At 73.0% G+C, this 55,152-nt stretch carries 55 protein-coding genes (2 of these 55 only partly in view); 29 read left to right on the top strand and 26 right to left on the bottom strand.

The features are described from left to right. Positions 1 to 582, bottom strand: the 5' portion of a protein-coding gene (locus tag IE239_RS20845) for a cystathionine gamma-synthase (RefSeq protein ID WP_190150858.1). It extends 573 nt beyond the left edge of the window; the window shows 582 of its 1,155 coding nt (coding positions 1-582); it begins with the start codon at positions 580 to 582; its stop codon lies beyond the left edge, outside the window. Positions 583 to 723: 141 nt separating this feature from the next. Here IE239_RS20845 and IE239_RS20840 point away from each other — a divergent pair, with 141 nt between their 5' ends. After that, on the top strand, positions 724 to 1,842 hold the full coding sequence (locus tag IE239_RS20840; protein WP_190150857.1) for a hypothetical protein: 1,119 nt from the start codon (positions 724 to 726) through the stop codon (positions 1,840 to 1,842). A gap of 25 nt (positions 1,843 to 1,867) precedes the next feature. Here IE239_RS20840 and IE239_RS20835 read toward each other — a convergent pair whose 3' ends face one another. Then, entirely contained in the window at positions 1,868 to 2,326 is a 459-nt protein-coding gene (locus tag IE239_RS20835; RefSeq protein WP_190150856.1) for a DUF5707 domain-containing protein, read from the bottom strand. A gap of 335 nt (positions 2,327 to 2,661) precedes the next feature. Here IE239_RS20835 and IE239_RS20830 point away from each other — a divergent pair, with 335 nt between their 5' ends. Together IE239_RS20830 and IE239_RS20825 are read left to right on the top strand one after the other, a co-directional pair. Beyond that, positions 2,662 to 3,876, top strand: coding sequence for a serine hydrolase domain-containing protein (locus IE239_RS20830; RefSeq protein ID WP_190150855.1), 1,215 nt, complete (start codon positions 2,662 to 2,664; stop codon positions 3,874 to 3,876). Continuing rightward, a complete protein-coding gene (locus tag IE239_RS20825; RefSeq protein ID WP_229878214.1) occupies positions 3,873 to 4,655 on the top strand; it encodes a Type 1 glutamine amidotransferase-like domain-containing protein in 783 nt (260 codons plus the stop codon). Before IE239_RS20830 ends, IE239_RS20825 begins: the two co-directional genes overlap by 4 nt. A 287-nt stretch (positions 4,656 to 4,942) precedes the next feature. Here the strand turns inward: IE239_RS20825 and IE239_RS20820 are convergent, their stop codons facing one another. Next, positions 4,943 to 5,986 (bottom strand): NAD(P)-dependent alcohol dehydrogenase, encoded by a 1,044-nt coding sequence (locus IE239_RS20820; protein WP_190150854.1) that lies wholly within the window; start codon positions 5,984 to 5,986, stop codon positions 4,943 to 4,945. Positions 5,987 to 6,162: 176 nt separating this feature from the next. Here IE239_RS20820 and IE239_RS20815 point away from each other — a divergent pair, with 176 nt between their 5' ends. Beyond that, a complete protein-coding gene (locus tag IE239_RS20815; protein WP_190150853.1) occupies positions 6,163 to 7,062 on the top strand; it encodes a helix-turn-helix domain-containing protein in 900 nt (299 codons plus the stop codon). Between the two features lie 309 nt (positions 7,063 to 7,371). On the opposite strand, the gene IE239_RS20810 is transcribed toward IE239_RS20815, so the two are convergent. The 4 genes from IE239_RS20810 to IE239_RS20795 form a co-directional block, all read right to left on the bottom strand. Next, complete coding sequence (locus tag IE239_RS20810; RefSeq protein WP_190150852.1) at positions 7,372 to 8,058, bottom strand: ABC transporter ATP-binding protein; 687 nt, start codon at positions 8,056 to 8,058, stop codon at positions 7,372 to 7,374. Positions 8,059 to 8,171: 113 nt separating this feature from the next. After that, a complete protein-coding gene (locus IE239_RS20805; RefSeq protein WP_190150851.1) occupies positions 8,172 to 9,620 on the bottom strand; it encodes an ABC transporter permease in 1,449 nt (482 codons plus the stop codon). Between the two features lie 143 nt (positions 9,621 to 9,763). After that, entirely contained in the window at positions 9,764 to 11,014 is a 1,251-nt protein-coding gene (locus IE239_RS20800; protein ID WP_229878213.1) for a L,D-transpeptidase, read from the bottom strand. 216 nt (positions 11,015 to 11,230) lie between these two features. Further along, positions 11,231 to 11,599 carry a hypothetical protein gene (locus IE239_RS20795; RefSeq protein WP_229878212.1) on the bottom strand — a complete coding sequence of 123 codons (369 nt, stop codon included), beginning with the start codon at positions 11,597 to 11,599 and terminating at the stop codon, positions 11,231 to 11,233. Positions 11,600 to 11,708: 109 nt separating this feature from the next. On the opposite strand from IE239_RS20795, the gene IE239_RS20790 reads away from it, so the two are divergent. Both IE239_RS20790 and IE239_RS20785 read left to right on the top strand, forming a co-directional pair. Further along, complete coding sequence (locus IE239_RS20790; protein ID WP_229878211.1) at positions 11,709 to 12,146, top strand: LPXTG cell wall anchor domain-containing protein; 438 nt, start codon at positions 11,709 to 11,711, stop codon at positions 12,144 to 12,146. Positions 12,147 to 12,188: 42 nt separating this feature from the next. After that, entirely contained in the window at positions 12,189 to 12,980 is a 792-nt protein-coding gene (locus IE239_RS20785; protein ID WP_190150847.1) for a hypothetical protein, read from the top strand. 72 nt (positions 12,981 to 13,052) lie between these two features. On the opposite strand, the gene hutH is transcribed toward IE239_RS20785, so the two are convergent. The 3 genes from hutH to IE239_RS20770 form a co-directional block, all read right to left on the bottom strand. Next, on the bottom strand, positions 13,053 to 14,591 hold the full coding sequence (hutH, locus tag IE239_RS20780) for a histidine ammonia-lyase (protein ID WP_190150939.1): 1,539 nt from the start codon (positions 14,589 to 14,591) through the stop codon (positions 13,053 to 13,055). Between the two features lie 84 nt (positions 14,592 to 14,675). After that, on the bottom strand, positions 14,676 to 15,824 hold the full coding sequence (locus IE239_RS20775; RefSeq protein ID WP_190150846.1) for a GGDEF domain-containing protein: 1,149 nt from the start codon (positions 15,822 to 15,824) through the stop codon (positions 14,676 to 14,678). 103 nt (positions 15,825 to 15,927) lie between these two features. After that, a complete protein-coding gene (locus IE239_RS20770) occupies positions 15,928 to 16,752 on the bottom strand; it encodes an enoyl-CoA hydratase/isomerase family protein (RefSeq protein ID WP_229878210.1) in 825 nt (274 codons plus the stop codon). Between the two features lie 211 nt (positions 16,753 to 16,963). Between IE239_RS20770 and IE239_RS20765 the strand changes: the two genes are divergently transcribed. Further along, positions 16,964 to 17,653 carry a hypothetical protein gene (locus tag IE239_RS20765; RefSeq protein WP_229878209.1) on the top strand — a complete coding sequence of 230 codons (690 nt, stop codon included), beginning with the start codon at positions 16,964 to 16,966 and terminating at the stop codon, positions 17,651 to 17,653. A 53-nt stretch (positions 17,654 to 17,706) separates the two neighbouring features. Here IE239_RS20765 and IE239_RS20760 read toward each other — a convergent pair whose 3' ends face one another. Together IE239_RS20760 and IE239_RS20755 are read right to left on the bottom strand one after the other, a co-directional pair. Beyond that, the gene (locus tag IE239_RS20760; protein WP_190150845.1) at positions 17,707 to 18,858 is read right to left on the bottom strand and encodes an adenylate/guanylate cyclase domain-containing protein; all 1,152 of its coding nucleotides are present in this window, start codon (positions 18,856 to 18,858) and stop codon (positions 17,707 to 17,709) included. Positions 18,859 to 19,007: 149 nt separating this feature from the next. Beyond that, on the bottom strand, positions 19,008 to 19,874 hold the full coding sequence (locus IE239_RS20755) for a biotin--[acetyl-CoA-carboxylase] ligase (RefSeq protein WP_190150844.1): 867 nt from the start codon (positions 19,872 to 19,874) through the stop codon (positions 19,008 to 19,010). Positions 19,875 to 19,985: 111 nt separating this feature from the next. On the opposite strand from IE239_RS20755, the gene IE239_RS20750 reads away from it, so the two are divergent. The 4 genes from IE239_RS20750 (at position 19,986) to IE239_RS20740 (ending at position 22,714) form a co-directional block, all read left to right on the top strand. Further along, entirely contained in the window at positions 19,986 to 21,608 is a 1,623-nt protein-coding gene (locus IE239_RS20750; RefSeq protein ID WP_190150843.1) for an acyl-CoA carboxylase subunit beta, read from the top strand. A gap of 9 nt (positions 21,609 to 21,617) precedes the next feature. Continuing rightward, positions 21,618 to 21,827, top strand: coding sequence for an acyl-CoA carboxylase epsilon subunit (locus tag IE239_RS20745; RefSeq protein ID WP_190150842.1), 210 nt, complete (start codon positions 21,618 to 21,620; stop codon positions 21,825 to 21,827). Positions 21,828 to 21,952: 125 nt separating this feature from the next. Continuing rightward, positions 21,953 to 22,081 carry a morphogenic membrane protein MmpB gene (mmpB, locus tag IE239_RS42990; RefSeq protein WP_268254522.1) on the top strand — a complete coding sequence of 43 codons (129 nt, stop codon included), beginning with the start codon at positions 21,953 to 21,955 and terminating at the stop codon, positions 22,079 to 22,081. Positions 22,082 to 22,108: 27 nt separating this feature from the next. Then, the gene (locus IE239_RS20740; protein WP_190150841.1) at positions 22,109 to 22,714 is read left to right on the top strand and encodes a Maf family protein; all 606 of its coding nucleotides are present in this window, start codon (positions 22,109 to 22,111) and stop codon (positions 22,712 to 22,714) included. Here IE239_RS20740 and IE239_RS20735 read toward each other — a convergent pair. Next, positions 22,683 to 23,192, bottom strand: a complete 510-nt coding sequence (locus tag IE239_RS20735; RefSeq protein ID WP_190150840.1) for a hypothetical protein — start codon at positions 23,190 to 23,192, stop codon at positions 22,683 to 22,685. The genes IE239_RS20740 and IE239_RS20735 overlap by 32 nt on opposite strands. Before the next feature lie 384 nt (positions 23,193 to 23,576). Between IE239_RS20735 and IE239_RS20730 the strand changes: the two genes are divergently transcribed. Then, positions 23,577 to 25,349, top strand: a complete 1,773-nt coding sequence (locus IE239_RS20730; protein WP_190150839.1) for an acetyl/propionyl/methylcrotonyl-CoA carboxylase subunit alpha — start codon at positions 23,577 to 23,579, stop codon at positions 25,347 to 25,349. A 265-nt stretch (positions 25,350 to 25,614) separates the two neighbouring features. Here the strand turns inward: IE239_RS20730 and IE239_RS20725 are convergent, their stop codons facing one another. Together IE239_RS20725 and IE239_RS20720 are read right to left on the bottom strand one after the other, a co-directional pair. Next, positions 25,615 to 26,580 carry a DeoR/GlpR family DNA-binding transcription regulator gene (locus IE239_RS20725; RefSeq protein ID WP_190150838.1) on the bottom strand — a complete coding sequence of 322 codons (966 nt, stop codon included), beginning with the start codon at positions 26,578 to 26,580 and terminating at the stop codon, positions 25,615 to 25,617. A 201-nt stretch (positions 26,581 to 26,781) separates the two neighbouring features. Further along, positions 26,782 to 28,230, bottom strand: a complete 1,449-nt coding sequence (locus tag IE239_RS20720; RefSeq protein WP_190150837.1) for an NAD(P)H-quinone dehydrogenase — start codon at positions 28,228 to 28,230, stop codon at positions 26,782 to 26,784. Positions 28,231 to 28,327: 97 nt separating this feature from the next. On the opposite strand from IE239_RS20720, the gene IE239_RS20715 reads away from it, so the two are divergent. From IE239_RS20715 to IE239_RS20695, 5 genes are all read left to right on the top strand, one after another. Next, positions 28,328 to 28,765, top strand: a complete 438-nt coding sequence (locus IE239_RS20715; RefSeq protein WP_190150836.1) for a gamma-glutamylcyclotransferase family protein — start codon at positions 28,328 to 28,330, stop codon at positions 28,763 to 28,765. Positions 28,766 to 28,814: 49 nt separating this feature from the next. Continuing rightward, positions 28,815 to 29,093, top strand: coding sequence for a hypothetical protein (locus tag IE239_RS20710; protein ID WP_190150835.1), 279 nt, complete (start codon positions 28,815 to 28,817; stop codon positions 29,091 to 29,093). 106 nt (positions 29,094 to 29,199) lie between these two features. Continuing rightward, a complete protein-coding gene (locus IE239_RS20705; protein WP_190150834.1) occupies positions 29,200 to 30,024 on the top strand; it encodes a purine-nucleoside phosphorylase in 825 nt (274 codons plus the stop codon). A 389-nt stretch (positions 30,025 to 30,413) separates the two neighbouring features. Then, complete coding sequence (locus IE239_RS20700) at positions 30,414 to 32,045, top strand: phospho-sugar mutase (RefSeq protein ID WP_190150833.1); 1,632 nt, start codon at positions 30,414 to 30,416, stop codon at positions 32,043 to 32,045. Between the two features lie 195 nt (positions 32,046 to 32,240). Beyond that, on the top strand, positions 32,241 to 33,110 hold the full coding sequence (locus tag IE239_RS20695) for a DUF899 domain-containing protein (protein WP_190150832.1): 870 nt from the start codon (positions 32,241 to 32,243) through the stop codon (positions 33,108 to 33,110). A 352-nt stretch (positions 33,111 to 33,462) separates the two neighbouring features. Here IE239_RS20695 and IE239_RS20690 read toward each other — a convergent pair whose 3' ends face one another. Then, the gene (locus IE239_RS20690; protein ID WP_190150831.1) at positions 33,463 to 34,170 is read right to left on the bottom strand and encodes a PH domain-containing protein; all 708 of its coding nucleotides are present in this window, start codon (positions 34,168 to 34,170) and stop codon (positions 33,463 to 33,465) included. Between the two features lie 123 nt (positions 34,171 to 34,293). Here IE239_RS20690 and deoC point away from each other — a divergent pair, with 123 nt between their 5' ends. From deoC to IE239_RS20675, 3 genes are read left to right on the top strand one after another with little or no spacing between them, the layout of a single operon-like run. Next, positions 34,294 to 35,253 (top strand): deoxyribose-phosphate aldolase, encoded by a 960-nt coding sequence (gene deoC / locus IE239_RS20685; protein ID WP_190150936.1) that lies wholly within the window; start codon positions 34,294 to 34,296, stop codon positions 35,251 to 35,253. Positions 35,254 to 35,265: 12 nt separating this feature from the next. After that, positions 35,266 to 36,723: an aldehyde dehydrogenase family protein gene (locus IE239_RS20680; RefSeq protein WP_190150830.1), complete on the top strand. Its 1,458-nt coding sequence runs from the start codon at positions 35,266 to 35,268 to the stop codon at positions 36,721 to 36,723. Then, the gene (locus IE239_RS20675) at positions 36,716 to 37,603 is read left to right on the top strand and encodes an aldehyde dehydrogenase family protein (protein ID WP_190150829.1); all 888 of its coding nucleotides are present in this window, start codon (positions 36,716 to 36,718) and stop codon (positions 37,601 to 37,603) included. The genes IE239_RS20680 and IE239_RS20675 overlap by 8 nt, the downstream gene beginning before the upstream one ends. 274 nt (positions 37,604 to 37,877) lie before the next feature. Here IE239_RS20675 and IE239_RS20670 read toward each other — a convergent pair whose 3' ends face one another. Continuing rightward, positions 37,878 to 38,282 carry a hypothetical protein gene (locus IE239_RS20670; protein WP_190150828.1) on the bottom strand — a complete coding sequence of 135 codons (405 nt, stop codon included), beginning with the start codon at positions 38,280 to 38,282 and terminating at the stop codon, positions 37,878 to 37,880. Positions 38,283 to 38,342: 60 nt separating this feature from the next. Here IE239_RS20670 and IE239_RS20665 point away from each other — a divergent pair, with 60 nt between their 5' ends. Next, positions 38,343 to 39,053, top strand: a complete 711-nt coding sequence (locus IE239_RS20665; RefSeq protein WP_190150827.1) for a uridine kinase — start codon at positions 38,343 to 38,345, stop codon at positions 39,051 to 39,053. A gap of 270 nt (positions 39,054 to 39,323) precedes the next feature. Here IE239_RS20665 and IE239_RS20660 read toward each other — a convergent pair whose 3' ends face one another. Beyond that, positions 39,324 to 40,067: a SigE family RNA polymerase sigma factor gene (locus tag IE239_RS20660; protein WP_190150826.1), complete on the bottom strand. Its 744-nt coding sequence runs from the start codon at positions 40,065 to 40,067 to the stop codon at positions 39,324 to 39,326. A gap of 621 nt (positions 40,068 to 40,688) precedes the next feature. On the opposite strand from IE239_RS20660, the gene afsQ1 reads away from it, so the two are divergent. The 5 genes from afsQ1 to IE239_RS20635 all read left to right on the top strand — a co-directional run bounded on the left by afsQ1 (position 40,689) and on the right by IE239_RS20635 (position 44,661). Beyond that, on the top strand, positions 40,689 to 41,366 hold the full coding sequence (gene afsQ1, locus IE239_RS20655) for a two-component system response regulator AfsQ1 (protein ID WP_173985586.1): 678 nt from the start codon (positions 40,689 to 40,691) through the stop codon (positions 41,364 to 41,366). Beyond that, a complete protein-coding gene (locus IE239_RS20650) occupies positions 41,363 to 42,967 on the top strand; it encodes a sensor histidine kinase (protein WP_190150825.1) in 1,605 nt (534 codons plus the stop codon). Before afsQ1 ends, IE239_RS20650 begins: the two co-directional genes overlap by 4 nt. Further along, the gene (locus IE239_RS20645) at positions 42,964 to 43,599 is read left to right on the top strand and encodes a hypothetical protein (protein WP_373308124.1); all 636 of its coding nucleotides are present in this window, start codon (positions 42,964 to 42,966) and stop codon (positions 43,597 to 43,599) included. Before IE239_RS20650 ends, IE239_RS20645 begins: the two co-directional genes overlap by 4 nt. A 177-nt stretch (positions 43,600 to 43,776) precedes the next feature. Beyond that, positions 43,777 to 44,328, top strand: a complete 552-nt coding sequence (locus tag IE239_RS20640; protein WP_190150824.1) for a VanZ family protein — start codon at positions 43,777 to 43,779, stop codon at positions 44,326 to 44,328. A gap of 129 nt (positions 44,329 to 44,457) precedes the next feature. Further along, on the top strand, positions 44,458 to 44,661 hold the full coding sequence (locus tag IE239_RS20635) for a PspC domain-containing protein (RefSeq protein ID WP_190150823.1): 204 nt from the start codon (positions 44,458 to 44,460) through the stop codon (positions 44,659 to 44,661). Positions 44,662 to 44,745: 84 nt separating this feature from the next. Here IE239_RS20635 and IE239_RS20630 read toward each other — a convergent pair whose 3' ends face one another. Next, complete coding sequence (locus tag IE239_RS20630; protein WP_190150822.1) at positions 44,746 to 45,099, bottom strand: ATP-binding protein; 354 nt, start codon at positions 45,097 to 45,099, stop codon at positions 44,746 to 44,748. A 139-nt stretch (positions 45,100 to 45,238) separates the two neighbouring features. After that, a complete protein-coding gene (locus IE239_RS20625; protein WP_190150821.1) occupies positions 45,239 to 46,402 on the bottom strand; it encodes an adenosine deaminase in 1,164 nt (387 codons plus the stop codon). Between the two features lie 112 nt (positions 46,403 to 46,514). Here IE239_RS20625 and IE239_RS20620 point away from each other — a divergent pair, with 112 nt between their 5' ends. Then, positions 46,515 to 47,276 (top strand): alpha/beta hydrolase, encoded by a 762-nt coding sequence (locus IE239_RS20620; protein ID WP_190150820.1) that lies wholly within the window; start codon positions 46,515 to 46,517, stop codon positions 47,274 to 47,276. Positions 47,277 to 47,403: 127 nt separating this feature from the next. On the opposite strand, the gene IE239_RS20615 is transcribed toward IE239_RS20620, so the two are convergent. Beyond that, positions 47,404 to 48,366: a LysR family transcriptional regulator gene (locus IE239_RS20615; protein WP_190150819.1), complete on the bottom strand. Its 963-nt coding sequence runs from the start codon at positions 48,364 to 48,366 to the stop codon at positions 47,404 to 47,406. 63 nt (positions 48,367 to 48,429) lie between these two features. Here IE239_RS20615 and IE239_RS20610 point away from each other — a divergent pair, with 63 nt between their 5' ends. Continuing rightward, positions 48,430 to 49,764: an MFS transporter gene (locus IE239_RS20610; protein WP_190150818.1), complete on the top strand. Its 1,335-nt coding sequence runs from the start codon at positions 48,430 to 48,432 to the stop codon at positions 49,762 to 49,764. A gap of 361 nt (positions 49,765 to 50,125) precedes the next feature. After that, on the top strand, positions 50,126 to 51,142 hold the full coding sequence (locus IE239_RS20605) for a sigma-70 family RNA polymerase sigma factor (RefSeq protein WP_190150817.1): 1,017 nt from the start codon (positions 50,126 to 50,128) through the stop codon (positions 51,140 to 51,142). On the opposite strand, the gene IE239_RS20600 is transcribed toward IE239_RS20605, so the two are convergent. The 5 genes from IE239_RS20600 to IE239_RS20580 all read right to left on the bottom strand — a co-directional run. Next, entirely contained in the window at positions 51,026 to 51,358 is a 333-nt protein-coding gene (locus tag IE239_RS20600) for an STAS domain-containing protein (RefSeq protein WP_229878207.1), read from the bottom strand. The genes IE239_RS20605 and IE239_RS20600 overlap by 117 nt on opposite strands. Before the next feature lie 63 nt (positions 51,359 to 51,421). Then, positions 51,422 to 52,015 (bottom strand): Uma2 family endonuclease, encoded by a 594-nt coding sequence (locus IE239_RS20595; RefSeq protein WP_190150815.1) that lies wholly within the window; start codon positions 52,013 to 52,015, stop codon positions 51,422 to 51,424. A gap of 121 nt (positions 52,016 to 52,136) precedes the next feature. Beyond that, complete coding sequence (locus IE239_RS20590; protein ID WP_190150814.1) at positions 52,137 to 53,420, bottom strand: thymidine phosphorylase; 1,284 nt, start codon at positions 53,418 to 53,420, stop codon at positions 52,137 to 52,139. An 86-nt stretch (positions 53,421 to 53,506) separates the two neighbouring features. Beyond that, complete coding sequence (locus tag IE239_RS20585; protein WP_190150813.1) at positions 53,507 to 53,908, bottom strand: cytidine deaminase; 402 nt, start codon at positions 53,906 to 53,908, stop codon at positions 53,507 to 53,509. Further along, a protein-coding gene (locus IE239_RS20580; protein ID WP_190150812.1) for an ABC transporter permease crosses the window boundary here: on the bottom strand, positions 53,905 to 55,152 show its 3' portion. It continues 39 nt past the right edge of the window; the window shows 1,248 of its 1,287 coding nt (coding positions 40-1,287); the start codon falls outside the window, past its right edge — the gene reads right to left on this strand; its stop codon occupies positions 53,905 to 53,907. The genes IE239_RS20585 and IE239_RS20580 overlap by 4 nt, the downstream gene beginning before the upstream one ends.

The following is a 55,152-nucleotide window of genomic DNA, read 5'->3' as shown; positions in this document are numbered from 1 at the left end:
GCCGAGCGACAGCGGCTGCTGCAGGTACGGCGTGGCGAAGGTGTTGTCGACGACGAGCTTCGCGCCCGCGTCCCGGGCGACCTGGGCCACGGCGGCGATGTCGGTGATGCCGAGGAGCGGGTTGGAGGGGGTCTCCACCCACACGACCTTGGTCTTGGGAGTGATCGCGGCGCGCACGGCGGCCGGGTCGGCGGTGTCGGCGACCGACCAGGCCACGCCCCACCGGGCGACGACCTTCGCAAAGAGGCGGAACGTGCCGCCGTAGGCGTCGTTGGGGATGACCACGTGGTCGCCGGGGCTGAGCAGCGTACGCAACAGGCAGTCCTCGGCCGCCAGTCCGGAAGCGAACGCGAGACCCCGGCAGCCGCCCTCCAGGGCCGCGAGGTTCTCCTCCAGGGCGGTCCTGGTCGGGTTGGCGCTGCGGCTGTACTCGTAGCCGCCGCGCAGGCCGCCGACGCCGTCCTGCTTGTAGGTCGAGACCTGGTAGATCGGCGGGACCACCGCGCCCGTGAGGGGATCTGCGGTGTTGCCGGCGTGGATCGCGAGGGTCTCGAAATGCTGACTGATGTGCCTGTCGCTCATGGGCACCGAGGGTAGTCCGCCCGCGGCGCCGGCGCGGGCCGGCCGCCCGGCGGACCGCGCACGCCCCGGCCGCGACGGAGGTTTTCCACAGGGACGGGGGCGGGTTGGCCAATTGTCGGCGCGGTCTGGTTCGCTTGTGGCATGGAGATTCTGTGGGGCCTGGTGGCGCTGGTCTTGATCGGCTACGTGATGCTGTCGCTCGTCCGGCGCCGGCGCGGTGTCGTCGGGCTGGTGCCGGCGGACCATCCGGACGCGGCCGACCCGGCGGCGTACGGTTTCGTGCGCACCGAGGAGCTGGACATCCGCATGCCCGGCCCCGACCAGGATCTGCTCGACGTCCTGGACGTGGTGCAGCACACGCAGGCCTACCGTGCCGCGCAACAGCTGCTGGCCGGCACCGGGACGAAGGGCGAGCTGCGCTGGCAGCGCGTGCAGGCCTTCGCCGGCGCGGCGGCCCTGGAGCTGCAGCAGCGGCCGGGCGGCGTCGGCGAGATCCCGGGCGGGCAGTGGCTGCGGGTGTGGCGCACCGAGGCGCCCAAGGACGCGGGCGGTGCGGCGGTGCAGGCCGAGTTCCTGGTGCAGCAGGCCTGGCGGACGTCGACGCCGGGCACGGACGACTTCCGGATCATCATGGAGGAGGCGAGGGACGCCTGTGGCCAGGCCGCCCTGCTGTCCCCGGAAGACCCGGTCCCGTACATCGTCGAGCTGTCGGTGGCTCGTGGTCTGCGGTACTCGCAGACGGAGTTCGAGCAGCTCTGGCTGAACATCCTGGACCGCGACCCGGCGCACATGGGGGCGCATCTGGCGGCCCTGCCCTACTGGTGCGAGAAGTGGCACGGCTCGCGCGAGCTGGCGTACGGCTTCGCCGAAGCCGCGGCGGCGCGGGCCCCGCGGGGCTCCCTCCTCGCGGCGATGCCCCTCTTCGCGGTCTTCGAGCACCTCCCCGAGGTGAACCTGGTCCGCAGCTTCTACCAGAGCGAGGTCGTGACCAAGGCGGTGCACGGCGCGCTGTTCGCGGTGCAGGCGGCCCGGCACGACGACCCGATGCTGGCGCACGTCCGCCACCTGCTCGTGTTCTTCCTGGTGCGCTCCGAACGCTGGTCGGAGGCGATGAGCCAGATCGTCCACGTGGACGGCCACGTCGGCGCCCTGCCCTGGTCCCTCTCCCCCGACCCGGCCGGCGAGTTCGCGGTCTACCGCGCGATGGCGGTCGCGGGCTACGAGGCGAACGGCGGCAGCCCGGCGACGATGCCCCACTGACTCCGCGGCGGCGGGCGGCTCGGGGTCATCCGACGGTGAAGCCGGCCGCCTCGGGGTCCAGCGTGGTGGTGCCGTCCTTGGCGGTGGCCAGGACGGAGACGTGCCAGCCGCCGCGCGGTGACGACTGGGCGTCGGCACGGGTGACCGGGACGGTGTACGTGCACCGCACGGTGTGCGTGCCGGCGGGCGCGGGCTTGCAGACGGCCTGCTCCACGTCGGCCATGTCCTTGGCGGTGGGCCCCTTCTCGGCGAAGGACGACTTCTCCGGCCATGCGAGGACCTTGACGCTCTTGACGCCGGAAGACGCCGTCACGTCGGTCACGAACGTCAGCGAGCCGGCGCGGTCGCCGTCGGGAGCGTTGTAGCGGGCGGTGCTGTGCGCCAGCACCGGTGACTGCCCGTCGGCGTGGGCGAGGGCGAAGGCGCCTGCGCCGCCGAGCACGACGACACCGGCGGCCACGGAAAGAGCGATACGTCGGGACATGGGATTCTCCGTAACTGTCTGAACAACCGTCTGAACAACCGTCTGATCTGAACGGCTGTCCGAGCTGAACCGGACCGGCGCTCCTCGCGCCGCTCCGCCCATACTCGCCGCGCGAGCCTCCGCCGGGCATGAGCGCACGTACCCAGGCACATACTCAACTCAACCTGGGAAAGGGCCTCTTGGCCGCGCCTCGGGCAGCCGGGCGACATTCGCCCGCTCGCGGTGGAGACGACCGCGGCGCCGCTCGCCGGGGGCCGGCCCCCGGCGCCGAGGGGTGCGTCCACTCGCCGGGAATTCGGTTGCCGGGGGCGGGGTCGCGGGGGCTAGATGGCGTCATGGCTGACATTCAGGGGTCGTACGACGATCTGTTCGCCGCGGTGCCCGCCGCGCTGGCCGTGTCGCTGGACGAGGGGGACGTCGGCGGGTCGGTGGCCGTGTTCGTGGACGGTGAGCCGGTGGTCGACGTCTGGGGCGGGTTCGCCGACGCCGGGCGCACGGTTCCCTGGCAGCGGGACACGCTCGTCAACGTCTGGTCCGTCACGAAGACGATGACGGCGCTGTGCGCGCTGGTGCTGGCGGACCGGGGCGAGCTCGACATGGACGCGCCGGTGGCCCGGTACTGGCCCGAGTTCGCCGCGGTGGGCAAGGAGCGGGTACTGGTCCGGCACGTGCTCTCGCACACCGCGGGGCTGCCCGACTGGGTCTGGCCGGTGGCGGAGCTCTACGACTGGACGGCCGCCACGACGCGCCTGGCCGCGCAGGCGCCGCTGTGGGAGCCGGGCAGCGCGGCCGGGTACCACTCGCTCACCCAGGGGTTCCTCGTCGGCGAGGTCGTCCGCCGGATCACCGGCCGGACGCCGGGCGCGTTCTTCGCCGACGAGATCGCGGGTCCGCTGGGCGCGGACTTCCACATCGGGCTGTCGGCCGAGCACGACCACCGGGTGGCCCCGGCGGTCCCGCCGCCCTCCCTGGGCGAGGACTACACCGCGGGCGCGGCCGCGAGCGACGCGGGCTCCGACCCGTCGACGGCCCCGGCCTCCCCCGGCTCCCCGGACACCTCCGGCGCCCCGGACTCGCGGGATTCCCGGAACACCGTGGACCGGTCGACCGTCCCGGACGAGACGCCCGCCCCGACCGCGCTGCGGGTGCGGGACGGCAACAGCGCGGCCTGGCGCCGGGCTCAGATCCCCGCCGCGAGCGGCTTCGGCAACGCCCGCTCGGTCGCCCTCGTCCAGTCGGTTCCGGCCTGCGGCGGTGCGGTGGGCGGGGTGCGGCTGCTGTCGCGGGCGGGATGCGAGCGCGCCTGGCAGGAGCAGTTCAGCGGCCAGGACCGGCGCCTGGGCATGCCGGTCAGCTGGGGCCTGGGCTACGGCCGCTTCGGCGGCACCTACGGGTGGGGCGGCTGGGGCGGTTCGACGGTCATGATCGAGCCCGAGTCGCGTATGACGGTGGCGTACGTGACGAACCAGATGCGCGAACCCGCGGCCGACACCCGGGGCATGGAGATGATGATGGCCGCCCACGACGGACTGCGGGGGCTGCGGGCGTGAGCGGGGAAGCGACGGACGGGGGCCGGGCGGCGGTGTTCCTGGTCGGCGGCGGCTGGGACGAGTCCGTGGCCGGCGTCGTCCACGGGCCGTTCCTGCGGGCCGCGGCGGCGCGTTCTGCCGGCGGTGCGGGGGCCGTTCCGCGGATCCTGTGCGTGCTCGTCGACGAGGGCGACGGGACCGGCCAGTTCGACCGGTACGACGTCGCACTGCGCCGGGCGGGAGCGTGCACGCCCGTGCCGCTGCTGCTGCCGGTCGGAAAGCGGTTCGACGGCGGGGCCTTGGCGGAGGACCTCGCGGACGTGGACGGGGTGATCGTCTGCGGCGGTCTGACCCCCGCCTATCAGGAGGCGTTCGCCGCCGGGGCGGGCGAGGCGCTCGCCGCGCGGGGCCTCCCGTACGCCGGGTTCTCCGCCGGGGCCGTGGTCGCGGCGCAGGACGCGGTGGTCGGGGGGTGGCTGGTGGACGGGGTCCCGGTGTGTCCGCCGGACGCGGCCGAGGATCTGGAGGAGGTCGAGGTACGGCCCGGGCTGGGGCTCGTGCCGTTCGGGGTGGACGTGCACGCCGCGCAGTGGGGCACGTCGGGCCGGCTGGCCGCCGTCGTGGCCGGCGGGCGGCTCGCGCACGGGGTGGCCGTCGACGAGAACACCCTGGTCGAGGTCGCGGACGGGCGCGCGCGGGTGGCGGGGCTCGGTCGGGCCCACTCCCTGCGCCCGGCTCCGGGCGGCGGTGTCGTCGTACGGTCCTACGGCCACGAGGAGTCGTTCGCCGTCACCCTCTGATCCGGCAGCCGCGCGGCGACGCCGTCCTGCCGCCCCTCGCCGGACGCCATCGGACGTCAGCACGTCGGCAGACGTCGGAGCGCCGGCGGCGGAGGCCCGTCAGGGTCGTCTCGCCGAACCGCACCGCACCGCCGCGCCGCACCGGGCCGCACCGGGCCGCCGGCCAGAACACCGGCACAGGCACGGCCCCGGAGGCCGCAGGGCCCCGGAGGCGTGCTCCGGGGCCCTGCCCGCCCCGCCGCGCACCCGTCATCTGCCAGGGACGGGCACGGGGACTCGGGGGACCGTCAGATCGTCGAGGCGTCGATGACGAACCGGTAGCGGACGTCGCTGGCGAGCACCCGCTCGTAGGCGTCGTTGATCTCCTCGGCGGCGATCAGCTCGATCTCGGCGCCCAGGCCGTGCGCGGCGCAGAAGTCCAGCATCTCCTGGGTCTCCGCGATGCCGCCGATCGCGGAGCCGGCGAGGGTCTTGCCGCCGCCGATCACCGAGAAGAGGTTGAGGGAGATCGGCTCCTCGGGGGCGCCCACGTTCACCAGCGCGCCCTCCGCCTTCAGCAGCGACAGGTAGGCGTTGAAGTCCAGGGGGGCCGAGACCGTCGAGAGGATGAGGTCGAAGGAGCCGCGCAGTTCCTGGAACGTCTTCTCGTCGGCGGTGGCGTAGTAATGGTCGGCGCCCAGCCTCAGGCCGTCGTCCTTCTTGCGCAGCGACTGGGACAGCACGGTCACCTCGGCGCCGAGCGCGTGGGCGATCTTGACCGCCATGTGGCCGAGGCCGCCCATGCCGAGGACGGCGACCTTCTTGCCGGGACCGGCGTTCCAGCGCTTCAGCGGGGAGTACGTGGTGATGCCGGCGCACAGCAGCGGCGCGGCGACGTCCAGGGCGAGGCCGTCGGGGATGCGGACGACGAAGTTCTCGTCGACCACGATCTTCCGCGCGTAGCCGCCGTAGGTGGGCTCGCCGTCCTTGCCGACGGCGTTGTACGTGCCGACGCTGCCGCCGGTGCAGTACTGCTCGTGGCCGGCCTTGCAGTTGTCGCACTCGCGGCAGGAGTCGACGAGGCAGCCGACGCCCACCCGGTCGCCGACCGCGAACCTGGTCACGCCGGGGCCGACCTCGGAGACGACGCCCGCTATCTCGTGGCCGGGCACCATCGGGAAGATCGCCTCGCCCCAGCCCTCCCTGGCCTGGTGGATGTCGGAGTGGCAGATCCCGGAGAACTCGATGTCGATCAGGACGTCGTTCTCACGGACAGCACGGCGTTCGATGGTCGTGCGCTCCAGCGGAGCCTTGGCGGCGGGGGCGGCGTACGCGGCAACGGTGGTGGTCATGCCGGGGTTCTCCTAGCGGGGGGTTGCGTCATGCCGGGCCTGCCTTCCGGCCGGGCATGACGTCCAGCCTGCCCCGCCGCGCGGGTTTCACCCAGGTCACGCCTTTGCGTACGTCTGCTGTGCCTATCACTGGCGGGGTCAGGATGCTGGACGTACGACCGTGAATACTGGACGACATGGACGAACGCCCCGAACCCGCCGGCGCCTCGCTGGACCGGCGAGCCGAGCTCAGCGAGTTCCTGCGCACCCGGCGGGCCCGGCTGAAGCCGCAGGACGTGGGGCTGCCCGACTTCGGCCGGCACCGCAGGGTGCCGGGGCTGCGGCGCGAGGAGCTGGCGCAGCTGGCCGGCGTGTCGGTGGCGTACTACACGCGCCTGGAGCAGGGCAACGGGCGCAACGTGTCGGCGGAGGTGCTGGACGCCATCGCCCGCGCCCTGCGGCTGACGGACGCCGAGCACGCCCACCTCACCCACCTCGCCAAGCCGAAGCACAAGAAGAAGCAGACGGCGCGGTCCCCGCAGGCGCGGCCGGCGCTGCGGCAGCTGCTGGACGCGATGGACGCGGTGCCGGCGTACCTCATCGGGCGGCGCTCGGAGATCCTCGCGTGGAACCGGCTGGCGGCGGCGCTCTTCGGCGACTGGGGTGAGCTGCCGGCGGCGGAGCGCAACTGGGCCCGGCTGACGTTTCTGCGCCCCGACTACCGCGACCTCTTCGTGGACTGGGAGCAGAAGGCGATCGACATCGTCTGCGTCCTGCGCATGGAGGCGGGCTGCTATCCGGACGACCCGCGGCTCTCCGCGCTGGTGGGCGAGCTGTCGGTGAAGAGCGAGGATTTCCGGCGGCTGTGGGCGACGCACGACGTCAAGGAGAAGAACCACGGCGTGAAGCACATGCGGCACCCGCTGGTGGGCGAACTCTCCCTGCACTTCGAGGGGTTCAGGCTGTCGGACGGCAGTGACCAGACGCTGGTGACGTACCACGCGGAGCCGGGGTCGGCGTCGGCGGAGGCGCTGCGGCTGCTGGCCAGTTGGGGCGTGGACGCCACCCGTGCGGGGTCGCAGACTCCTTCCGTCTGAGAGCACTCCCGCGGGCGGCGGCGCCGGGGCCGCCGCGCGCGGACCCGACCGCACCGCCGGCGGTCGACGCCGTCGCCGCCGGGCCGCCCCGCCGCCGGCCGCCCGGCGGGCGGTTCGGCGTCCGGGTCCCGGAGGTGTGCGGCGCGCCGGGTGCCCCGCTCGGCGCAGGCGGGGAACGGCGGGTTCCGGCGGGCGTTCTCTCGACGCTCAGCGAACCGCGGGCCCGGCCGGACGCCCGGCCCGGCCTCCGGCACGGCTGCCGGGGACCGCTGTCGCGAGTGCGGTCCCCGGGCGCCCTCGCGGACCGGCTCACCGCGACGCCGCGTTCTCCTTCACCGTGATCCTCCCCTTGCGGATGGTCGCCACCCGCGGGGCCTTCCGCGCGATCGCGGAGTCGTGGGTGACCATGACGAAGGTGAGCCCGTGCTCCTCCCACATGCTGTGCAGGACGTCCATGATCTCGTCGCGCATGCTCTCGTCGAGGTTGCCCGTGGGCTCGTCGGCGAGCAGCACCTTGGGCTGTTTGACCAGCGCGCGGGCGATCGCGACGCGCTGCTGCTGGCCGCCGGACAGCTCGGACGGCAGGTGGCCGAGGCGCTCGCCGAGGCCCACGGACCTCAGCGCCTCGGCGGCCCGCTCGCGCCGCTCCCCGGCCTTCACCCCGAGCGGGACGAGCGCCGTCTCGACGTTCTCCCGGGCGGTGAGCGTCGGGATGAGGTTGAAGGACTGGAAGACGAAGCCGATGTTCTCGCTGCGCACCTTCGTCAGCCTGGTCTCGGAGAGCTTGGCCAGGTCGACGCCGTCGAGGACGATCTCGCCCTCGGTGGGCCGGTCGAGCGCGCCGATCATCTGCAGCAGCGTGGACTTGCCGCCGCCGGTGGGGCCCTGGATGACGAGCCGGTCGCCGTCCGGGACGGTCAGGTCGACCCCGTCGAGGGCGTGGACGGTGTCCTTGCCGCGGGTGTAGCGCTTGGTGACGCCTCTGAGTTCGTACATGGGACTGCAACTCCTCGGGTTCGGTGGGTGGGTCGGCCACGCGGCACAGCGCCGGGCCGGGCCGGGCACGCGACGCCGGGCCGGGCACACGACGCCGCGCGGCGCCGGGTCGGCTACTCGACGCGGCGCAGCGCGTCCGCCGGGCGCAGCCTCGACGCGCGCCAGCCGCCGAAGGCCCCCGCGATCAGGCCACCGGCCACGGCGAGGCCCACCGCGACGGCCACCGTCGTGACGCTCACGGGCGCCGTCAGCGCCACGTCGAGGGTCCTGGCCGCCTGGCGACCGCCACCGCCGAAGCCGCCGGGACCGCCCTGACCTCCGCCGCCACCGCCGCCGCCCAACTGGGCCTGCAACGTGGGGCTGATCGCGGTCACGGCGTACGCGCCCGCCAGACCGAGCGCGATTCCCAGGGCCCCGCCCAGCAGGCCGTTGACCATGGCCTCGCCGGCCACCTGCCGGGTGACCCGGCCCGACCTCCAGCCGAGCGCCTTCAGCGTGCCGAACTCGCGCACGCGCCGGGAGACAGCCGAGGAGGTGAGCAGGCCGGCGACCAGGAAGGCGGCGATCAGCACGGCGACGGACAGCCACTTGCCGACGTCGGCGGCGAGGGAGGAGGCCGTGGAGAGGGAGCCGGAGACGGTGTCGGCGAGGTCGGCGGAGGTGGTGACCGTCGTCCCCGAGACGTTCTTCTGGATTTCGGACTTGACGCTGTCGATCTTCTTGGAGTCGGTCGCCTTGACGTAGATCGTGGTGACCTTGTTCTTCGAGTCGCTGAGGGTCTGGGCCCGGGTCAGCGGGATGTAGACGTCGGCGGCGGCGTCGCCGCTGTCGGCCGTGGCGACGCCGATCACCGAGAACTTGACGCCGCTGACGGTGAGCGTGGAGCCGACCTTGAGCGACTTCTCCCTGGCGTACGCCGAGTCGACGACGGCGACCTTGCCGTCGGTCTCGGAGGACGTGAAGGTGCGGCCGCCGGTGATCGTGGAGGAGGTCAGCGGGCCGAGTTCGGGCTCGGTGACGTCGGTGCCGTAGACGGAGTAGTTCTCGACGCCGAAGTCCGCACCGCCGCCCTGCACTTCGCCCTGCTGCTCGCCGCTCCCCCGGCCGCCCCCGGGGGCGCCCCGGCCGCCGCCGTTCTGCTGGACCTGGCCGCGGGTGAACTGGCCGTCGATCTTGATGACGCGCAGGCTCAGTCCGCCGACCGCGTCGGCGACCCCGCTCTGCTTCCCGACCTGGGCGACGGTCGTCGTCGGCAGGGTCTGGAAGCCCTGCACCATGACGCGGTCGGTGCTCTGCTGCGCGCCGGAGTCGTCGTCCTGCGCGTCGAACCGGAAGCGCGGCCGGTCGGAGGCGTTCGCGGTGGGCGAGGCGGCCTTGGTGACCGTCATGTCCGTGCCGAGGCCGTACAGGGACTGCAGGACCTTGTCCTGGGCCCTGCTCATGCCGGTGGACACGGAGGAGACCACGACGACCAGCGCGATGCCCAGCGCGAGACCGGAGGCGACGACGAGGGCCGCTCTTCTGCGGCGGCGCAGTTCGCGCCTCAGGTAGGTGAAGAACATGACCGCAAGCTAGGTACGGCGCGTGATGACTGGATAAGGCCGGAATAAGAGAACGATGAGAAGGGTGCGGCGGACCCGGAAACACCGGTGCCGCCCCTGGGGGCGGCACCGGAAAGCTGTGGCCGGGCTGTCAGGACGGCCCGTCAGACGGCCGAACCCGCCTTCCACTGGGCCCAGTCCATGTTCCAGCCGTTGAGGCCGTTGTCCGGGGCCACGGTCTTGTCGCCGGTGTTCTTGACCACCACGACGTCGCCGACGATCGAGTTGGTGTAGAACCAGTACCCCGCCGTGCCCTTGTCGTCGGCGCCCTTGGTGTCGGACAGGCCCACGCAGCCGTGGCTGGTGTTGACCGAGCCGAAGATGGACTTCGCGCCCCAGTAGTTGCCGTGCACGAAGGTGCCGGAGTTGGTGAGGCGGATGGCGTGCGGCACGTCCTTGATGTCGTACTCGCCCTTGCCGTCGTCGTCGGTGAAGCCCACGGTCGCGCCGTTCATGCGCGTCTCCTTGAACTTCTCCGACATCACCATCTGGCCCTCGTACGTCTTGTTGTCGGGCGAACCGGCGGAGATCGGGATGGTCTTGACGACCGCGCCGTTGTGCGTGACCTTCATCTGCTTGGTCTTCGCGTCGACGAAGGAGACCTGGTTCCGGCCGATCTTGAAGGTGACCGTCTTCTGCTGGACGCCGATGACGCCCTTGGCGCCCTCCACACCGTCGAGCGCGAGCTTCAGCGTGACGGTGGAGTTCTCCTTCCAGTAGTCCTGCGGACGGCAGTCCATGCGCTGGGTGGAGAACCAGTGACAGACGACCTCCTGACCGCTGGTGGAGGTGACGGTGACGCCCTTCTGGACGGCCGCCTTGTCGGTGATCGCCTTGTTGAAGTTGATCGACACGGGCATGCCCACGCCGACGGTCGAGCCGTCCTCCGGCGTGAAGTTGGCTATGAAGCTGTTGTCCGGGGAGACCGTGGTGAAGGAGGCGTTCTCGTGGGCCACCAGGCCGCCGGAGTCCTTCGCCTCGGCCGCCACCTTGTAGGTGGTGGAGCGCTCCAGCTGCTGGTTGGGCTTCCAGCTGGTCTTGTCGGCGGAGAGCGTGCCCTCGACCACGGCCTTGCCGTCGGCGGTGGTCATCGTCACGGAGGAGAGCGTTCCCTTGCTCACCGTGACGGCCGCCGAGTTGTTGATGGAGGCGTTGTTCGAGCCGTCCGCCGGTGTGATCTTGATCTGGGCCTGGGAGGACTTCTGCGCCGCCGCCTCGTCGGCCTTGGCCTGTGAGGAGCCGCCTCCGCCGTCCGAGGCGCCACTGTCACCGCCGGAACACGCAGAGAGCACCAGAACACCGCCGAGCAGGGCGGACGCGGCCATCAGACCTCGACGCCGCCTACTGTCCGTCATCACACGCTTCTCCATCGTTGCCGATTGCCTGAAACCCGGGAGCCCCCGTCGGGAACACCAACGCCACGAGCGGTTCGTCCCGTTCCACATTCTCCGAAGATGTGGGGCATGCCACGTTCGTGGCACGCATGGTGCGGATGTTCACTCGTGCGCCCCCTGAGACGACGGGACCCCGGCCCGCGGTTGCCGTCCGGGGTCCCGGGTTTCCCGGAACGCTCAGCCGATGCCGCGCACTTCGCCGTCGGACTCGTCGTCCAGGCCCCCATCTTCGTCGACGTCGTCGTCGTCGAGGTCCCACTCCGGCGAATCGGGGTCGTACTCGACCCGCTCACTGGACCAGGAGGCCTGCTGGAGTTCCACTCCCTCGACCTCGCCGACCAGGTCGAACGGGTCGACGAGGTAGGCCAGGGCCTCCGCGGTGTCCTCCGTCACAGCGCCCTCGACATGCGCGCGCTCGGAGTCCGGGACCCCCTCGTCCTCGGCGATCCGCCGCAGCGCCGCCGCGGTCACGGCGTCCTCGTCATGAATTTCGAGGAGAATTTCCACTCGGATCCGCACAAAACGTGATGACTCTTCAGTGCTCATGGCCGGAGCGTACGGCTCACGGCTCCCGCAGCTTTCCCGCGACCCGCGCCTTTCATTAGCATCGGGCCACACGGCCAATTCGCCAGCGTCACAAGGGGATCGATATTCCGTGTCATCCGCTCGCCGTCCGTTGCTGACCGCCACCGCCGCGGGGACCCTGCTGGGCGCCCTGTGGTTCGTCCCGTCCGCCAACGCGTCCCAGGACGCCCCGGTCAGAACGGAGACGACGACGCAGGTCACGACCCAGGCACGGGCCGCGTCGACGACCACGACCGGGGCGACCCGCGCGTCCCGTGCGACCGTCGGCGAGGAGTCGGCCCTGACGGTCGTCCGGGCCGAGTCCGACACCGCGACCGGCACCGCCGCCGAAGCCGCGGTCGACACCGCCGCCGACACCGCGGCCGACGCCACCACCGACGACGGCCCCCGGCTCGCCGACACCGGAAGCTTCGACACGACCCCCTACGTCGTGGGCGGTACCACCCTGCTCGCCCTGGGCGCGGGCTTCGTCTTCTACTCGATCCGCCGGGAACGTCTTGGTTTTTGAATGAACTTGACTGACCTTTGACGGATTCTTCATAGTTCGCTCATGAAGAGATCAACGGGGACACGGCTGTGCGCCACCGCCGCCATCGGCGCACTGTCACTCTCCCTCCTGACCGCCTGCTCCGACGACGGGGCGAAGGACGCCGGCGAAGCCGAGGGCTCGGCCTCCTCCACCGCCTCCTCGGCCGCCAAGGCGCTGCCCAAGGCCGAGTTGGAGAAGCTGCTGCTCGCCCAGGGCGAGATCAAGGGCTACAAGGTCACCTCGGGCGACGACACCCTGCCGGCCTCCAAGAGCGCGGTGAAGACCGACGAGGAGGCGTGCGCGCCGCTCGCCTACGCCATATCGGGTCTCGCGCCGGGCGACACGGACTCCCAGGCGAGCAACACGCTGACCGAGGACAACGCCTCGGCCGCCGCCACCAAGGCCCCCGAGGACATCAGCCAGTCCGACCTCGAGAACGCGTTCAAGGTCAGCCTGACCTTCGTGGGCCTCTCCTCGTACGAGGGCGACGGCGCGGAGAAGGCCTTCAAGTCGGTCTCCGACGGCGTCGCGGCCTGTTCCGGCGGGTTCGGCGTCGCCGCCCAGGGCGAGAAGCAGAAGATCACCAAGGTCGCTTCGGAGAAGGCCCCGGGAAGCGGTGACGAGTCCGTGGCGTTCAGCGTCGACTCCGACGTCGACGGCGGGGAATCGGCCACCTTCCACACCCAGGTGGTGCGCAAGGGCAACACCGTGGCCTCGTTCTACACGGTGGACTTCGCCTCGCTCACGTCCACCGGCAAGTCGTCCGCCGTACCGGCCGCCGTCGTCGCCGCGCAGGTCGCGAAGATCAGGTGACTCCCGCCGCACACCGGGGCCCCGCCCTCGCGCCGCACGGACGCGAGGGCGGGGCTCCGTGCCGTGGCGGCCCTACCTCAGCGGGCCGGTGACCGTCTCCACGGCGGCGACCACGCCTCCGCCGCGCACGAACGCGTCCGCCGCCGCGAGGTCGGGCGCGAGGAACCGGTCCGGTCCGGGTCCCTGGACGCCCGCCTTGCGCACGGCCTCGATGACGGCCCGGCTCGCGGGCGCCGGGGTCAGTCCCTCGCGCAGCTCGACGCCGCGCGTGGCGGCGTACAGCTCGACGGCGATCACGCGCGTGAGGTTGTCGACGGCGGTGCGCAGCTTGCGGGCCGCGGACCAGCCCATCGACACATGGTCCTCCTGCATCGCGGAGGACGGGATCGAGTCGGCGGACGCCGGCACGGCCAGCCGCTTCAACTCGCTGACCAGCGCGGCCTGCGTGTACTGGGCGATCATCAGCCCGGAGTCGACGCCGGCGTCGTCCGCGAGGAACGGCGGCAGGCCGTGGCTGCGGTTCTTGTCCAGCAGCCGGTCGGTGCGCCGCTCGGCGATGGAGGCGAGGTCGGCGACGGCGATGGCGAGGAAGTCCAGGACGTAGGCCACCGGCGCGCCGTGGAAGTTCCCGTTGGACTCCACCCTGCCGTCGGCGAGAACGACCGGGTTGTCGACGGCGGAGGCCAGCTCCCGCTCGGCGACGAGCCGGGCGTGCGCCATGGTGTCGCGGCCCGCGCCGGCGACCTGCGGCGCGCAGCGCACCGAGTAGGCGTCCTGGACGCGGGGCGCGTCGTCCTGGTGGTGGCCGGTGAGTTCCGAACCCGCCAGCACGGCCAGCATGTTGGCGGCCGAGGCGCCCTGGCCCGGGTGCGGGCGGATGGCGTGCAGCTCGGGGGCGAGGACCTTGTCGGTGCCGAGGAGAGCCTCCAGCGACAGCGCGGCCGTGACGTCGGCGGACTTGTAGAGCATGTCGAGGTCGGCGAGGGCCATGACGAGCATGCCGAGCATGCCGTCGGTGCCGTTGAGCAGCGCCAGGCCCTCCTTCTCGCGCAGCTCGACGGGGGCGATGCCGTGCTCGGCGAGCAGATCGCCGGCGGGCCGGACGACGCCGTCCGGGCCCTCCGCGTCACCCTCGCCCATGAGCGTGAGGGCGCAGTGCGAGAGCGGGGCCAGGTCGCCGGAGCAGCCCAGGGAGCCGTACTCGTGCACGACCGGGGTGATGCCGGCGTTGAGGACGTCGGCCATGGTCTGCGCGACCTCGGGCCGGACGCCGGTGCGCCCGGAGCAGACGGTCTTCAGCCGCAGGAACATCAGCGCCCGGACGACCTCGCGCTCCACCTGCGGGCCCATGCCGGCGGCGTGCGAGCGGACGATGTTGCGCTGGAGCCGGGCGCGCAGCTCCGGGCTGATGTGCCGGGTGGCGAGGGCGCCGAACCCGGTGGAGACGCCGTAGACGGGCTCGGGCTTGGCCGCCAGCGCCTCCACGATCTCGCGGGCCGCGGCGAGGGCCGCCACCGCCTCCTCGGAGAGCTCGACGCGCGCGCCGCCGCGCGCCACGGCGAGCACGTCGGACGCGGTCACGCCGTGCGTCCCCACCACCACAGTGTGCATATCCATATTCAGGAGCGTAATGACTGAAGACGAGGATGTCACCAGTGGAGGCGGGGTTCGCCCCTTACCGACTGCGTCACACCGTCAGCGCCGCCCCCGGAACCTGCGTCGCTCGGCGGTCCGCTCGCGCTCCGACGGCGGCTCGTCGGCCAGCCGCACCACGGGATCCTCAGGCCCCTCCCGCCCGGCGACCACCGGCACGGCGGCCCGCACCGCCTTGGCCCGGTACTGCGCGGCATCGGCCAGCCGGAACAGCCGCCGCGCCGAGCCCACCGGCCCGATGGGGTCCTGGGTGGAGGCGACCCCGCAGGCCACCCCCTCGCCGAGTTCCAGCTCGGCGGCCCGGCGGCAGAGCTCTCCGGCGACCCTGACGACGTCGTCGGCGGGCGGGCCCACGGCCAGCAGACAGAACTCGTCCCCGCCCAGCCGGGCGGCCAGCGTGCCCGGCAGCATCGCCCCGCACAGCGAGAGCACCGACCCGAACCGCTCCAGCAGCCGGTCCCCGACGGCGTGCCCCCGGGTGTCGTTGACCCGCTTCAGCCCGTTGAGATCGCACACGACGAGGCTGACCACGACGCCGTCCGCGCGGTGCCGCTCGACCGCCTCCTCCAGCCGCACGTCGACGGACCTGCGGTTGGCCAGACCGGTCAGGGCGTCGGTGAAGGCGAGCCGGCGGGCCTCCTCCAGCCGCTCCGTCTGCGCGAGCCCGGCGGCGACGACGGCGGCCAGGACGGTGGCGAAGTCGGCGTCGGCACGGCCGAAGACGGGCGCGCCGGCGGAGCGCGCCACGTACAGCTCGCCCCAGGCCCGGCCGTGCAGCACGATCGGCGCGACCACGCAGGAGCCGCGGCCCCGGCGGCGCAGGGCGGCGACCCTCTGGTGACAGTAGCCGGGGCGGCCGGCGGCCGGCCCCCGGGCCGTCTCCACCCAGGCGTCGGGCTCGCCGCCGGCCGCCCAGCGCTCGTGCAGGAACTCGGTGATCTCGGGGAACTGATGCACCGGGTAGGCCTCGGCCTCGGGGAACTCCGCCTCGTCGGCGGCCCGGTCGCCCACGTTGGCCAGAACGCGCAGCCGCCCGAGGTCGCGCTCCCACACCGAGAGCGCGGCGAAATCCCCGGACAGCGCGTGGCACGCGCCGAGCGCCGCCGCCCGCCAGGACTCGCGGGGGGTGCGCGCGGCCGCCATGCCCTGCGCGAGCGCCACCACGGCCACGAGGCGGCTGTCCTCACCCATCGCGCTCACCCCCTGCCCTCGCCCATCACCCCAGGCTAGGGACAATCCGATGGAAAAGAGACACGGAGGGGCACGGGGAGTGACGGCGGCCTTCCCCGCGGGCTCATTCGCCCGGCCACTGCGGCTTCCGCTTCTCGTTGAACGCGGCCACCCCCTCCGCCCGGTCCCCCGAGAACGCCACCGACCGCCACGCCGCGTCCTCGACCTCCAGCCCGGCCCGCAGGTCCAGCCCCTGCCCGAGCCGCAGCGCCCGCTTCGCCGCCCGCAGGCCCACCGGCGAGTGGGCGGCGATGCGCGCGGCCAGCGCCAGCGCCTCCTCCCGGTCCCGCCCCTCCTCCACCAGGACGTCCACCAGCCCCAGCTCGCGGGCCTCGGCCGCCGCCACCCGACGGGCGGTGAAGACGAGCTCGGCCGCCCGGGCCGCCCCCACCCGGCGCGGCAGCAACTGCGTCCCGCCGCCGCCCGGGATCACGCCCACCGACACCTCGGGCAGCCCCACCACCGCCGTGCCGTCGGCCACGATCAGGTCGCAGGAGAGCGCCAGCTCGAAACCGCCGCCCAGCGCGAAGCCGTGCACCGCCGCGACCGTGGGCACCGGCAGCTCCAGGACCCCGGTGTAGGCCCCGCGCGCGAGCGGGCGCTGGCGGACCAGCTCGGCGTCGCTGAGGGAGTTGCGCTCCTTGAGGTCGGCGCCGACGCAGAACGCCCGCTCGTGCGTCGAGGTCAGCACGACCACCCGGACCTCCCGGTCCCCGCCCAGCGCCGCGCAGGCCCCGGCGATCGAACTGGCCATGTCGGTGGAGACGGCGTTCATGGCCTTCGGCCGGTCGAGGGCCAGCTCCGCGACGTGCCCGCCGTCCCCGTGCCGGCGCACCGCCACGAACTCCCCGAACCGCTCCTCGTCCCCGACACCCACGACACCGCTCACGACACCCTCCGGGTTAACGATGGTTAACAGACTGTGGCCCGATCATCCCAGCCCGGGCCCGGCGGCGAAAGGGTGAACCCGTTCCCCCCGAGAATCCCGATCACCCGTTCGAGTGATATCCCGCCCAACTCGCCCCGCACCGCCCACGGGAGCGCATAACGTGCGTGCGCCTCGGCGCAGCGGGGCGCGATCGCCTCCGGGAGGAAACGCGATGACGAGCACGCGGACCGGGCCGGACCCGACGGCACAGGACGTGACGGCCCCGGCGAAGGCCGGGACCGACCGGCCGTGGGCGCAGCGCCCCCGTGGCAGGCATCGCCGCCCCCGCCCCCACAAGGCGCTGTTCGCCGCCGGCGGCCTCGCCGTGGCGGCGGGGGTGCTGAGCCTGGTGCGGCTGACCCCCGACGCGGGCGGTCCCGTCGGGACGCGCGCCGCCGAGGCCGATCCGCAGAGCGATCCCGTCGCGAGCACCGGGGCCGGCGCCGCACCCGGCCGCCCGGCCGGGGCCGCGACCACCGCCGCGCCGTCCCCGACCGCGCCCAGCGCGATGGGCGGCGCGAGCGCCGGCCCGGCCCCCGGCGCCGGTCTGCCGCCGGGCGCCTCCGGCTCGCCGCCGTCCGCAGCCCTCACCCCGGGCGCCGCCCCCACCCCGTCCGCACCCGGCGCGGCGCCGACGCCTCACCCGGCCGGCACACCCCACGCGCCCGGCGCGCCGCAGCCCGCGCCCGTGGCGTCCGAGGCCCCTCGCCCTCCTTCTACGCCGGAACCCGCCCCCGCCCCGGCCTCGGTGCCGCCCGCACCCCCGTGGCAGCCGGGCGTCTGCGTCCCGGTCGTCGGCCTGTGCGTGGACCCGCTGGGAGCGCCCCTGCCGGAACTCCGGAACGGCCCGCGGCGCCCGTGAGGACACCAGGAGCACGCAGGACGGCCGGGGACGGTCAGGCCGCCGGGGACGGTCTAGCCGTCCGGGTCTCCGCGGCGGGTGAGCAGCCAGGGCTCGACCACGCCCAGGCCACGCACCGGCCGCTGCCACATCGGCTGCAGCGCGAAGCGATACTTCGGGGGCTCCTCGCCCTCCTTCTCCGCCGCGGCCGCCTCCTCGGCGGCCTCCGCCTCGGAGGCCGGGGCGTCGCCGGTGCGGACGAGCTCCTCGGCGAAGGCGCTGTCGACCAGGACGGCGTCGCGGGGAGCTATCGACGTCAGCCGGGAGGCCAGGTTGACCGTTGTGCCGAAGACATCGCCCATCCGGGTGGTGACCGTGCCGAACGCCATGCCGACGCGCAGCTCGGGCATCGTCTCGTCGTTGCTCATCGTCTCGACCAGCAGCAGCGCGATGTCGGCGGCGGTGCCCGCGTCGTCGGCCGCGTACAGCACCTCGTCGCCGAGGGTCTTGATCAGGCGCCCGCCGCGGGCGGCCACCAGGTCGGCGCAGGTGGTCTCGAAGGCCTCCACCAGTTCGCCGAGCTCCTCCTCCTCCATACGCCGGGTCAGCCGGGTGAAGCCGACCAGGTCGGCGAAGCAGACGGCGAGCCGGCGGTCGACCATCTCCTCGTCGTCCGCGGCCTGCACGACCCGGCCGGCCGAGGCCGCGAGCTGCCGGCGCCAGACGTAGACGAGGAACTCCTCCAGCTCGGGCAGCAGCAGCTCGACGATGGGATAGGTGACCTCGGTGCGGGTCATGCCCGGCTCGGGCGGCTCGGTCAGGCCCTCCAGGAAGGAGTCGATCTGCCACTCCGCCAGCCGGGCGGTGGTCTGCCCGGTGGAGCGGGCCACCTGCACGGCCATCGCCTCGCTCAGCAGTCCCGCCTCGACGAGGCCCGCCAGTCGGCGCAGGGCGAGGACGTCGGCCTCGGTGAGCGCCCTGGCCTGCCCGATGTCGGCGAAGCCCATGGCCCGCCAGAAGCGCGACGCCAGCTCCATGGACACGCCGGCGCTGCGGGCGGCCTGGAAGGGGGTGTAGCGCCGCTCCGCGCCGAGGATGAGCTGTTCGAGGCGCAGCGCGAGAGGGTGCGGGTCCTCACCGGAGTCGCCCGGCTCGCCGGGTTCGGCGGCCGGCAGGTTGCCCCGGCCGTCCTCGCCCGCGCCGGAGCCCGTGTCGTCGACGGTCACGCCTGCTGCCCTTCCGATCTTCCGCGGTCATGTATCGACCGGCCTCAACTCTACGGCAGGTGTGCGCCAGCTCACTCCGTTCGGTCAGGCGGGGGGCGCCGTACGGTCAGGGACCCGAAGGCCTCGGCGGCCACGGCGGCCGCGGCGCCTCACGCCGGCCTCAGGTGGACGATGTCACCCGCGCCCACCGGCTCCTGCACCCCTTCTTCCGTGGCGATCACCAGCCGTCCGTCGCCGTCGACCGCGACCGCCTCGCCCACGAGCGACCGGTCGCCCGGCAACTCGGCCCGTACCGTTCGTCCCAGCGTGGCGCACCCGGCCGCGTACGTCTCCTGCAGGCCGCTTCCCACCGGATCGCCGCCTGCCTCCCGCCAGCGCCCGTACCAGTCCTCCAGCGACCGCAGGACGCTCCGCAGCAAGGTGTCCCGGTCCGTGCTCACCGCCCCGGCCAGCGCCAGCGAGCCCGCCTGCGGCACCGGGAGCTCCTCCGCGCGCAGCGAGACGTTGACGCCGACGCCCACCACCACCGCGCTCTCGCCGGCCCGCTCCGCGAGGATGCCGCCGGCCTTGCGTTCCTCTCCCCCGACGGTCACCAGGAGATCGTTGGGCCACTTGAGTGCCGTGTCTACGCCGGCCGCCCGGGAAAGTCCCGTCGCCACCGCGACGCCGGTGAGCAGCGGCAGCCAGCCCCAGCGGGTCACCGGCACCTCGCCGGGGGTGAGCAGCACGGAGAAGAACAGGCCGGAGCGCGGGGGCGCCGTCCACCGGCGGTCCAGGCGGCCCCGGCCCGTGGTCTGTTCCTCGGCGACGAGCACCGCGCCCTCGCCCGCCCGGCCCGAGCCCGCCGCCGCGACCAGGTCGGAGTTGGTGGAACCGGTGCGCTGCACCACGTCCAGACCCGACCACAGGCTGCCCTCCCGGACCAGCCCCCGGCGCAGGGCCGTCTCGTCGAGAGGCGGACGGTCCAGATCGGACCACCGGCCGCCGCCTGCGTCTGCTGCATCTCGCGGTGTCATGCAAGCCACCCTAGGTGTGTTGAACGCCGCACTGCCGATCCGTAGGGGCAGCACTACTCTACGGATGAGTAACCGTCCCCCCTTTTGAGCAGGCAGGGAGCCGCGATCCCGATGTCCGAGCCGGAAGAGCGCCACGAGATCCAACAGACCCGAGGGATCGACGTCCACACCACCGCGGGCAAGCTCGCGGATCTCCAGCGCCGCATCCAGGAAGCCACGCACGCCGGTTCGGAACGCGCCGTCGAGAAGCAGCACGCCAAGGGCAAGTTGACGGCCCGTGAGCGCATCGAGCTCCTCCTCGACGAGGACTCCTTCGTCGAGCTGGACGAGTTCGCCCGGCACCGCTCCACCGACTTCGGCCTGGAGCACAACCGTCCGTACGGGGACGGCGTCGTCACGGGCTACGGCACGGTGGACGGACGTCCGGTCGCCGTGTTCTCCCAGGACTTCACCGTCTTCGGCGGGGCGCTGGGCGAGGTCTACGGGCAGAAGATCGTCAAGGTGATGGACTTCGCCCTCAAGACGGGCTGTCCGGTCATCGGCATCAACGACTCCGGCGGCGCCCGCATCCAGGAGGGTGTGGCCTCGCTGGGCGCGTACGGGGAGATCTTCCGGCGCAACACGCACGCGTCCGGGGTGATCCCGCAGATCAGCCTGGTCGTGGGCCCGTGCGCGGGCGGCGCGGTCTACTCCCCCGCGATCACCGACTTCACCGTCATGGTCGACCAGACCTCGCACATGTTCATCACCGGTCCGGACGTCATCAGGACGGTCACCGGCGAGGACGTCGGCTTCGAGGAGCTGGGCGGCGCGCGCACCCACAACTCGGTGTCGGGCGTGGCCCACCACATGGCCGGCGACGAGAAGGACGCCGTCGAGTACGTCAAGCAGCTGCTGTCGTACCTGCCGTCCAACAACCTCTCCGAGGCCCCGGTGTTCCCCGAGGAGGCGGACCTGTCCGTCACCGCGGAGGACCTGGAGCTGGACTCCGTCGTCCCGGACAGCGCCAACCAGCCGTACGACATGCACACGGTGATCGAACACGTCCTGGACGACGCCGAGTTCTTCGAGACGCAGGCGCTGTTCGCGCCGAACATCCTCACCGGCTACGGACGCGTCGAGGGCCACCCGGTGGGCATCGTCGCCAACCAGCCGATGCAGTTCGCGGGCTGTCTGGACATCACGGCCTCCGAGAAGGCGGCCCGCTTCGTCCGCACCTGCGACGCCTTCAACATCCCGGTCCTCACGTTCGTGGACGTGCCCGGCTTCCTGCCCGGCGTCGACCAGGAGCACGACGGCATCATCCGCCGCGGCGCCAAGCTGATCTACGCCTACGCCGAGGCCACCGTCCCGCTGATCACCGTCATCACCCGCAAGGCCTTCGGCGGCGCGTACGACGTCATGGGCTCCAAGCACCTGGGCGCCGACCTCAACCTGGCCTGGCCGACCGCCCAGATCGCGGTCATGGGCGCCCAGGGCGCGGTCAACATCCTGCACCGCCGCACGATCGCGGAGGCGGAGGCGAACGGGGAGGATCTGGACGCGGTGCGCGCCCGGCTGATCCGGGAGTACGAGGACACCCTCCTCAACCCCTACGTCGCGGCCGAGCGCGGCTACGTCGACTCGGTGATCATGCCGTCCGACACGCGCCGGCACATCGTGCGCGGCCTGCGTCAGCTGCGCACCAAGCGGGAATCCCTGCCTCCGAAGAAGCACGGCAACATCCCCCTGTAAGGAGCCGCTGTGACGATCAAGGTCGTACGGGGCAACCCGACCCCCGAGGAGCTCGCCGCCGCCCTGGCGGTGGTCCGGGCGCGCGCCGCGGCGGCGGTGGAGGAGCCGTCCGGCGCGCAGCCCCCGAAGGACGCGTGGTCCGACCCGGCGAGGATCGCGGGCCGCCGCCTCCCTCCGCCGGGCCAGGCGTCCTGGACCCGCACCTACTGGCCGGGCTAGCCCGAGCCGGTCTCCCCCACGGCCCGCAGTCGACGAACAGCCGAAGATCAGGTGAACGGCTGCGGGCCGCAACTTGAGTACGGGTACTCAGGCAGCGCCCACCGGACAGGCCCCACGCTGGTGGCATGCTGTGGTCCGACCCCGAGAACGAGCCCCCGAAGGAACTCCGCGACATGCAGGAGACCCTGCGGAGACTCGGCTTCTTCCTCGCCCTGGCCATGGTGACGGCGATGATCGTGCTGGGCGTGAGATGACGGCCGCCCCGCCGCTAGGCTGACCGCATGCGCCGACTCGTCCTCGCCTCCCAGTCCCCCGCCCGGCTGAACCTGCTGCGGCAGGCGGGCCTCACCCCCGAGGTGATCGTGAGCGGGGTCGACGAGGACGCCGTCACCGCGCCGACCCCGGCCGAGCTGGCGCTCGCGCTCGCCGAGGCCAAGGCCTCCGTCGTGGCCGCCCGCCCCGACGCCAAGGGCGCGCTGGTGATCGGCTGCGACTCGGTGCTCGACCTGGACGGCGAGGCCCTGGGCAAGCCCGCGGACGCGGCGGAGGCCACCGCGCGCTGGAAGGCGATGCGCGGGCGGGCCGGCACGCTCCAGACCGGGCACTGCGTCTACGACACCCTCAGCGGGCGTTACGCCTCCGCGACCGCCTCCACCGTCGTGCGCTTCGGCGAGCCGACCGACGAAGAGGTCGCGGCCTACGTCGCCTCGGGCGAGCCCCTCTATGTCGCCGGGGCGTTCACCCTCGACGGCCGCTCGGCCCCGTTCATCGACGGCATCGACGGCGACCACGGCAACGTCATCGGCATCAGCCTGCCGCTCGTGCGCCGGCTGCTGGCCCAACTGGGCGTCGGCATCACGGAGTTGTGGGCGCAACCGGAGGCGTGACCGGCTCGGGCGGGGTGGGCGGGAGCGGGGCGGGCGAGCCGCCGTCGCCGCCCTTGCCTCCCTCGGGCGTCCGGGCGACGGGCCGCTGCCGGGCGTCGTACGTCATCAGCAGCAGCACGATCAGGGCGAGCACGACCACCATGAACACGAACTGCGGCACGCCCAGCAGTCCCCACGCGAAGGCGCCCAGCAGGCCGTGCACGACGGCCGCGCTGATCAGCAGGACCCGGCCGAAGCCGGCGGGCGCGCGGTCGCGCAGGGCCACCAGCAGGGCGACCACGCCGCACAGGGCGAAGTACAGGCCGAAGACGATCCCGCCGGCCTTCGAGGACGTCGACATGACGTCCGGGTCCAGACCGGCCAGGGACATGTCCTGACGGTCCACCACGACGCCCATGAACCAGTTCAGCGCGGCGATGCCGATCGCCTCGGCGAACAGCACGATCGCCACGGCCCACGCCGCCGGTCTGCGTACCACCGGTCCCCACCCACTTTCGAGCCGGACCTCAGCGAGGCCGGGCAAGCTGGCTGTCGCCTCACGTACGTTCGGGACACCCGGAACGCTACTAACGGGTAAACGGCGGGACAAGGGTTCTGCGGGCGGCAAAGAATCATTGGGCCATTCGTAGGGACTCCACAAAGAAACGGAGTGGGCCGCAGCACGCTCTCACAGAGACCTTGACCACACGGGAGGGCTAGGGTTTCCCGCAGGAGTGCTGCGTACGGCGGTACTACAAGGGATTTCGCGGTCGAGTGAGCCTGACATCACGCTCCGTGTGGGCAAGCTCACCTTTGGGGACGGGTCGTAGAGCCGTGTCGGCAGTCCCTAAACTCGGCTTGTTTCAAGGAGGGAGCCTCAATCGTGCGCAAGGTGCTCATCGCCAACCGTGGCGAAATCGCAGTCCGCGTGGCCCGGGCGTGCCGGGATGCCGGTATCGCGAGCGTGGCCGTCTACGCCGACCCGGACCGGGACGCTCTGCATGTCCGCGCGGCGGATGAGGCGTTCGCCCTGGGCGGTGACACTCCGGCGACCAGCTATCTCGACTTCGAGAAGGTGCTGAACGCGGCGCGGGAGTCCGGCGCCGACGCCGTCCACCCCGGCTACGGCTTTCTCTCGGAGAACGCCGAGTTCGCCCAGGCGGTCCTGGACGCCGGCCTGATCTGGATCGGCCCGCCCCCGCAGGCCATCCGCGACCTCGGTGACAAGGTCGCCGCCCGGCACATCGCCCAGCGCGCCGGCGCGCCGCTGGTCGCCGGCACGCCCGACCCGGTCTCCGGCGCCGACGAGGTCGTCGCGTTCGCCGAGGAGCACGGCCTGCCGATCGCGATCAAGGCCGCCTTCGGCGGCGGCGGGCGCGGCCTCAAGGTCGCCCGCACCCTCGAAGAGGTGCCCGAGCTGTACGACTCGGCCGTCCGCGAGGCGGTCGCCGCCTTCGGCCGGGGCGAGTGCTTCGTCGAGCGCTACCTGGACAAGCCGCGGCACGTGGAGACGCAGTGCCTGGCCGACAGCCACGGCAACGTGGTCGTCGTGTCCACCCGTGACTGCTCCCTCCAGCGCCGTCACCAGAAGCTGGTCGAGGAGGCCCCGGCGCCGTTCCTGTCCGAGGGGCAGGTCGCCGAGCTGTACGCCTCCTCCAAGGCCATCCTGAAGGAGGCCGGCTACGTCGGCGCCGGCACCGTGGAGTTCCTCGTCGGCCTCGACGGGACGATCTCTTTCCTGGAGGTCAACACCCGTCTGCAGGTCGAGCACCCGGTCACCGAGGAGGTCGCCGGCATCGACCTGGTGCGCGAGATGTTCCGCATCGCCGACGGCGAGGAACTCGGCTACGGCGACCCGGAGCTGCGCGGGCATTCCTTCGAGTTCCGCATCAACGGCGAGGACCCGGGCCGGGGCTTCCTGCCCGCCCCGGGCACGGTGACCCGCTTCGAGGCCCCCTCCGGTCCGGGCGTGCGCCTGGACGCCGGCGTCGAGTCCGGCTCGGTCATCGGCCCGGCGTGGGACTCGCTCCTCGCCAAGCTGATCGTCACCGGCGCCACCCGTGAGCAGGCGCTGCAGCGGGCGGCCCGCGCCCTGGAGGAGTTCCAGGTCGAGGGCATGGCCACGGCGATCCCGTTCCACCGCGCGGTCGTCAGGGACCCGGCGTTCGCCCCCGAACTCACCGGCGGCCAGGACCCGTTCACGGTCCACACCCGGTGGATCGAGACCGAGTTCGTCAACGAGATCCCGCCCTTCGCCGCCCCGGCGGACACCGAGGCCGAGGACGAGGCGGACCGCGAGACGATCGTCGTCGAGGTCGGCGGCAAGCGCCTGGAGGTCTCCCTCCCGTCCTCGCTGGGCATGTCGCTGGCCCGCACCGGCCTCGCTGCGGGCGCCAAGCCCAAGCGCCGCGCGGCCAAGAAGTCCGGCCCGGTGGCCTCCGGCGACACCCTCGCCTCCCCGATGCAGGGCACCATCGTCAAGGTGGCCGTCGAGGAGGGCCAGGAGGTCAAGGAGGGCGATCTCGTCGTCGTCCTCGAGGCGATGAAGATGGAACAGCCGCTCAACGCCCACCGCTCGGGCACCGTGAAGGGTCTCGCGGCGGAGGTCGGCGCGTCCATCACCTCGGGTGCCGCGATCTGCGAGATCAAGGACTGACCCCGACCGACCCCACCGCTCCAATGTGTCGAGGCGCCCGGCCCCCGGGCGCCTCGCCGCGTTCGGGGCCCTGACACCGGCCCGTCCGGGGCCCCTGCGGGGCCGTTCGCGAACGAGGCGCGTTCAGGGCCGAACGGGTGTCGGGGGTCCGGGCCACCCCCGGGTCTCCCGAATCTCCCGGGAGCCACGCACGGCGTCGACGGCCGACGTCGGCGATCAGCGTCGCGCAAGCGGTGTCGGCGACCGACGTCGGCGACCGCCGGGATCAGCGACGGCGCAGGTCCGCGACCCTGGCCCGCTCCCCGCCGGGGGACTGCTCGCCCATCATCGAGGTCGAGCGCAGCCCTGCCGGAGTGCCCGGGACCTGGCCCCGGCGCGGGGCCGGCAGCGGTACGTCCCGGCGCTGCTGCTGGTGGCGCGCCGGGGCCGCTTCACCCCCCTGGCTTCCCGACGCCCCGGCCACGGCGATCTGCACCCCCTGGTCCGCCAGGGCCTGCAGTTCGGTGGTGGCCCGGTCGTCGTGCGCGGGCGGCTCGTCGGTCACCAGGCGGGTGACGAGGTCCGTGGGCACCGTCTGGAACATGGTGTCGGTGCCGAGCTTGGTGTGGTCGGCGAGGACCACGACCTCGGCGGCGGCCTGCACCAGAGCCCGGTCCACGGACGCCGACAGCATGTTGGACGTGGACAGCCCGCGCTCGGCGGTCAGCCCGCTCCCGGAGAGGAAGGCCCGCGACACCCGCAGCCCTTGCAGGGACTGCTCGGCGCCGCTCCCCACGAGGGCGTAGTTGGAGCCACGCAGGGTGCCGCCGGTCATCACGACCTCGACCCGGTTGGCGTGGGCCAACGCCTGTGCCACCAGCAGGGAGTTGGTGACGACGGTCAGTCCGGGCACCCGGGCGAGCCGGCGGGCCAGCTCCTGTGTCGTGGTGCCCGCCCCGACCACGATGGCCTCGCCCTCTTCGACGAAGCCCGCGGCGAGGTCCGCGATGGCGGTCTTCTCGGCAGTCGCGAGATGGGATTTCTGCGGAAAGCCGGACTCTCGCGTGAACCCGCCCGGCAATACCGCACCGCCGTGCCGGCGGTCGAGGAGTCCTTCTGCCTCCAGTGCGCGCACGTCCCGCCGCACGGTCACTTCGGAGGTCTGGACGACGCGGGCGAGCTCACGGAGCGACACGGCCCCATTGGCTCGCACCATTTCGAGGATCAATTGACGACGTTCTGCAGCGAACACGAAACTGACAGTAACGCGGACGACCGTCTGCTTTCAGCTCTTTGCGCCGAATAGTAGAAGTTGTTCGCACAGAGGGACGGGCGGTGGTATAAGGCGCAACTCCGCTGCCCACGCCTCCCGCGCGGACCGGCGAGCGGATGCGCACGGGCCGTCAACTCCCCATGACCGGCGGAGAGTCCGGCGGCCGCCGGAAGGCGGCCGTCAGGCCTCGCCCGCCGCCTTCCGGGTGTGCAGCTGCCGCGCCACCTCCGCGATCGACCCGGAAAGCGACGGGTACACGGTGAAGGCGTTCGCGATCTGTTCGACCGTCAGATTGTTGTCGACCGCGATCGAGATGGGGTGGATCAGTTCCGAGGCGCGCGGCGCCACGACCACACCGCCGACGACGATCCCGGTGCCGGGCCGGCAGAAGATCTTGACGAAGCCGTCGCGGATGCCCTGCATCTTGGCGCGCGGGTTGCGCAGCAGCGGCAGCTTGACGACCCGGGCGTCGATCTTCCCGCCGTCCACGTCGGCCTGGCTGTAGCCGACGGTGGCGATCTCCGGGTCGGTGAAGACGTTCGAGGAGACGGTCTTGAGGTTGAGCGGGGCCACCGCGTCGCCGAGGAAGTGGTACATGGCGATGCGGCCCTGCATGGCGGCGACGGAGGCCAGGGCGAAGATCCCGGTCACGTCCCCGGCGGCGTACACGCCCGGGGCGGTGGTCCGGCTGACCTTGTCCGTCCAGATGTGCCCGGACTCGCGGACCCTGACGCCCGCCTCCTCCAGCCCGAGCCCCTCGCTGTTGGGGATGGCGCCGACGGCCATCAGGCAGTGCGAGCCGGTGATGACCCGGCCGTCGGACAGGGTGACCTCGACCCGGTCGCCGACCCGTTTGGCGGACTCGGCGCGCGAGCGGGCCATGACGTTCATGCCGCGCCGGCGGAAGACGTCCTCCAGGACGGCGGCGGCGTCCGGGTCCTCGCCGGGCAGCACGCGGTCGCGGGACGAGACGAGGGTGACCTTGGAGCCGAGGGCCTGGTAGGCGCCGGCGAACTCCGCGCCGGTGACGCCCGAGCCGACCACGATGAGCTCCTCGGGCAGCTCGGCGAGGTCGTAGACCTGGGTCCAGTTCAGGATGCGCTCGCCGTCGGGCTGCGCGTCCGGCAGCTCGCGCGGGTGGGCGCCGGTGGCGAGCAGGACGGCGTCGGCGGTGAGGGTCTCCTCGCTGCCGTCGGCGGCGCTGACGACGACCTTGCGCGAGCCGTCGAGGGCCTGCATGCCCTCCAGCCGGCCGCGGCCGCGCAGCACGCGGGCGCCGGCCCGGGTGACGGAGGCGGTGATGTCGTGCGACTGGGCGAGCGCGAGCCGCTTCACACGCCGGTTGACCTTGCCGAGGTCGACCCCGACGACGCGGGCCGCCTGTTCGAGCGGCGGGGTGTCGTCGGCGACGATGATGCCCAGCTCCTCGTACGAGGAGTCGAAGGTGGTCATCACCTCGGCCGTGGCGATCAGGGTCTTCGACGGCACGCAGTCGGTGAGCACCGACGCCCCGCCCAGACCGTCGCAGTCGACGACGGTCACCTCCGCGCCGAGCTGCGCGGCCACCAGGGCCGCCTCATAGCCGCCGGGTCCGCCACCGATGATCACGATCCGAGTCACATGTTCCATTCTCCCGCACCGGCCGCGGTGATACCGCCCCGGGGGGCCGCGGACGCCGGGACTGTGACCAGAGTGACGCCCGCGCCGACTGCCGTACTCTCCTTGCATGTCGCTCTACGCCGCGTACGCCGGCAACCTCGACGCGCGGCTGATGACCCGCCGCGCTCCCCACTCGCCGCTGCGCGCCACCGGCTGGCTCAACGGCTGGCGGCTGACGTTCGGCGGGGAGCAGCTGGGCTGGGAGGGGGCGCTGGCCACGGTCGTTGAGGACCCCGGCGCGCAGGTCTTCGTCGCGCTGTACGACGTCGCTCCCATGGACGAGGAGTCCCTGGACCGCTGGGAGGGCGTCGGCCTCGGCATCTACCGGCGGGCCCGGGTGCGGGTGCACACGCTGGAGGGCGAGGAGTCCGCCTGGATGTTCGTCCTCAACGGCTACGAGGGCGGGCTGCCGTCGGCCCGGTACCTGGGCGAGGTCGCGGACGCGGCCGAATCGGCCGGGGCGCCGCACGATTACGTGATGGAGCTGCGCAAGAGGCCCTGCTGAGAGTCGTGGCTCCTACGCTCGAGGAATCGACGCGGCAACGGGAGACGGCATGACACCCACGACGTGCGACGTCTTCTACACGGTGCAGGCCGCCGAGGCGCGCGACCGGCTCGACGACCGGCAGCGCACGGCGTTCGACAAGGGCATCGCCCTGCTGGCCCGGGACCCGTTCCTGTCCGTGTCCCGGCCTATAAGCTCCACCGGTGACGACCGGACGATCCGCCTCACGCAGAACGTCCTCGTGGAGTACACGATCAGCCGCGGACGTCTGTTGATCTTCATCGTCGAGGCCTTCGACGACAAGGACGTGCTGATCACGGACGACTGACCGCCGCCCGGCGGTCCGTGCTCGTCGGAAACGACAAGACAACGATCGCCATCCCGTCGGCTTCGGCATCTACGCGCGTAGGCCGGAAGAGGCTACCCTCAGTCGCGTGAACGCATCTCTCCTCCCGGACGACATCCAAGGCGACCCGCACGCCGCCGCCGACGCCGCCGCCGCGCGCCTGCGCGAACTGACCGGCGCCGAGACCCACGACGTCGCCCTCGTGATGGGCTCCGGCTGGGCTCCGGCCGTGGACGCCCTCGGCGCCCCCGACGCAGAGTTCCCGGTCACCGAGCTGCCCGGCTTCCCGCCGCCCGCGGTCGAGGGCCACGGCGGCAAGATCCGCTCGTACCGGACGGACGCGAAGCGGGCGCTGGTCTTCCTGGGCCGCACCCACTACTACGAGGGCCGCGGCGTCGCCGCCGTCGCCCACGGCGTCCGCACCGCGGTGGCGGCCGGCTGCAAGACGATCGTGCTGACCAACGGCTGCGGCGGCCTGCGCGTCGGGATGCGTCCCGGCCAGCCGGTGCTGATCAGCGACCACATCAACCTCACGGCGACCTCCCCGGTCGTCGGCGCGAACTTCGTCGACCTGACGGACCTCTACTCGCCGCGGCTGCGCGCCCTGTGCAAGGAGATCGACGCCACGCTGGAGGAGGGCGTCTACGCCCAGTTCCCCGGCCCGCACTACGAGACGCCGGCCGAGATCCGCATGGCCCGCACCATCGGGGCGGACCTGGTGGGCATGTCGACGGTGCTGGAGGCCATCGCCGCGCGTGAGGCGGGCGCCGAGGTGCTCGGCATCTCCCTCGTGACCAACCTCGCCGCCGGCATGACCGGCGAGCCGCTGAACCACGAGGAGGTCCTCCAGGCGGGCCGCGACAGCGCGACGCGCATGGGCGCGCTGCTGGCGCAGGTGCTCGGCCGCATCTGAGCGCGGCCGCCGGGGCCCTGAAGGGCGTCCGGCGATCCGCGTGGGATCCGCGCGACGGCCGGCGCGGCGCACCGCAGGGCGCAGGATCGCCCGTGTGCCGGGCGAACCCGGGGGATCCGACCGCTCGGCGGTGCGCCGCGCGAGGCGTCGCGCGCCCCGCGGAGACGCCCGGACGACCGGTCCAGGATTCCCGCCCCGGCCCGTCCGGCCTCTGAGCCCCGCCCCGTCCCGGAGTCCCGCCCCCGACCCGCCCCGACCCGGAGTCGTCGCCCCGGCTCCGAACAGGCCTCGTCCTCACACTCCCCCCAGGGGGACCCAAGCCCGTCCGGATGACGCCGGCCCGAGCCGGCGGACAGCCGGCCTCCCCACGCAACCGGAGGTTGACCCCCGTGCACGACGATCTCCTCACCCGCGCCCGGTCCTGGCTCGCCGACGACCCCGACCCGCAGACCCGCGCCGAGCTGGCCGGGCTCATCGAGGCCGGCGACGTCGCCGGGCTCGCCGAACGCTTCGCCGGCACCCTCCAGTTCGGCACCGCCGGGCTGCGCGGCGAGCTGGGGGCCGGCCCCATGCGGATGAACCGCTCGGTCGTCATCCGCGCCGCCGCCGGTCTCGCCGCCTACCTCAAGGGCAAGGGCCAGGAGGGCGGTCTCGTCGTCATCGGCTACGACGCCCGCCACAAGTCCGCCGACTTCGCCCGCGACACCGCCGCGGTCATGACGGGCGCCGGGCTGCGCGCGGCCGTCCTGCCCCGCCCGCTGCCCACCCCCGTCCTGGCGTTCGCCATAAGGCGCCTGGGCGCGGTCGCCGGGGTCGAGGTCACGGCCAGCCACAACCCGCCGCGCGACAACGGCTACAAGGTGTACCTGGGCGACGGGTCGCAGATCGTGCCGCCCGCCGACGCCGAGATCGCCGCGGAGATCGACGCCGTGCGCGGCCTGGCCGACGTGCCCCGGCCCGACGACGGCTGGCAGATCCTCGACGACTCCGTCCTCGACGCCTACCTGGCCCGCACCGACGCCGTCCTCGCCGCGGACTCCCCCCGCACGGCCCGCACCGTCTACACCGCGATGCACGGCGTCGGCAAGGACGTCCTGCTCGCCGCCTTCGCCCGGGCGGGCTTCCCGGCGCCGGTCCTCGTCGCCGAGCAGGCCGAGCCCGACCCGGACTTCCCGACCGTGGCCTTCCCCAACCCGGAAGAGCCCGGCGCGATGGACCTCGCCTTCGCCGCGGCCCGCGCCTGCGCCCCCGACCTGGTCATCGCCAACGACCCGGACGCCGACCGCTGCGCCGTGGCCGTCCCGTACGCGGGCGACTGGCGCATGCTGCGCGGCGACGAGGTCGGCTCGCTGCTCGCCGCGCACCTCGTCCGGCGGGGAGCTCGGGGCGTCCTCGCCGAGTCGATCGTCTCCTCCTCCCTGCTCGGCCGGATCGCCGAGAAGGCGGGCCTGCCCTACGAGGAGACCCTCACCGGCTTCAAGTGGATCGCCCGCGTCGACGGCCTGCGCTACGGCTACGAGGAGGCCCTCGGCTACTGCGTGGACCCCGAGGGCGTGCGCGACAAGGACGGCATCACCGCCGCCCTGCTGGTCACCGAACTCGCCTCGGAGCTCAAGGAACAGGGCCGCACCCTGCTGGACCTCCTCGACGACCTCGCCGTGGAGCACGGCCTGCACGCCACCGACCAGTTGTCCGTGCGGGTGGAGGACCTCACGGTCATCGCCCGCGCGATGGAGCGGCTGCGCGCACAGCCCCCGACCTCGCTGGCGGGCCTGGCCGTGACCCGGGCCGAGGACCTCACACGGGGCACGGACACGCTGCCGCCCACCGACGGCCTGCGCTACACGCTCGACGGCGCCCGGGTCGTCGTCCGCCCCAGCGGCACGGAGCCGAAGCTGAAGTGCTACCTGGAGGTCGTGATCCCGGTCCCGGCCCACGACGACCTGCCGGCCGCGCGCGGCCGGGCGGACGCCCTCCTCGCCTCGATCAAGCGGGACCTGTCGGCGGCGGCCGGCATCTGACGTCCCGCCCCGGCGGACCTCGCCACGGGAGCGCGTGCGGCGGCCTCACGGGTCCCGCCGAACGCGCTCCCGCTCTTCCCGCGATGAGTTCCGGCCGCTTCTCCGGTCTGTACCGATGACCGCCTCGGGACGTCGTACGACGTCCCAGGACGGCGCCCGGCATCAGTCACCGGACACCAGACCACGGAGGACGCCATGACCAGCACGCCGGACCGCCCGACCTCAACGCCGGACCGCCCGGCCTCGGCTCCGGACCGCCCGGCCTCGGCTCCGGACCGCCCGGCCACCGCGCCGGGCCGGCCGGAACCGGCGTCGTCGCCCGGCCTGCCGGCCGTCGTCGGCCAGGCCGCGTGGCAGGCCGCCCGCGACGAGCTCCTGGTGCGCGAGAAGGCCCACACCCGCGAGGGCGACGCCATCGCCGCGGCCCGCCGCCGGCTGCCGATGGCAGAGCTCGACGGGACGGTCGAGGTCGTCGGCCCCGACGGCCCGGTCCCGTTCCTGGACCTGTTCCAGGGCCGCGACGAGCTCGTGGTCTACCAGCACATGTGGTACGACGGCGCGCCGCACCAGGGGCAGTGCGAGGGCTGCACGATGGCGGCCTGGCACCTGAGGGACGCCGTCTACCTCAACGCCCGCGGCGTGTCGCTCGCCCTCCTGACCACCGGGCCGTGGGAGGAGGTGGCCGCGTACGTCGCGTTCATGGGCTACACGCAGCCCTGGTACTCGGTACGCGACACGGCCGGGCCGATCGGCGGCGGCATGGGCCACCTCAGCTGCTTCCTGCGCGACGGCGACCGCGTCTTCCTCACCTACTCCACGACGGGCCGGGGGAACGAGCGGTTCAGCGGGTCGTTCGCCCTGCTCGACATGACGCCCCACGGCCGCGGCGAAGCCTGGGAGGACAACCCCGAGGGCCGGCCCGAGGGGAACCACCCGTGCTGGTACTGGCGCTCGGACGCGGACGGGAAGGCCACCTGGGGCCCGACCAGCCGCCCCGTCCCCCAGTGGACCCGCCCCGGCGCCACCCCTGTGGACACCCTCGGCCGCCAGGGCCCCTGCCACTGACTCAGGCACGACACCGACACCGTCACCGAGACCGGCGGCGGCGTCGATACCGGCGGCGGCCCGCTGCTCCGGTGCCACGGCGGCGCGGCGGCTACGACGGGGCTACGGCAGTGCGGCGGCTGCGGCGCGGCCAAGGTGCGGCTGCGGGGCAACGGTGCGGCAACGGCGCCGACGCCGTGGCTGCCGCGTCACGCCCCGCCCACATCCGGGCCGGCGCGCCGACGGCTCCGGAGCGGACGGCCGTCCCGACCGCCACCGCAGTCCGCCACCACCGCAGTCTGCCGCCGCCGTCCGCCGGTGACGGACGCCGCAGCCGACCGCCCGGCCACCGCCCCCGCCCGGCAGCCCTGACTCAGCCCGCGGCCAGCAGGATCGCCAGCACGACGGCCCCCGCCGCGGCCGGGCCGAGGATCTCCCACGCCCAGCGGACGCTCACCTCGCCCTGCGCGCTCTCCTCCTTCTCGCGCACCTCCCACAGCTCGCGCAGATCGGCCATGGCACGGTCGGCGGCGGCGCGCGCGGAGCCGTCCGCGGAAGCGGCGCCCCCGCGCCCGAGGCCGCCCCCGAACGCGCCGAGTCCGGCGGCCCGGCCGCCGCGGCCGTCCTGCCCGGCCGCCGCGCGCGACTCCCGGCGGTTCGCCCGTTTGCGGGCCCGCAGCGAGACGGGGATGGACCACAGCTGGAACTTCGCCCCCGCCACGGTCAGGACCTCGTTGGAGTAACCGGACCGGAGCGTGGCGATCTGCCCCCAGGGCAGCACGATCACCCGGAAGGGGTTGCGCACCCGCAGCCGTTCCTGACCGGCGTACACGGCGGGCCGCAGGGTCAGGGCGACGATCAGCGGAACGAGAAGGATCATCGTGGCGAGCGCCAGCCACGGCGTGCGCCCCTCGCCCGCGACGATCGCGTCGATGCCGAGCCAGCCGACGAGCGCGAGCAGCAGCACACCGCCGGCGATGCCCGCGGACGACCGGTACACACGGTCCCTGATCTCCGGGCCCGAGGGCTCCGGAGGCCCCGAGGGCCGCGGCTCTGGTGACTGGTCTTCCGGGCTCGTCATGTCCCCGATTCTGCCCGACGCCCGCCGCCCGCTCCCACGCGGAGCCCCGGCGCCGGACGAGGGCCGGGACGACTCCCGGGGGTGTACACCCGCTACGCGCGTAGATATGCTCGTCTGGTGACCATGCCCACCAATGCACCCAGCGCGGCCCGCGCCCTCTTGGACGTCACCTCGTCCGACAGCACGCTGCGCCGCTTCCTCCACGGGCTGCCCGGCGTCGACGCGGTCGGCCTGGAGGCGCGCGCCGCCGCGCTCGGCACCCGTTCCATCAAGACGACCGCGAAGGCGTACGCCATCGACCTCGCCATCTCGATGGTCGACCTGACGACGCTGGAAGGCGCGGACACCCCGGGCAAGGTCCGGGCGCTCGGCGCCAAGGCGGTCCGCCCGGACCCGACCGACCGCACGGCCCCCGGCACGGCCGCGGTCTGCGTCTACCCCGACATGGTGGCCGTCGCCAAGGAGGCCGTCGCCGGTTCCGGCGTCAAGGTCGCCTCGGTGGCCACCGCGTTCCCGGCCGGCCGCGCCGCCCTCGACGTGAAACTGGCCGACGTGCGTGACGCGGTCGCCGCCGGCGCCGACGAGATCGACATGGTCATCGACCGCGGGGCCTTCCTCGCGGGCAGGTACCTGAAGGTGTACGACGAGATCGTCGCCGTGAAGGAGGCCTCCGGGGCGGCCCGCCTCAAGGTCATCTTCGAGACGGGCGAGCTGTCGACGTACGACAACATCCGGCGGGCGAGCTGGCTCGGCATGCTGGCCGGGGCGGACTTCATCAAGACGTCCACCGGCAAGGTCGCCGTGAACGCCACCCCCGCCAACACCCTGCTGATGCTGGAGGCCGTGCGCGACTTCCGCGACCGGACCGGCGTCCAGGTCGGCGTGAAGCCCGCCGGCGGCATCCGCACCAGCAAGGACGCGATCAAGTTCCTCGTGCTGGTCAACGAGACCGCGGGCGGGGACTGGCTGGACAACCACTGGTTCCGCTTCGGCGCCTCCTCGCTCCTGAACGACCTGCTGATGCAGCGTCAGAAGCTGGCCACCGGACGCTACTCCGGCCCCGACTACGTGACGGTGGACTGAGACCCCATGAACATGGAAACCACGACTTCCGCATTCACCTCCGCTTTCGAGTACGCACCGGCCCCCGAGTCCCGCTCGGTCGTCGACATCGCGCCCTCCTACGGCCTCTTCATCGACGGCGAGTTCACCGAGGCGGCCGACGGCCGGGTCTTCAAGACCGTCTCGCCGTCCACCGAGGAGGTCCTCTCCGAGATCGCCCGGGCGGGCGAGGCGGACGTCGACCGTGCCGTGCGGGCCGCCCGCAAGGCCTTCGAGAAGTGGTCCGCGCTGCCGGGCGCCGAGCGCGCGAAGTACCTCTTCCGCATCGCCCGCCTCATCCAGGAGCGCTCGCGCGAGCTGGCCGTCCTGGAGACACTGGACAACGGCAAGCCGATCAGGGAGACGCGCGACGCCGACCTCCCCCTGGTCGCCGCGCACTTCTTCTACTACGCGGGCTGGGCCGACAAGCTGGACCACGCCGGGTTCGGCTCCTCGCCGAAGCCGCTGGGCGTCGCCGGCCAGGTCATCCCCTGGAACTTCCCGCTGCTGATGCTGGCGTGGAAGATCGCCCCGGCGCTGGCCACGGGCAACACGGTGGTGCTCAAGCCCGCCGAGACGACCCCTCTGTCCGCGCTGTTCTTCGCGGACATCTGCCGTCAGGCGGGACTGCCGAAGGGCGTCGTCAACATCATCCCCGGCTACGGCGACGCGGGCGCGGCGCTCGTCGCCCACCCCGACGTGAACAAGGTGGCCTTCACCGGCTCCACCGCCGTCGGCAAGGAGATCGCGCGCACGGTCGCGGGCAGCCGCAAGAAGCTCACCCTCGAACTGGGCGGCAAGGGCGCGAACATCGTCTTCGACGACGCCCCGATCGACCAGGCCGTCGAGGGCATCGTCAGCGGCATCTTCTTCAACCAGGGGCAGGTCTGCTGCGCAGGCAGCCGTCTCCTCGTCCAGGAGTCGATCGAGGAGGAGCTGCTGGAGTCGCTCAAGCGCCGCCTGTCGACGCTGCGCCTCGGCGACCCGCTCGACAAGAACACCGACATCGGCGCGATCAACTCCGCCGAGCAGCTGGCGCGCATCACGACGCTCGTCGAGCAGGGCGAGGCGGAGGGCGTCGAGCGCTGGTCCCCGGCCTGCGAACTGCCCGCCTCCGGCTACTGGTTCGCGCCGACGCTGTTCACGAACGTCACCCAGGCGCACACCGTCGCCCGGGACGAGATCTTCGGCCCGGTGCTGTCGGTCCTCACCTTCCGCACCCCGGACGAGGCCGTCGCCAAGGCCAACAACACGCCGTACGGACTGTCGGCGGGCATCTGGACGGAGAAGGGCTCCCGGATCCTCGCCGTCGCGAACAGGCTCCGGGCCGGTGTCGTCTGGTCCAACACGTTCAACAAGTTCGACCCCACCTCGCCGTTCGGCGGCTACAAGGAGTCGGGGTTCGGCCGCGAGGGCGGCCGCCACGGCCTGGAGGCGTACCTCGATGTCTGACCGACTTTCCGTGCTGAAGACCTACAAGCTGTACGTCGGCGGGAAGTTCCCGCGTTCCGAGAGCGGCCGGGTGTACGAGGTGACGGACTCCGAGGGCAAATGGCTGGCCAACGCGCCGCAGGCGTCCCGCAAGGACGCCCGTGACGCGGTCGTCGCGGCGCGCAAGGCGTTCGGCGGCTGGGCCGGGGCGACGGCGTACAACAGGGGCCAGGTCCTCTACCGCGTCGCGGAGATGCTGGAGGGCCGCAGGGTCCAGTTCGTCCGCGAGGTCGCCGACGCCGAGGGCCTGTCGAAGTCGAAGGCCGCCGAGCAGGTCGAGGCGACGATCGACCGCTGGGTCTGGTACGCGGGCTGGACCGACAAGATCGCCCAGGTGGTGGGCGGCGGCAACCCGGTCGCCGGGCCGTACTTCAACCTCTCCTCCCCCGAGCCCACGGGCGTGGTCGCGGTCCTCGCGCCGCAGGAGTCGTCCTTCCTGGGCCTGGTGTCGGTGCTCGCCCCGGTGATCGCCACAGGCAACACGGCCGTCGTGATCGCGAGCGAGAAGGCCCCCCTCCCGGCCCTCTCCCTCGCCGAGGTGCTGGCCACCTCGGACGTCCCCGGCGGCGTCGTCAACGTCCTCTCGGGCCGCACGGCGGAGATCGCGGCGCCGCTGGCCGCGCACAGGGACGTCAACGCGATCGACCTCGCGGGCGCCGACGAGGCGCTGGCGAAGGAGCTGGAGATCGCGGCGGCCGACAACCTCAAGCGCGTCCTTCGTCCACAGCCTGTGGACGACTGGTCGGCGACCCCGGGAACCGACCGCATGACGGCCTTCCTGGAGACGAAGACGGTCTGGCACCCGACGGGTTCGCTGGGCGCGTCGGGCTCCGCCTACTGATCGAGCGGCTCGGTGCAGGTCCACGCGAGTGGCCCGCGGCTTTCGCCGGGGCCACTCGCTCTCCACCGCCTGTCGGTCGAAGGCCGTCCTGGCGCCCCCTCCGTGTTCGGCGGGCATCGCCGACGAGGCTGTCCCGGCAGTCGGCAAGCGTTCCGCCCCTCTCTGCGGAACAAATCAGCCTTGTCGCCACCCCCACCGCGGCCGAACCCCTGAACGACGAAGGGGGTCGCTCGCGTCGCGACCCCCTTCAGCGATCTCCGCACCTCGGCCGGGGTCAGCCGCCGAGCAGCTTCGTGACGTCGCCCACCACCGGGATCGACCCGATCGACTGCGCCTGCGCCACCGGGCCGGTCAGCATCCGGGACGTCAGCGGCCGGAAGTCGGCGAGCTGGGTGCCGACGCCGTTGTCGAGAGGGTCCACGCCGGTGCCCGCCAGCGGGTTGGGCTTGAGGCCGGCCAGCGTGCCGGTCGCGTAGGACAGGGAGCCCAGCGCGCCCTGCAGACCGGCCTGCGGGTCGATCCGGCCGGCCGAGGAGGGACTCGTGCGCGCCACGCCGGCGGCGGGCTCGCCGGCCGCCGCCGCGCTTCCGGCGCCCGCGCCCAGCGCCACTCCGGCGGTCGCGAGGGCGGCGAGGGCGCGCCGGCCGGTGGGGGACTGGGGGGAAGCATGTCGGGCCATCGGTTGCCGCCTTCTTCTGCTGCGCAAGGTGATCGTGTCGCCACGAAGGGTAGTTGAGGTGTGACGCGCGCATCAAAGCCGACCCGCGGGGTCGTTGACGGCCCGGGGGATGCCTCACACTGGTGTCCCGTGACCTCCCCTCCGCCCATACCCACGCGAGTCGTGCTGCTCTGCGGCCCTTCCGGCTCCGGCAAGTCCCTGCTCGCCGCCCGCTGCGGCCTCCCGGTGCTCCGGCTCGACGACTTCTACAAGGAGGGGGAGGACCCCACCCTGCCGCTGGTCGCGGGGAGTTCCGACATCGACTGGGACCACCCCGGCTCATGGGACGCGGAGGCGGCCGTCGCCGCGATCGTGGAACTGTGCGGCACGGGCCGTACGCACGTTCCCGTGTACGACATCTCGCTCAGCGCCCGCACGGGCGAGGAGGAGTTCGGGATCGGGCGGACGCCGCTGTTCGTCGCGGAGGGCATCTTCGCCGCCGAGATCGTGAACCGCTGCCGGGAGCTGGGCGTCCTGGCCGACGCGCTGTGTCTGAGCCGCGGCCCGGTGAGGACCTTCCGCCGCCGCTTCCTGCGCGATCTGAAGGAGGGCCGCAAGTCGGTGCCCTTCCTGCTGCGCCGCGGCTGGCGTCTGATGCGGACGGAACGCTCCATCGTGGCCCGCCAGACCGCACTCGGCGCGTACGCCTGCGACCGTGACGAGGCGATGGACCGGCTGGCCGCCGCGGCGTCGGGCGACGACCGGGCCCTGACGGCGCGCACGGCCGTCTGAAGCCCTTTTGGTCCGGCACGGGAAGAAGGGGCGCACACGAAGAAGCGGGACTGGACGGACCCCCCGGCCCTCCGGTCCCGCTCCCCCGCGTTCCCCCGTGCTTCCCCTTGCTCCCCCGTCCACCCCCCGGGTGGTGCTTCCCCGTGCTCGCGCGGTACCGCTCCCCCGAAGTCCCCCGACGTCCCCCGTCGGGTCCCCCGGTACCGCTCCCCCGTGCTTCCCCCGTTCACCGGCTCCGCCGAGCGCAGCCGGCCCTTCCCCCGTTCACCCTCAGGCGACAAGCTCCCCGAAGGCGTCTTCCTCGTCACGGCCGAAGCTGAGGACCTCGTCCTCGCGCAGCCGGCGCAGCGAGCGCCAGATGCTGGACTTCACCGTGCCGACACTGATGCCGAGGATCTCCGCGATCTCCGGGTCGGTGCGGCCCTCGTAGTAGCGCAGGACCAGCATCGTCCGCTGGAGTTCGGGCAGCCGGGCCAGCGCCTGCCACAGGACCGCGCGCAGCTCCGTGCCGCGCATCGCGTCCGTGTCGCCGGCCGTCTCCGGCAGCTCCTCGGTCGGGTACTCGTTCAGCTTGCGGCGGCGCCACGCGCTGATGTGCAGGTTGGTCATCGTCCGGCGGAGGTATCCGCCGACCGCGGCCTTGTCGCTGATGCGCTCCCATGCCCGGTAGGTAGAGAACAGGGCGCTCTGCAGCAGGTCCTCGGCCTCGAAACGGTCGCCGGTGAGGTGGTAGGCGGTGGCGTACAGGGAGGCGCGGCGCTCCTGGACGTAGGCGGTGAACTCCGCCTCCGTCAGCGAGCGACGCTCCCCCGTGTCCTCCCCGTACGCGGCTCCCCCGTGAGCCGCCTGTTCCCCCGCGTCGACCACCGTCATGAAGGCGGTGTGCTGACGCCCGGCGCCACGACCGCACCCCCGAGCGGTCACCGCGCCGGACTTCTCGGAACCCCGGTTCACGTCGTGCAGACGCGTGACGACCGCGACTGCGCTGGTGCTCATACCGTGCAGCGTGTTCATCTCGCGCCCCCCGTCGTGGACTTACGGTGTTCGTTCTCCTGCGTCGGCCGGGCTTCGCCGTGCTGTCCGGCGTCGCCCTGCCTGGTGACCAAAAGACTGCCGGGGCCACTTCATCGCCGTGTCCGCCGACTGTCACAGACCTGTCACAGGGGCCTGTCACCGCAGACGCAGGGATCGTCCACAGCCCTGCGCGGCACGGCGGTCGGCGTGGTCCTCGCAGGTGGTCGGCGGCCCTCCTCACCGGTCTCGCGCGCCCGCCCCCGCACGCGCGGCCGAGCCGGAACCGGACGTGTTCGACGAGGACGGCCGCGTGCTGTGCGGGTTCCGGCGGGCCCGGCCAGGCCGTCCGACGCCGGAAGGCGAGGGACGGCCGGTGTGGTCGGATCCGGCCGGGCAGCGGGGTCCGCGGGCCCGCGAGATGCTCGCCGGGCTCCGGGGAAGCGCAGGTCAGCGAGGTCGGGAGCGGCTGGGCGCGGGGTCGCGTGGCGGGCCGGCGCGGGACGCGGCCGCCCCGCCGCGCGCCGCGCGCGCCGCCGAAACCACCCCGCTCCGGTGTCCGCGCCCGGACCGGCCCTGCCCCGCAGGTCGAACGACAGGCCCCTCATGGGCCAGAATGAGCCTGTGCCTTCCCTGTTGCTGATCGAGGACGACGACGCCATCCGTACGGCCCTGGAGCTCTCACTGACGCGCCAGGGACACCGGGTGGCGACCGCTGCGAGCGGTGAGGACGGTCTGAAGCTGCTGCGCGAGCAACGGCCGGATCTGATCGTTCTGGACGTGATGCTGCCCGGCATCGACGGTTTCGAGGTGTGCCGTCGCATCCGGCGCACCGACCAGTTGCCGATCATCCTGCTCACCGCGCGCAGCGACGACATCGACGTGGTCGTCGGGCTGGAGTCCGGCGCCGACGACTACGTCGTCAAGCCCGTGCAGGGCCGGGTGCTGGACGCCCGGATCCGGGCCGTGCTGCGACGCGGGGAGCGCGAGTCGAACGACTCGGCGACGTTCGGCAGTCTCGTCATCGACCGTGCGGCGATGACGGTCACGAAGAACGGCGAGGACCTCCAGCTCACCCCGACCGAGCTGCGGCTGCTGCTCGAACTGAGCCGGCGGCCCGGCCAGGCGCTGTCCCGGCAGCAGTTGCTTCGGCTGGTGTGGGAGCACGACTACCTGGGCGACTCGCGGTTGGTGGACGCCTGTGTCCAGCGGCTGCGGGCCAAGGTGGAGGACGTGCCGTCGTCCCCCGTCCTCATCCGCACGGTGCGCGGCGTCGGCTACCGCCTGGACGCCCCTCAGTGACCCAGGGGCAAGGGGGGCTGCGCCGCTGGTCCGCGGCGCGCTGGGGAAGAGTGTCACGTCTGCGTCTGACCAGCCTGCGGCTGCGGCTCGTCGTGGTGTTCGGCGCGGTGGCGCTGACCGCCGCCGTGTCCGCGTCCGGCATCGCGTACTGGCTCAACCGCGAGGCCGTGCTGACCCGCACCCAGGGCTCGGTGCTGCGGGACTTCGAGCAGGAGATGCAGAACCGGGCCGGTTCGCTGCCGGAGCATCCCTCGCAGGACGAACTGCAGCACACCGCCGGGCAGATGGCCAACAGCAGCCAGCGCTTCAGCGTGCTGCTGGTGGCCGCGGACGGCAGCGGCCAGACCGTGTACGGCAACTCGGGCGGGCTGAACGGGTTCTCGCTGGAGGACGTGCCCGAGTCGCTGCGCACGGCGGTCAACAGGCAGCAGGACGTCGGCGGCGGCAACAGATCCCCGTACCACCTGTACTGGCAGCGGGTCGTGGACCACGGGACGCCGTATCTGGTGGCCGGGACGAAGGTGATCGGGGGCGGCCCGACCGGGTACATGCGCAAGTCGCTGGAGCCGGAGGCCAAGGACCTCAACTCGCTGGCCTGGTCGCTGGGGATCGCCACCGGACTGGCCCTGGTCGGGGCCGCGCTGCTCGCGCAGGCCGCCGCCACGACCGTCCTGAAGCCGGTGCACCGGCTGGGCGTCGCGGCGCGCCGGCTCGGCGAGGGCCGGCTGGACACCCGGCTGCGGGTCTCCGGGACGGACGAACTGGCAGATCTGTCGCGCACGTTCAACCGCACGGCGGAGGCGCTGGAGAAGCGGGTCGACGACATGGCCGCCCGTGACGAGGCCTCGCGCCGGTTCGTCGCCGACATGTCGCACGAGCTGCGGACGCCGCTGACCGCCATCACCACCGTCGCGGAGGTGCTGGAGGAGGAGCTGGACGCCGAGTCGGGAAGCATCGACCCGATGATCGAGCCCGCCGTGCGGCTGGTGGTCAGCGAGACACGGCGGCTGAACAACCTCGTCGAGAACCTGATGGAGGTCACCCGCTTCGACGCGGGAACGGCCCGGCTGGTCCTGGACGACGTCGACGTCGCCGACCAGATCACCGCCTGCATCGACGCGCGCGCCTGGCTGGACGCCGTCGACCTGGACGCCGAGCGCGGCATTCACGCCCTGCTCGATCCGCGCCGTCTGGACGTCATCCTCGCCAACCTCATCGGCAACGCGCTCAAGCACGGCGGATCGCCGGTGCGGGTGTCGGTGTCGACGGCGGACGACTCGGTGGTGATCTCGGTGCGCGACCACGGGCCCGGCATCCCCGAGGACGTGCTGCCCCACGTCTTCGACCGGTTCTACAAGGCGAGCGCCTCCCGGCCGCGCTCCGAGGGCAGCGGACTCGGTCTGTCCATCGCCCTGGAGAACGCCCACATCCACGGCGGCGAGATCACCGCCGTCAACTCCCCGGAGGGCGGCGCGGTGTTCACGCTGCGGCTGCCCCGGGGCGTCTCGGAGCGGACGGAACACGAGGGCGACGACGGCGGGGGCCGCGAGGCGGGCGAGCAGGGCGTGCGGGCCGTGCCGGACAAGGGGGACGCGACGTGACCACGAGCCGGACGACCGTACGACGGCGGTTCGCCGCGCCCGCGCTGACCGGCCTGGCGGCCACGCTGCTCGCCGGCTGCGGCATCCGGGCCACCGAGGTGCCGACCGACTTCGGGCCCGCGCCCTCCCGGGTGCGCTGCTCGCTCGCGGAGCCGGACGTCACGACGCAGTCCGCGCGCGCGGGTGTGCCGGTGCAGGTGTTCCTGCTGTGCGGTTCGTCGCTGGTGGCCGTGGACCGCTCGGTGCGCGTGCCGGACGGCGCGGCGGACTCCGCGCGGCGCGCGCTGGTCGCGCAGGGCCTGCTGGACGAGCTGGCCGAGTCGCCGTCGACGGCCGAGAAGGAGGCCGGGTACACGACGGACGTGCGCGGCGGGATGTCGGTGCACGGGCCGGGCCCCCGGGACCCGGACGACACGCTGCGGCTGAGCACCCCGCCCGGGAACCTGACCTCGTACGCCCTCGCCCAGCTGGTCTGCACGTTCTCCGACTCGGCGGCCGCGGAGGGAGACGGCTCGGTGGTCCTGGGCGGCCCCGGCTCCACTCCGGTGCGTCGCTACGCCTGCACCGACGAGGTCCGCTCCCGCCCGGGCAGCACCGAGCCCCCGTCGACGCCGGTCGCCACCGACGGCTGAGCCGCCCCGGTGGGCGGCCGGTGCGGGGCGGCGGATGTGGCGGACGCCTCATGCGCGGGTCCGCGGCCGCCGTCGTCGCAGGTCACCGTCTGCCGGGGAGCGGCGGGGCGGGGACTGCGCGCCGGTGGTGGGAGGCGGTCCGGAACCGATCGTGCCGGGGGGCGCGTCTTGGGGGGCGTGCAGCGTCAAGGCTCCATCGGCGGCAGCGCCGCGATCCGCATCCGCGCGACCGGGATTGTCCTCCTGGCCGTGCACCTCGTGTTCGTGGCCTGGGTCACGCTGCGCCCGCTGGACGTCCCCTGGGTGCTGCCGGCCAATCTGCATCCGTTCGACGGGATCCGCGCCGACCTGCGGCTGGGCTGGCCCGAGGCGGCCCGGCGGATCGGCGCGGGGCTGGGGCTGCTGGCCCCGCTGGGCGTCCTGCTGCCGCTGGTGCACGGCAGGGTCCGGGTCTCGCCGCTCGCCTCCCTGGTCCGCACGGTCACGGCGGGCGCGATGCTGTCGCTGGGGATCGAACTGCTGCAGACCGGGGTGCCCGGTCAGGTCGTGGACGTGGACTCGATGCTGCTGAACACCGTGGGCGTGGCCCTCGCGCATGTCGCGGCGGTGCCGGCGGCGCGCGCGTGGCTGCGCCGCAGGGACGAGCACGGGACGCCCGCCCCGGTCCGCCAGGAGGACGCGGCTCAGGGTCGGACCCCGAGGATTCCCAGGGTCGGTATCGCCCCGTAGAGCGACGCTTCGCACCCTTCGTCACCGTAGCGTTGACGTCAGATGGAGCAGCCGCAGAGGCCGCCTCCGTCCCCCACTCTCGACTCACTCGAGCGGGTGGGGCCCTCATCGCTCACGAAGGAGCCGCAGATGTCCAGCCTCGCCCGCCCCACCAACGGCCGCATGATCGGCGGAGTGTGCGCCGCGCTGGCCCGGCGCTTCGGCACCTCCGCCACCACGATGCGCGTGATCTTCCTGCTCTCCTGCCTGCTGCCCGGCCCGCAGTTCCTGCTCTACATAGCGCTGTGGGTGCTGCTCCCGTCGGAGGACAAGGCGGCCCGCACGGCCTGGTGACGGCCGTTCGGTCTCCACGCCGTCGGGGCGCACCCGGGACGACCGGATGCGCCCCGACGGCGCGTTGCGTGGAGAGGCAGCCGCTCAGCCCAGCGGGATGCCGTTGACCGGCAGGCCGTGCGTGGGCAGGCCCTGCAGCGGCAGTCCGCCGAGCAGACCGGCGACGGGCGCGGTGGGACCCGCGGTGAGCAGTTTCTCGGCGGCCGGGCGGGCGGCGGTCAGGCCCGCGGCGAGCGCCGGCTGCGCCTGCGTCAGCGCCTGTCCGGCGCCGGGCAGCGCCTGGGCCACGTTCTCCGCCGGCAGCGTCCTGGTGACGCCGTCCAGGGCCTGGGCGGCGTCCGGGACCGCGGGGGCCGCGTTCGCGGCTCCCGCACCGACGGCGGCGAAGGCGGCGCCGAGAGCGGCGACACCGAGGGTCTTGGCAGCAGACTGCTTCATGATGAATGCGTCCTCGAATGGGATACGGGGAACTGAGCGGTTCTCGACCGTAAACACGCGGAGGGGTCGGCGGCAAACATCGAAATGCGGACGGATGGTGAACGCCCGCCCGTGTCGCGCGCCTGGAAAAAACCGGTTATCAGTCCTCCGCCGTCATGGAACCGCTGGTGGAGGCGGTCTGCTGGAAAAGCCATTCGGACTTGAGTTCGGCGTATCCGGGCTTGATCACGTCATTGATCATGGCCAGTCGTTCATCGAAAGGAATGAATGCTGACTTCATAGCATTGACGGAGAACCACTGCATGTCGTCGAGCGTGTAGCCGAACGCGTCGACCAGGTGCTCGAATTCCCGGCTCATGCTGGTGCCGGACATCAGACGGTTGTCGGTGTTGACCGTGGCCCGGAAGTGCAGGCGGCGCAGCAGCCCGATGGGGTGCTCGGCGTAGGACGCGGCGGCGCCGGTCTGGAGGTTGGAGCTGGGGCACAGTTCCAGCGGGATGCGCTTGTCGCGGACGTAGGAGGCGAGTCGGCCGAGCTTCACGCTCCCGTCGGCAGCGACCTCGATGTCGTCGATGATGCGCACCCCGTGCCCGAGCCGGTCGGCGCCGCACCACTGCAGGGCCTGCCAGATGGACGGCAGCCCGAACGCCTCGCCGGCGTGGATGGTGAAGTGGTTGTTCTCGCGCTTGAGGTACTCGAAGGCGTCGAGATGACGGGTGGGCGGGAAGCCCGCCTCCGCGCCGGCGATGTCGAAGCCCACGACGCCCTGGTCCCGGTGGCGGTTGGCGAGTTCGGCGATCTCCAGGGAGCGGGCCGCGTGCCGCATGGCGGTGAGCAGCGCACCGACCCGGATGCGGTGGCCGTTGAGCCGGGCCGTCCGTTCGCCTTCGCGGAAGCCCTCGTTGACGGCCTCGACGACCTCTTCGAGGCTCAGCCCTTCGTCGAGGTGCTGCTCGGGCGCGTACCGCACCTCGGCGTAGACGACGCCGTCCTCGGCGAGGTCCTCGGCGCACTCCCGGGCGACGCGCACGAGCGCCTCGCGGGTCTGCATCACGCCGACGGTGTGCGAGAACGTCTCCAAGTACCGTTCCAGGGAACCGGAGTCGGCGGCCTCCCGGAACCAGACGCCGAGCTTGTCGGCTTCGGTCTCGGGCAGTCGGGAGTACCCGCCGTCCCGGGCGAGGTCGACGACCGTGCCGGGGCGCAGCCCGCCGTCGAGGTGGTCGTGCAGCAGAACCTTGGGTGCCCGCCGGATCTGGTCCGAGCTGGGGGCGGTGCCCGCCTGGATGCTCTGGCTCGTCATGGGCGCACTCTAACTCCTACGCGCGTAGACGGCGCTTGTACAACTACGCCGATATGTAACGGTGACCGCACGGACGGGTGGAGTACATCGGCGCTTCTGACACTGTTCTGTCATGGGACAGGAAGTGACGCCGGTTCGGACGGTCCGGCTGGGGCGGGCGCCGGGCCCGGAGCCGACGGCGGTGAGCGGAGCGGTGCTGCTGCTCCCGGGCGGCGAGGAGGTCTCCAGCCGCAGGCCGTCCGCCGTGTGGGCCGCCGCCTCTGTCCGGGGCCTCGGGCGCAGGCTCGCGCGGGCCGGACGCGAGGAGGGTCTGGCCGTCCACGCCGTGCACTACCGCTACCGCGGCTGGAACGGCAGCGAGGCACACCTGGCGGCCGACGCCGCCTGGGCCGTCGACGAGGTGGTCCGGCGCTACGGGGACGTCCCGGTGTGTCTGGCCGGCATCGACATGGGCGCGCGGGCGGCGCTGCGCGCGGGCGGCCACGAGGCCGTCGCCTCGGTGCTGGCGCTCGCTCCGTGGCTGCCGGAGGAGGACGTGGCCGCGCCGCCCGAACCGGTGAAGCAGCTGGCGGGGCGACGGGTGCTGATCGTGCACGGCACGAACGACGGGCGGTGCGACCCGGAGCTGTCGTTCCGGCTCGCGGCGCGGGCGAAGAAGGCCAACCGGGACGTCTGCCGGTTCGAAGTGCACTCCGACGGCCACCGGTTGCACCAGTACCGGAGCGAAGTCCTCGCCCTGGCCGAGGACTTCGTCATGGGCACGCTGTTCGGGCGGCCGCTGTCCCGGCCGGTGGTGGACGCGCTGGCGGCTCCGCCCCCGCTGGGACTGCGGATGCCGCTGGCGGTCGGGTTCGGCACGTCGCGGCGCCGGTGAGGCGGAGGGGCTGAGGGGCGACGCGCGCCGCCACGGGGGTGGCGCGGGTGCGGCGCGGCCGCTCGCGTCCGACCGCCCGGCGGAACAGGACGGCGATCCGGACCCGCGCCCCCGGGGCGGGCGCCGCTCAGTTCGGCAGCAGGCTGCCCCTCCTCGACAGCAGGAACTTCTTGAACGCCGCCACCGGCGGTGTGTCCGGGTGGCCGTCCAGCCAGGCGACGCCGATCTCGCGGACGGCGCGGGGGGCGGTCACGGTCAGTTCCACGACCCCCGGGCGGGCCACCGCGGGCGGCGGCAGCAGCGCCACCCCCAGACCGGCCGCCACCAGCCCCCGCAGCGTCTCGGCCTCCTCGCCCTCGAAGGCGACCCGGGGGCGGAAGCCGGCCTCCTTGCACAGGTCGTCGGTGATGCGGCGCAGACCGTAGCCGGGCTCCAGGGTCACGAAGCTCTCTTCCGCGGCCTCGGCCAGGCGGACCCTCCTGCGGGCGGCGAGGCGGTGGTCGGCCGGGACGACCAGGCGCAGCTTCTGCTCGTCGAGCCGGCGGGCGACCAGGTCGGGGGCGTCCGGGACCGGGGAGGTCAGGCAGAGGTCCAGCTCGCCCGCCCGCAGCCCCTCGATCATCGCCTCGCCGTAGTTCTGGACGAGGCTGAAGCGCACGCGCGGGTGGTCCGCGCGGAAGGCGTGGATCAGGCCCGGGACGGTCTCGGCGCCCATCGTGTGCAGGAAGCCGAACGCGACCTTGCCGGTGGCCGTGTCGGCGTCGGCCCGCACCTCGTCGGCGGCTCGCTCGACCTCGGCGAGGGCCCGCTCGACGGAGGCGAGGAAGGTGCGTCCCGCAGGGGTGAGGGAGACCGTCCGGCCGCGGCGGGCGAACAGGTCGACGCCGAGGTCCTGCTCCAGGCGGACCACGGCCCGCGAGAGCGTCGACTGGGGGACGTTCATCTCCTGGGCGGCGCGTGTGACGTGCTCGGTGCGGGCCACCCCGGCGAAGTACGCAAGCCGGGGGGCCAGCAGCGTCGACATGTCCGTCGTGTCTTCTGTGTCACCGGACGGTGACAGTCGAGCCTTTGACCTCTGCTGATGCGCCATGGGAACGATTATGACGATTCCGTGCATTGGACGGATGAGCGGGGGCGTACGTAGCTTCGAGGCATGTCTCCCGCCAGTACCGGGGCGTCCACGACCGTGGGCGCCGTCTCGTCCGCCCCCGCCGCCTCCCCCGCCGCAGCCTCCACCTCCACCGGCTCCCCCGCCGCCGGCTCCCGCGCGGATTCCCGCATGGCCCCCGGCGGCCCCGGCTACCGCCGGATGAGCTTCGCCCTCTTCCTCGCCGGGGTCGCGACGTTCGCCCTGCTGTACTCCACGCAGGCGCTGCTGCCGCTGATCTCCGGCGACTTCGGGGTGCCGGCGAGCCAGGCGAGCTGGACGGTGGCGGCGGCGACCGGCGGCCTGGCCCTGTTCGTGCTGCCGATGAGCGCCCTGTCGGAGCGCTACGGCCGCCGCACGGTGATGACCGCCTCGCTCGCGGTCGCGGTGGCCGTGGGCGTGCTGGTGCCCTTCGCCCCTTCCCTGGGCGCGCTGGTCGCGCTGCGGGCGGTCCAGGGCGCCGCACTGGCCGGGCTCCCGGCCTCGGCGACCGCCTATCTCGCGGAGGAGGTCCGGCCGAAGGCGCTCGTCACCGCCATCGGCCTGTTCGTGGCGGGCAACAGCGTCGGCGGGATGAGCGGCCGGGTCATCACCGGCTGGGTCGCCCAGGAGTGGGGCTGGCGGATCGCGGTCGGGGTGATCGGCGCGCTGGCGGTGGCCTGCGCGATCGCCTTCCGGCTGCTGCTCCCGGCGCCGAAGCACTTCAGGGCGGGCTCCCTGGCCCCCCGCGTCCTGGCCCGTACCGTCCGCGACCACCTGGCCGACCCGCTGCTGCGCCGGCTGTACGCGATCGGCGCGCTGTTCATGACCGTCTTCGGCGGCGTGTACACCGTCATCGGCTACCGGCTGACGGAGGCGCCGTTCTCCCTGCCGCAGGGCATCGTCGGCTCCGTCTTCCTGGTGTACCTGGTGGGCACGGTGTCGGCTTCGACGGCGGGCCGCCTGGTCGGCCGGCTCGGCCGCCGGGGCGCGCTGTACCTGGCGGGCGGCACCACCGCCGCGGGGCTGCTGCTGTCCCTGGCGGACTCGCTGGCGCCGGTCCTGCTGGGCCTGGTCCTGATCACGGCGGGCTTCTTCGCGGGGCACGCGGTGGCGTCCTCGGCGGTCAGCAGGACGGCGACCACCGGTCGCGCCCAGGCCTCCGCCCTCTACCAGTCCTCGTACTACGTCGGCTCCAGCGTCGGCTCCACGGTGGGGGCGACGGCCTTCCACGCGAGCGGCTGGTCCGGCACGGTCGGCGTGGGCGTCCTGGCGGTGCTCGGCGTCGTGGCGATCACCGCGCTCGGGACCCGTGCGGCGCGGGTCGCCGCACGGCGGAACACGCTGGTGGCCGCACGCTGAGCTCGTGCCTCACGGCCTCACAGCCCACTGGCCTCCCCCCGGCCTCACAGCCCACTGGCCTCCCCCCGGCTTCACGACCTCCTGGCCTCCAGACGTCCTGACGTCCTGGCCTCCGCGTCTCCTGGCCGTTCCCTCCCGGGCGGGGTGCCGGCGCCCCGCCCGGGAGACGCCGCCGAGGACGGAACGCCGGTCCGCCGGGCATCCGCTGATGTCGGTGCGGCAGCCGGCCCGAGCGGGCCCGCATATGGCCTCCCACCTGCACTTACGTCGGCTCGGCAGGCCGTTGTCAGTGGGCTGCGGTAGCTTCCGAAGTGCTGGGCGCGAAGACGCGCGACAGGACGGCCACAGGGGTGGGTGGACGATGGGCAACAGCACGGCGACGACGACTGACCTCGACGTCGCACTGGAGAAGTACCGGACCGAGCTGACCGGCTACTGCTACCGCATGCTCGGCTCCTCCTTCGAGGCGGAGGACGCCGTCCAGGACACCCTGGTGCGCGCGTGGCGCAGTTACGACAAGTTCGAGGGCCGCTCCAGTCTGCGCTCCTGGCTGTACCGGATCGCCACCAACGTCTGCCTGGACATGCTGACGGCCGGCAACAAGCGGGCCCGCCCGATGGACCTCTCCGACTCCACCCCGCTCGCCCGGGCCGCGCTCTCGCCCCGCCCCGACCACACCTGGCTGGAGCCGATGCCCGACGCCCGCGTGCTGCCCACGGTGGAGGACCCGGCCGATGCGGCCGTGGCCAAGGAGTCGGTGCGCCTGGCGTTCATGGCCGCGCTCCAGCAGCTCCCGCCCAAGCAGCGGGCGGTGCTGATCCTGCGGGAGGTGCTGGCGTGGCGGGCGAGCGAGGTCGCCGAGCTGCTCGACACCTCGGTCGCCTCGGTCAACAGCGCGCTCCAGCGGGCGCGGGCGACCCTGTCCGAGCAGAAGGCCGCCGGCGCGGACGCGGCGGTGTCGGACCCGCTGGACGAGGAACAGCAGAAGCTCCTCGAACGGTATGTGGCGGCCTTCGAGGGCTATGACATGGCGGCGCTGACGGCCCTGCTGCACGAGGACGCCGTCATGACGATGCCGCCGTTCGACCTGTGGCTGACCGGGCATGACGACATCACCGGCTTCATGACCACGTTGGGCTCCGCCTGCGAGGGCTCGCGGCTGCTGCCGGTCCAGGTCAACGGCCTGCCGGGCTTCGCGCAGTACAAGCCGGACCCGGAGAAGGGCGGTCACGCCCCCTGGGCGATCCAGGTCCTGGAGATCTCAGAGGGCCGCCTCACCGGGTTCCACTTCTACCTCGACACCCAGCGCTGGTTCCCCCTCTTCGGCCTCCCCCTCCACCTCGACGGGGAGCCCGACGAGGTGGAGCAGGGCGCGTAGCGCGGGATCGGGGGCCCGCAGCCGTATCCGCCCGCCGGCCCGCCGGGCGGCAAGCTGCAGCCGGGCCAGCAGATCGACGACGGCCAGCCCCGGCGGCCCGATCCCGGCGACGTCGCAGACGACGACCCCGTCGTCGACGCCGTCCAGCAGCGCGAACACGATGTCGTCCAGCCCGGCCGCCTGTCCTCGGGCGACCGGGCCGGTCAGGGTGAGCACGGGGGGTGTAGTGGGGTCCACGTGCCATAAGACCCCGCAGTGGGGCTCAACTCATCGGTATGGCTAGCCGGCCGGGAACTCGCCGGTGTCCAGCTCCAGCCCGAACGGCTCGGGCAGCTCGACGGTGTCACCGAACTTGCCTGCCCACAGGACACGGTAGACGTCCCCGTGGGGCTCCCCGTACAGGATGACCGTCGGTCCCCCCGGCGCCCAACCGTCGATGAGGAGGTACAACGGGACACCGGCTTGGGCATAGCCGGCGGCCTTCTTGATGCGGTCGTTGCTCGCGTTGGCCTTGGAGGTGATCTCGACGATCAGCTCGGCCGCGGATGCGGGAATGCAGTTGCCGGTCTCCGTCCGCAGGACCTCCTTCGGCGCCACCGCGATGTCCGGGATGTAGAGCCCCTCACGTGAGGGCACTGCAGCGCCCAGCGTCTGGTAGACGCCCCACTCCCGTGGGATCACCTGATACAGCTCTCGCTGCACTTGGTCTGCGATGTCGTTGTGGGCGTTGGACGGCGGTGGTGCCACGGTGACGATCCCCTCGATGATCTCCACCTTGCAGCCCTCGGGCGCGTCCGTCTCCTGCCAGATCCGGACGAGGCCGTCCCACTCGTGGCCTTCGGCCGCCGAGTGGTCGACCGTGAGTGCGCTCATGGCGGTCTCCTTGTCGGTGCGTCACCGAGTCCAGCATGCCGAACGGGACCGGTGGCGGTCCACCGATCCCGTTCACCCGAAAGGGGGCTGTGACGCCGTCGGCCTGCGACCGCGGGCCAGGTCAGGCGATGCGCTCCAGCACGACCGGGGAGGCGGTGAACGCGGTTCCGGGGGCCTCGACGTCGTACGCGCCCTCGACGGCCTGGAGGGCGTACTCGAAGCGCTCCGGGGTGTCGGTGTGCAGGGTGAGCAGGGGCTGGCCGGCGGTGACCGTGTCGCCGGGCTTGGCGTGCAGCTCGACGCCCGCGCCCGCCTGCACGGGGTCCTCCTTGCGGGCCCGGCCCGCGCCGAGGCGCCAGGCGGCGACGCCGACGCCGTAGGCGTCGAGGCGGGTCAGGACCCCCGAGGACGGGGCCTTGATCACGTGCTGTTCCTTCGACGTGGGCAGCGGCGCGTCGGGGTCGCCGCCCTGGGCGGCGATCATGCGCCGCCATACGTCCATGGCCGAGCCGTCGGCCAGGGCCTTCGCCGGGTCCGCGTCCTTCACGCCGGCCGCGTCGAGCATCTCCCGGGCCAGCGCGATCGTCAGCTCCACGACGTCCGCCGGGCCGCCGCCGGCGAGGACCTCGACCGACTCGCGGACCTCCAGGGCGTTGCCTGCCGTGAGGCCGAGCGGGGTGGACATGTCCGTCAGCAGCGCGACGGTCCTCACCCCGTGGTCGGTGCCCAGGCCGACCATCGTGGACGCCAGCTCACGCGCGTCGGCCGTCGTCTTCATGAACGCGCCGGTGCCGACCTTGACGTCCAGGACCAGCGAGCCCGTGCCCTCCGCGATCTTCTTCGACATGATCGACGAGGCGATCAGCGGGATCGCCTCCACCGTGCCGGTCACGTCCCGCAGCGCGTAGAGCTTCTTGTCGGCCGGGGCCAGGCCGTCGCCCGCCGCGCAGATCACCGCGCCCGTGCCGTCCAGCACCGACAGCATCTCCTCGTTGGAGAGCAGCGCCCGCCAGCCGGGGATCGACTCCAGCTTGTCCAGCGTGCCGCCGGTGTGGCCGAGGCCCCGGCCGGAGAGCTGCGGGACGGCCGCTCCGCAGGCCGCCACCAGAGGCGCCAGCGGGAGGGTGATCTTGTCGCCGACGCCGCCCGTGGAGTGCTTGTCGGCCGTCGGGCGGGACAGGGAGGAGAACTCCATGCGCTCGCCGGAGGCGATCATCGCGGCGGTCCAGCGCGCGATCTCCCGGCGGTTCATCCCGTTGAGGAGGATGGCCATCGCGAGCGCGGACATCTGCTCGTCGGCGACCTCCCCGCGGGTGTACGCGTCGATGACCCAGTCGATCTGCTCGTCGCTGAGCTCGCCGCGGTCCCGCTTGGTGCGGATGACGGAGATGGCGTCCATGGCCATGGCTTGGCTTCCTTCCGAGTGTTCCAGAAGCCGCACGGCCCCTCGGAGCGAGTCGTTCGAACAACTCGCCAGGGGCCGCACGGGAGTTACTTGGTGAGATGGTCCGGGCCGAAGGCCTGGGGCAGCATCTCGGACAGCGGCAGGATGCCCGCCGGGGTCTCCAGGAGCAGGTCGGGGCCCCCGAACTCGTAGAGCAGCTGCCGGCAGCGGCCGCACGGGACGAGGATCTCGCCCTGCCCGTCGACGCACGTGAAGTGCGTCAGCCGGCCGCCGCCGGTCCGCTGCAGCTCCGAGACCAGCCCGCACTCGGCGCACAGGCCGAGACCGTAGGACGCGTTCTCGACGTTGCAGCCGGTGACCGTGCGCCCGTCGTCGACCAGGGCGGCGACCCCGACGGAGTAGCCCGAGTAGGGGGCGTACGCGTGGGACATGGCCTCGCGGGCCAGCTCGCGCAGCACCGCCCAGTCGACGCCGGACCGCGCGGTCACTTGCCCTGGCCCTTCCGGTAGCGCATGCCGTCCGCCTTGGGCATGCGCAGCCGCTGTGCGGACAGCGACAGCACCAGCAGCGTGACGACGTACGGGGTGGCGCCCACGAAGTCGCTGGGGACCTCGTCGGTGAACAGGTACCAGAGCAGGACGAGCGCGGCCACGATGAGGCAGGTCCCGCCCTGCCAGTGCGCCTTGCGGTACAGCTTCCAGCCCGCCAGCCCGACGAGGAGCACGACCAGCAGGAGCAGCAGCGCGTGGACGGTCTGGCCGCCGTTGCGCAGCTGCAGCGCGTCGGAGTAGCCGAACAGGCCCGCGCCCATGGCCAGGCCGCCCGGCCGCCAGTTGCCGAAGATCATGGCCGCGAGGCCGATGTATCCGCGGCCGCCGGTCTGGCCCTCCAGGTAGGTGTGGGAGGTGACCAGGGCGAGGAACGCGCCGCCGAGGCCGGCCAGGCCGCCGGAGACGGCCACGGCCGCGTACTTGTACTTGTAGACGTTGACGCCGAGGGACTCCGCGGCGACCGGGTTCTCACCGCAGGAGCGAAGCCGCAGGCCGAACGGGGTGCGCCACAGCAGCCACCAGCTGCCCACGAAGAGCAGGAGGGCGAGGAGGGTGACCACGGACAGGTTCGTGACCAGGCCGCCGAGGATGCCCGCGACGTCGGAGATCAGGAACCAGTGGTGGTTCTCGAGGGACTGCAGGCCGTCCGAGACACCCGGCACGTCGATGTTGGGCAGCGAGTCCACGGGCGGGGACTGCTTGGGGTTGCCGCCCGCCTCGGCCGGCTTGCCCTCCGAGAAGAAGATCTTGGCGAGGTACTGCGTGGTGCCGAGCGCGAGCAGGTTGACGGCGACACCGGAGACGATGTGGTCGACGCCGAAGGTGATGGTCGCGACGGCGTGCACCAGGCCGCCGAGGACGCCGAAGCCGATGCCGCACAGCAGGCCCAGCCAGGGGTTGGACTGCCAGCCGATCCAGCCGGCGCCGAAGGTGCCGAGGATCATCATGCCCTCGAGGCCGATGTTGACCACGCCGGACCGCTCGGACCACAGGCCCGCCAGGCCGGCGAGGCCGATGGGCACCGCCAGGCCGAGGGCGGCGGAGACCTGGCCGTCGGAGGTCAGCTGGTTGGCGCCGGTGGCGACGCGGACCGCGGCGACGAGCAGCAGCGCGCCCGCGACGATCATGAGGATCTGGCCGGCCGAACGGCCCGACCGCCCGTTCCGGGCGTCCGCCTTGGG

Origin of the sequence: Streptomyces humidus, from assembly GCF_014649655.1 — a bacterium.
Lineage (GTDB): Bacteria > Actinomycetota > Actinomycetes > Streptomycetales > Streptomycetaceae > Streptomyces > Streptomyces humidus.
Note: the sequence above shows the minus strand (reverse complement) of the source record. Positions and strands in the feature narration are given on the sequence as shown.

What these genes read in the sequence shown, in the direction of transcription:
- IE239_RS20840 (WP_190150857.1), top strand. Translation starts at nt 724, where the DNA reads ATGGAGATTCTGTGGGGCCTGGTGGCGCTGGTCTTGATCGGCTACGTG.
- IE239_RS20835 (WP_190150856.1), bottom strand. Translation starts at nt 2,326, where the DNA reads ATGTCCCGACGTATCGCTCTTTCCGTGGCCGCCGGTGTCGTCGTGCTC.
- IE239_RS20830 (WP_190150855.1), top strand. Translation starts at nt 2,662, where the DNA reads ATGGCTGACATTCAGGGGTCGTACGACGATCTGTTCGCCGCGGTGCCC.
- IE239_RS20820 (WP_190150854.1), bottom strand. Translation starts at nt 5,986, where the DNA reads ATGACCACCACCGTTGCCGCGTACGCCGCCCCCGCCGCCAAGGCTCCG.
- IE239_RS20815 (WP_190150853.1), top strand. Translation starts at nt 6,163, where the DNA reads ATGGACGAACGCCCCGAACCCGCCGGCGCCTCGCTGGACCGGCGAGCC.
- IE239_RS20810 (WP_190150852.1), bottom strand. Translation starts at nt 8,058, where the DNA reads ATGTACGAACTCAGAGGCGTCACCAAGCGCTACACCCGCGGCAAGGAC.
- IE239_RS20805 (WP_190150851.1), bottom strand. Translation starts at nt 9,620, where the DNA reads ATGTTCTTCACCTACCTGAGGCGCGAACTGCGCCGCCGCAGAAGAGCG.
- IE239_RS20800 (WP_229878213.1), bottom strand. Translation starts at nt 11,014, where the DNA reads ATGACGGACAGTAGGCGGCGTCGAGGTCTGATGGCCGCGTCCGCCCTG.
- IE239_RS20795 (WP_229878212.1), bottom strand. Translation starts at nt 11,599, where the DNA reads ATGAGCACTGAAGAGTCATCACGTTTTGTGCGGATCCGAGTGGAAATT.
- IE239_RS20785 (WP_190150847.1), top strand. Translation starts at nt 12,189, where the DNA reads ATGAAGAGATCAACGGGGACACGGCTGTGCGCCACCGCCGCCATCGGC.
- hutH (WP_190150939.1), bottom strand. Translation starts at nt 14,591, where the DNA reads ATGCACACTGTGGTGGTGGGGACGCACGGCGTGACCGCGTCCGACGTG.
- IE239_RS20775 (WP_190150846.1), bottom strand. Translation starts at nt 15,824, where the DNA reads ATGGGTGAGGACAGCCGCCTCGTGGCCGTGGTGGCGCTCGCGCAGGGC.
- IE239_RS20765 (WP_229878209.1), top strand. Translation starts at nt 16,964, where the DNA reads ATGACGAGCACGCGGACCGGGCCGGACCCGACGGCACAGGACGTGACG.
- IE239_RS20755 (WP_190150844.1), bottom strand. Translation starts at nt 19,874, where the DNA reads ATGACACCGCGAGATGCAGCAGACGCAGGCGGCGGCCGGTGGTCCGAT.
- IE239_RS20750 (WP_190150843.1), top strand. Translation starts at nt 19,986, where the DNA reads ATGTCCGAGCCGGAAGAGCGCCACGAGATCCAACAGACCCGAGGGATC.
- mmpB (WP_268254522.1), top strand. Translation starts at nt 21,953, where the DNA reads ATGCTGTGGTCCGACCCCGAGAACGAGCCCCCGAAGGAACTCCGCGAC.
- IE239_RS20740 (WP_190150841.1), top strand. Translation starts at nt 22,109, where the DNA reads ATGCGCCGACTCGTCCTCGCCTCCCAGTCCCCCGCCCGGCTGAACCTG.
- IE239_RS20720 (WP_190150837.1), bottom strand. Translation starts at nt 28,230, where the DNA reads ATGGAACATGTGACTCGGATCGTGATCATCGGTGGCGGACCCGGCGGC.
- IE239_RS20715 (WP_190150836.1), top strand. Translation starts at nt 28,328, where the DNA reads ATGTCGCTCTACGCCGCGTACGCCGGCAACCTCGACGCGCGGCTGATG.
- IE239_RS20710 (WP_190150835.1), top strand. Translation starts at nt 28,815, where the DNA reads ATGACACCCACGACGTGCGACGTCTTCTACACGGTGCAGGCCGCCGAG.
- IE239_RS20695 (WP_190150832.1), top strand. Translation starts at nt 32,241, where the DNA reads ATGACCAGCACGCCGGACCGCCCGACCTCAACGCCGGACCGCCCGGCC.
- IE239_RS20690 (WP_190150831.1), bottom strand. Translation starts at nt 34,170, where the DNA reads ATGACGAGCCCGGAAGACCAGTCACCAGAGCCGCGGCCCTCGGGGCCT.
- deoC (WP_190150936.1), top strand. Translation starts at nt 34,294, where the DNA reads ATGCCCACCAATGCACCCAGCGCGGCCCGCGCCCTCTTGGACGTCACC.
- IE239_RS20680 (WP_190150830.1), top strand. Translation starts at nt 35,266, where the DNA reads ATGGAAACCACGACTTCCGCATTCACCTCCGCTTTCGAGTACGCACCG.
- IE239_RS20675 (WP_190150829.1), top strand. Translation starts at nt 36,716, where the DNA reads ATGTCTGACCGACTTTCCGTGCTGAAGACCTACAAGCTGTACGTCGGC.
- IE239_RS20670 (WP_190150828.1), bottom strand. Translation starts at nt 38,282, where the DNA reads ATGGCCCGACATGCTTCCCCCCAGTCCCCCACCGGCCGGCGCGCCCTC.
- IE239_RS20660 (WP_190150826.1), bottom strand. Translation starts at nt 40,067, where the DNA reads ATGAACACGCTGCACGGTATGAGCACCAGCGCAGTCGCGGTCGTCACG.
- IE239_RS20635 (WP_190150823.1), top strand. Translation starts at nt 44,458, where the DNA reads ATGTCCAGCCTCGCCCGCCCCACCAACGGCCGCATGATCGGCGGAGTG.
- IE239_RS20630 (WP_190150822.1), bottom strand. Translation starts at nt 45,099, where the DNA reads ATGAAGCAGTCTGCTGCCAAGACCCTCGGTGTCGCCGCTCTCGGCGCC.
- IE239_RS20625 (WP_190150821.1), bottom strand. Translation starts at nt 46,402, where the DNA reads ATGACGAGCCAGAGCATCCAGGCGGGCACCGCCCCCAGCTCGGACCAG.
- IE239_RS20620 (WP_190150820.1), top strand. Translation starts at nt 46,515, where the DNA reads ATGGGACAGGAAGTGACGCCGGTTCGGACGGTCCGGCTGGGGCGGGCG.
- IE239_RS20615 (WP_190150819.1), bottom strand. Translation starts at nt 48,366, where the DNA reads ATGGCGCATCAGCAGAGGTCAAAGGCTCGACTGTCACCGTCCGGTGAC.
- IE239_RS20610 (WP_190150818.1), top strand. Translation starts at nt 48,430, where the DNA reads ATGTCTCCCGCCAGTACCGGGGCGTCCACGACCGTGGGCGCCGTCTCG.
- IE239_RS20605 (WP_190150817.1), top strand. Translation starts at nt 50,126, where the DNA reads ATGGGCAACAGCACGGCGACGACGACTGACCTCGACGTCGCACTGGAG.
- IE239_RS20595 (WP_190150815.1), bottom strand. Translation starts at nt 52,015, where the DNA reads ATGAGCGCACTCACGGTCGACCACTCGGCGGCCGAAGGCCACGAGTGG.
- IE239_RS20590 (WP_190150814.1), bottom strand. Translation starts at nt 53,420, where the DNA reads ATGGCCATGGACGCCATCTCCGTCATCCGCACCAAGCGGGACCGCGGC.